Origin of the sequence: Hyphomicrobium sp., assembly GCF_036780825.1 — a bacterium.
GTDB lineage: Bacteria > Pseudomonadota > Alphaproteobacteria > Rhizobiales > Hyphomicrobiaceae > Hyphomicrobium_C.
In genome coordinates this window covers 1-48,596 of sequence record NZ_DAIQCD010000020.1, presented here as the reverse complement: position 1 = coordinate 48,596, position 48,596 = coordinate 1, and the positions used below count along the sequence as shown (strand labels likewise).

Annotated in this window: 41 protein-coding genes and 1 tRNA gene; 9 read left to right on the top strand and 33 right to left on the bottom strand. The window is 64.5% G+C overall.

What is annotated here, in order from left to right:
- Position 1: 1 nt before the first annotated feature.
- A tRNA-Ser gene (locus V7P99_RS09890) sits at positions 2–92 on the bottom strand.
- A 390-nt stretch (positions 93–482) separates the two neighbouring features.
- Between V7P99_RS09890 and V7P99_RS09885 the strand changes: the two genes are divergently transcribed.
- Positions 483–1,127, top strand: a complete 645-nt coding sequence (locus V7P99_RS09885) for a hypothetical protein (RefSeq protein WP_333794646.1) — start codon at positions 483–485, stop codon at positions 1,125–1,127.
- Between the two features lie 927 nt (positions 1,128–2,054).
- Here the strand turns inward: V7P99_RS09885 and V7P99_RS09880 are convergent.
- The 6 genes from V7P99_RS09880 to uvrC form a co-directional block, all read right to left on the bottom strand.
- Positions 2,055–3,338 carry an N-acetylmuramoyl-L-alanine amidase gene (locus V7P99_RS09880; RefSeq protein WP_333794645.1) on the bottom strand — a complete coding sequence of 428 codons (1,284 nt, stop codon included), beginning with the start codon at positions 3,336–3,338 and terminating at the stop codon, positions 2,055–2,057.
- A gap of 324 nt (positions 3,339–3,662) precedes the next feature.
- Positions 3,663–4,121, bottom strand: coding sequence for a molybdenum cofactor biosynthesis protein MoaE (locus V7P99_RS09875; protein ID WP_333794644.1), 459 nt, complete (start codon positions 4,119–4,121; stop codon positions 3,663–3,665).
- Between the two features lie 100 nt (positions 4,122–4,221).
- Positions 4,222–4,530, bottom strand: a complete 309-nt coding sequence (gene moaD, locus V7P99_RS09870) for a molybdopterin converting factor subunit 1 (RefSeq protein WP_333794643.1) — start codon at positions 4,528–4,530, stop codon at positions 4,222–4,224.
- Entirely contained in the window at positions 4,520–5,125 is a 606-nt protein-coding gene (gene pgsA, locus V7P99_RS09865) for a CDP-diacylglycerol--glycerol-3-phosphate 3-phosphatidyltransferase (RefSeq protein ID WP_333794642.1), read from the bottom strand. The genes moaD and pgsA overlap by 11 nt, the downstream gene beginning before the upstream one ends.
- Positions 5,126–5,459: 334 nt before the next feature.
- Entirely contained in the window at positions 5,460–6,695 is a 1,236-nt protein-coding gene (locus V7P99_RS09860; RefSeq protein WP_333794641.1) for an NAD(P)-dependent methylenetetrahydromethanopterin dehydrogenase, read from the bottom strand.
- 208 nt (positions 6,696–6,903) lie between these two features.
- Entirely contained in the window at positions 6,904–8,883 is a 1,980-nt protein-coding gene (gene uvrC, locus V7P99_RS09855) for an excinuclease ABC subunit UvrC (protein WP_333794649.1), read from the bottom strand.
- Positions 8,884–9,101: 218 nt separating this feature from the next.
- Between uvrC and V7P99_RS09850 the strand changes: the two genes are divergently transcribed.
- Complete coding sequence (locus V7P99_RS09850) at positions 9,102–10,064, top strand: hypothetical protein (RefSeq protein WP_333794640.1); 963 nt, start codon at positions 9,102–9,104, stop codon at positions 10,062–10,064.
- A 274-nt stretch (positions 10,065–10,338) separates the two neighbouring features.
- Here V7P99_RS09850 and V7P99_RS09845 read toward each other — a convergent pair whose 3' ends face one another.
- From V7P99_RS09845 to V7P99_RS09835, 3 genes are all read right to left on the bottom strand, one after another.
- Positions 10,339–11,685 (bottom strand): glucosaminidase domain-containing protein, encoded by a 1,347-nt coding sequence (locus V7P99_RS09845; RefSeq protein ID WP_333794639.1) that lies wholly within the window; start codon positions 11,683–11,685, stop codon positions 10,339–10,341.
- A 32-nt stretch (positions 11,686–11,717) separates the two neighbouring features.
- Complete coding sequence (locus V7P99_RS09840; RefSeq protein WP_333794638.1) at positions 11,718–12,965, bottom strand: glucosaminidase domain-containing protein; 1,248 nt, start codon at positions 12,963–12,965, stop codon at positions 11,718–11,720.
- A 407-nt stretch (positions 12,966–13,372) separates the two neighbouring features.
- Entirely contained in the window at positions 13,373–14,125 is a 753-nt protein-coding gene (locus tag V7P99_RS09835) for an SDR family oxidoreductase (RefSeq protein WP_333794637.1), read from the bottom strand.
- A 447-nt stretch (positions 14,126–14,572) separates the two neighbouring features.
- Between V7P99_RS09835 and V7P99_RS09830 the strand changes: the two genes are divergently transcribed.
- Together V7P99_RS09830 and V7P99_RS09825 are read left to right on the top strand one after the other, a co-directional pair.
- Entirely contained in the window at positions 14,573–15,304 is a 732-nt protein-coding gene (locus tag V7P99_RS09830; protein WP_333794636.1) for a TorF family putative porin, read from the top strand.
- A gap of 304 nt (positions 15,305–15,608) precedes the next feature.
- A complete protein-coding gene (locus tag V7P99_RS09825; RefSeq protein ID WP_333794635.1) occupies positions 15,609–16,451 on the top strand; it encodes a TorF family putative porin in 843 nt (280 codons plus the stop codon).
- 86 nt (positions 16,452–16,537) lie between these two features.
- On the opposite strand, the gene V7P99_RS09820 is transcribed toward V7P99_RS09825, so the two are convergent.
- The 11 genes from V7P99_RS09820 to V7P99_RS09770 all read right to left on the bottom strand — a co-directional run bounded on the left by V7P99_RS09820 (position 16,538) and on the right by V7P99_RS09770 (position 27,881).
- Complete coding sequence (locus tag V7P99_RS09820) at positions 16,538–16,768, bottom strand: hypothetical protein (RefSeq protein WP_333794634.1); 231 nt, start codon at positions 16,766–16,768, stop codon at positions 16,538–16,540.
- A 126-nt stretch (positions 16,769–16,894) separates the two neighbouring features.
- Positions 16,895–17,758, bottom strand: coding sequence for a carboxylating nicotinate-nucleotide diphosphorylase (gene nadC, locus V7P99_RS09815; protein WP_333794633.1), 864 nt, complete (start codon positions 17,756–17,758; stop codon positions 16,895–16,897).
- Positions 17,755–19,428 carry an L-aspartate oxidase gene (locus V7P99_RS09810; RefSeq protein ID WP_333794632.1) on the bottom strand — a complete coding sequence of 558 codons (1,674 nt, stop codon included), beginning with the start codon at positions 19,426–19,428 and terminating at the stop codon, positions 17,755–17,757. Before V7P99_RS09810 ends, nadC begins: the two co-directional genes overlap by 4 nt.
- A 107-nt stretch (positions 19,429–19,535) precedes the next feature.
- Entirely contained in the window at positions 19,536–20,621 is a 1,086-nt protein-coding gene (nadA, locus tag V7P99_RS09805) for a quinolinate synthase NadA (protein ID WP_333794631.1), read from the bottom strand.
- A gap of 247 nt (positions 20,622–20,868) precedes the next feature.
- Positions 20,869–21,924, bottom strand: a complete 1,056-nt coding sequence (locus tag V7P99_RS09800) for an NUDIX hydrolase (protein ID WP_333794630.1) — start codon at positions 21,922–21,924, stop codon at positions 20,869–20,871.
- 129 nt (positions 21,925–22,053) lie between these two features.
- Positions 22,054–22,680 carry an HD family hydrolase gene (locus tag V7P99_RS09795; RefSeq protein ID WP_333794629.1) on the bottom strand — a complete coding sequence of 209 codons (627 nt, stop codon included), beginning with the start codon at positions 22,678–22,680 and terminating at the stop codon, positions 22,054–22,056.
- 44 nt (positions 22,681–22,724) lie between these two features.
- Positions 22,725–23,342, bottom strand: coding sequence for a DNA-3-methyladenine glycosylase I (locus V7P99_RS09790; protein ID WP_333794628.1), 618 nt, complete (start codon positions 23,340–23,342; stop codon positions 22,725–22,727).
- Positions 23,329–24,225, bottom strand: a complete 897-nt coding sequence (ygfZ, locus tag V7P99_RS09785; RefSeq protein ID WP_333794627.1) for a CAF17-like 4Fe-4S cluster assembly/insertion protein YgfZ — start codon at positions 24,223–24,225, stop codon at positions 23,329–23,331. Before ygfZ ends, V7P99_RS09790 begins: the two co-directional genes overlap by 14 nt.
- A 323-nt stretch (positions 24,226–24,548) precedes the next feature.
- Complete coding sequence (locus tag V7P99_RS09780; RefSeq protein WP_333794626.1) at positions 24,549–26,033, bottom strand: amidohydrolase family protein; 1,485 nt, start codon at positions 26,031–26,033, stop codon at positions 24,549–24,551.
- Between the two features lie 252 nt (positions 26,034–26,285).
- Positions 26,286–27,125, bottom strand: a complete 840-nt coding sequence (locus tag V7P99_RS09775; RefSeq protein ID WP_333794625.1) for a L,D-transpeptidase — start codon at positions 27,123–27,125, stop codon at positions 26,286–26,288.
- A gap of 174 nt (positions 27,126–27,299) precedes the next feature.
- A complete protein-coding gene (locus V7P99_RS09770; RefSeq protein WP_333794624.1) occupies positions 27,300–27,881 on the bottom strand; it encodes a hypothetical protein in 582 nt (193 codons plus the stop codon).
- 225 nt (positions 27,882–28,106) lie between these two features.
- Between V7P99_RS09770 and V7P99_RS09765 the strand changes: the two genes are divergently transcribed.
- A complete protein-coding gene (locus tag V7P99_RS09765; protein ID WP_333794648.1) occupies positions 28,107–28,766 on the top strand; it encodes a LysE family translocator in 660 nt (219 codons plus the stop codon).
- 121 nt (positions 28,767–28,887) lie between these two features.
- Here V7P99_RS09765 and V7P99_RS09760 read toward each other — a convergent pair whose 3' ends face one another.
- The 4 genes from V7P99_RS09760 to V7P99_RS09745 form a co-directional block, all read right to left on the bottom strand.
- On the bottom strand, positions 28,888–29,136 hold the full coding sequence (locus tag V7P99_RS09760) for a hypothetical protein (protein WP_333794623.1): 249 nt from the start codon (positions 29,134–29,136) through the stop codon (positions 28,888–28,890).
- Positions 29,137–29,524: 388 nt separating this feature from the next.
- Positions 29,525–29,980 (bottom strand): TIGR02301 family protein, encoded by a 456-nt coding sequence (locus V7P99_RS09755; protein WP_333794622.1) that lies wholly within the window; start codon positions 29,978–29,980, stop codon positions 29,525–29,527.
- Between the two features lie 107 nt (positions 29,981–30,087).
- Positions 30,088–31,884, bottom strand: a complete 1,797-nt coding sequence (gene aspS / locus V7P99_RS09750; RefSeq protein WP_333794647.1) for an aspartate--tRNA ligase — start codon at positions 31,882–31,884, stop codon at positions 30,088–30,090.
- 384 nt (positions 31,885–32,268) lie between these two features.
- Positions 32,269–32,802 (bottom strand): hypothetical protein, encoded by a 534-nt coding sequence (locus V7P99_RS09745; protein WP_333794621.1) that lies wholly within the window; start codon positions 32,800–32,802, stop codon positions 32,269–32,271.
- A 466-nt stretch (positions 32,803–33,268) separates the two neighbouring features.
- On the opposite strand from V7P99_RS09745, the gene rnd reads away from it, so the two are divergent.
- Positions 33,269–34,426: a ribonuclease D gene (rnd, locus tag V7P99_RS09740; protein WP_333794620.1), complete on the top strand. Its 1,158-nt coding sequence runs from the start codon at positions 33,269–33,271 to the stop codon at positions 34,424–34,426.
- Between the two features lie 32 nt (positions 34,427–34,458).
- Here rnd and V7P99_RS09735 read toward each other — a convergent pair whose 3' ends face one another.
- From V7P99_RS09735 to V7P99_RS09705, 7 genes are all read right to left on the bottom strand, one after another.
- Positions 34,459–35,370 (bottom strand): DnaJ C-terminal domain-containing protein, encoded by a 912-nt coding sequence (locus V7P99_RS09735; protein WP_333794619.1) that lies wholly within the window; start codon positions 35,368–35,370, stop codon positions 34,459–34,461.
- 336 nt (positions 35,371–35,706) lie between these two features.
- The gene (locus V7P99_RS09730; protein ID WP_333794618.1) at positions 35,707–37,305 is read right to left on the bottom strand and encodes a Ppx/GppA family phosphatase; all 1,599 of its coding nucleotides are present in this window, start codon (positions 37,303–37,305) and stop codon (positions 35,707–35,709) included.
- Positions 37,306–37,521: 216 nt separating this feature from the next.
- Complete coding sequence (locus V7P99_RS09725) at positions 37,522–39,711, bottom strand: RNA degradosome polyphosphate kinase (RefSeq protein ID WP_333794617.1); 2,190 nt, start codon at positions 39,709–39,711, stop codon at positions 37,522–37,524.
- 63 nt (positions 39,712–39,774) lie between these two features.
- On the bottom strand, positions 39,775–40,509 hold the full coding sequence (locus tag V7P99_RS09720; RefSeq protein WP_333794616.1) for an HdaA/DnaA family protein: 735 nt from the start codon (positions 40,507–40,509) through the stop codon (positions 39,775–39,777).
- The gene (locus V7P99_RS09715) at positions 40,506–41,600 is read right to left on the bottom strand and encodes an AI-2E family transporter (protein ID WP_333794615.1); all 1,095 of its coding nucleotides are present in this window, start codon (positions 41,598–41,600) and stop codon (positions 40,506–40,508) included. The genes V7P99_RS09720 and V7P99_RS09715 overlap by 4 nt, the downstream gene beginning before the upstream one ends.
- A 43-nt stretch (positions 41,601–41,643) precedes the next feature.
- Complete coding sequence (locus V7P99_RS09710) at positions 41,644–42,207, bottom strand: CDP-alcohol phosphatidyltransferase family protein (protein WP_333794614.1); 564 nt, start codon at positions 42,205–42,207, stop codon at positions 41,644–41,646.
- A gap of 184 nt (positions 42,208–42,391) precedes the next feature.
- A complete protein-coding gene (locus V7P99_RS09705; RefSeq protein WP_333794613.1) occupies positions 42,392–43,522 on the bottom strand; it encodes a DUF2066 domain-containing protein in 1,131 nt (376 codons plus the stop codon).
- 170 nt (positions 43,523–43,692) lie between these two features.
- Between V7P99_RS09705 and purM the strand changes: the two genes are divergently transcribed.
- A complete protein-coding gene (gene purM / locus V7P99_RS09700) occupies positions 43,693–44,823 on the top strand; it encodes a phosphoribosylformylglycinamidine cyclo-ligase (RefSeq protein ID WP_333794612.1) in 1,131 nt (376 codons plus the stop codon).
- 32 nt (positions 44,824–44,855) lie between these two features.
- Here purM and V7P99_RS09695 read toward each other — a convergent pair whose 3' ends face one another.
- Positions 44,856–46,418, bottom strand: coding sequence for a glucan biosynthesis protein (locus V7P99_RS09695; RefSeq protein WP_333794611.1), 1,563 nt, complete (start codon positions 46,416–46,418; stop codon positions 44,856–44,858).
- Between the two features lie 163 nt (positions 46,419–46,581).
- Between V7P99_RS09695 and purN the strand changes: the two genes are divergently transcribed.
- Positions 46,582–47,271, top strand: coding sequence for a phosphoribosylglycinamide formyltransferase (purN, locus tag V7P99_RS09690; RefSeq protein WP_333794610.1), 690 nt, complete (start codon positions 46,582–46,584; stop codon positions 47,269–47,271).
- Positions 47,272–47,620: 349 nt separating this feature from the next.
- Positions 47,621–48,596: cytochrome P450 (locus V7P99_RS09685; protein ID WP_333794609.1), on the top strand; the 976-nt coding region annotated here is incomplete at its 3' end.

Genomic DNA, 48,596 nt, shown 5'->3' with positions numbered 1-48,596 from the left:
TTGGCGGAGACGAGGGGATTCGAACCCCTGATACCCTTTGGGGGTATAACGATTTAGCAAACCGCCGCCTTCAGCCTCTCGGCCACGTCTCCAGCGCGCGAAGCACCCGTATAGATGTGGCCCCTCCTGTTGGCAAGCACTCGCTCTCTCGCGGCCTATCCTCAAAACGGCCCCATTCCCGCTGCGTGTCGTTGATAGTGGAGCCTAAGCAATCACCGTGGGCATCCGGCCGATCAACACCGCTCCTTCTCGATGCAAGCGCCTCGTCTTTCTTGGCGGAGGAGCAAGAGGCCCATTGCATTGAGGTCATGAGGTGGGCCCTATAGTGCAAAGAGCGCCAGACAATCGGAGCCTCGCCGCACGCCCGGAGCATGCGTGCAGTCGAAAGCGCCGGCCGCAGATGATAGACGGTTGATAGAAAACCGCATGGCTGCTGCAGGGAGCCGGGAGTGCGGATTGGCATCAACGGAGGAAGGTCGAGGATGCAGAAGCGGATATACGCCGTTGCTGGCCTTTTTTTCGTTCTTGCGGCCGCGGACGCTGCCGTCGCGTTGGAATACTGCGTCACGTGCGAGGGCCCGCCCGCCATGTACCGGTGCGTCGTCGAGGGAACAGGCGACGGCCCCGGCAATGATCCGCGCGCCACCCTCCATTGCATCTCCGAAATGGCCAAGCGAGGCGGCCATCAAAGCTGCTCCGCCTCGCGCGGCGCGCCGTTCCCATGCCCCGGCCTGACAGCTTCCGTAGACCGGCCCGGGAATCGAGCAGATCACGCGCCGCCTCCCTCTCAAGCGGCCGACTCTCCCACGCCTCTGCCGCCCGCGCACGATGCCGACGACGAAGAGACCCCACATCACGCAGCGGCGAAACCGTCTTCCAAGGTGCCGAGCACGGTGGAGGAACTCGCGGGCGAAACGGTAAAATCCTCCAAACAGGGCTTGAAGAAAGCGGGCGAAGCGATCGGCGGCACCGCCAAAATGGCGGGCGAGCAGATCGGCAATGCCGGCACGGCTCTCGGCAGCGTCGCCGGCAAGACGTGGACGTGTATCAGCTCCCTCTTCAGCCACTGCGGTGCCAACGGAAAGCCTGAGCCGGCAGACGAGTCCGCCGTCTATCCCGAAGACTGAGTCGCGCCGGCCACGGGCGCACGATTATTGAGCGAACGTCATTTTCGCATCCGTCGAATCGTTTAGGCTTTTGGATGTGGGGGAAGATTGCCTCGCCAGGCCTGCAAGCCCAACGGCAAGCCGGTCTGCATCAACCGGTGCATGCGTCAGAGCCTTGGGACAAGCGTCCTTGAGCACTCTGAGCCAACTCGGACCGATCACACGGTCATCACGCCCAGCGGAATGCACGGCACCCGGGGACGGAGCTGCCGATCGAAGCAATCCAACGGCGCGCCTGCACCGCCAGCGTCCGTCCAGGATCGCCGCACACACCCAAGCCCCGCCAGCACCATTGCCTCGCCTCTTCGCCAGTCCTCGCACAGAGGAAGGCGGACTGCGGCTGATGCTGCGCGGATCGCTAAGGGTTCGGCCGCGGCACCAACTCGAAGATGGAGTGCACCATGCTGAAGCACCTTCGTCAGTGGTCCATCGAAACCTCTCGACCAGAGAGTTCCGCCCAATCCCGTGAGCTTCGGCACGATATCGACTGGAACCTCATACTCCTATGGCCCCGCAAACCCCTGTATCCTCCAAGTAGATCCTGACTGAGCTCTGCCGGCGGGGCGTGCGACCCGCAGCCGGCCAGGAAACGCAAAGGCCGGCCTCAAGGGCCGGCCTTTTTGCACTCTGGTCCGATTGCGCATCTTATTCAGGGCACTTTATCCGGACGGCTTCGCGATTGACCTGTGCCCACTTTTCCGGAAGCACTTTGTTCAGATCGTGCTTCTCTCGGAAAACCGGTGCCCACTTTTCCGGAAGCACTTTGGCGGCTGCGAGGGTTCGTTCCTCCCCCTTGTGGGCGAGGTCAGGACGGGGATTCCAGACCCTCCGCTATCAGGTCCCGAAATGTCGCGAAGACGCGAAGGAGCACGGCGGTGAACCTCGCGACTACATCGGCAGGCGTGCGATCTGGTTGCTGAAGTAGTTGTCAACCGCCGTCATGATCGAATCCGAAACCTTGTCCCGCCACGCGTCGGACTGCAACAGCTTGGCGTCCTGCTTGTTGGTGACGTAGGCAAGCTCGATCAGCACCGACGGAAACTGCGCCGTCTTGAGAACACGGAAAGCCGCCTGCTGATCCGGCTTCGCCCGCAGCTCCGTGCTCGTGCCCATGTACTCGATCACCGAGCGCGTGAACACGCTCGTGCGCTCCTGGGTCGCCTCCACCTCGCGCCCTGCAAGATCAGCCAGAATGCTCCGCACGGCCGAGAGATCGTTGCCGACGCTGGCCTGCTTCACCGCCTCAGCCTCTTCCTTGCTCAACACGGCGCTCTTGACCTCGCCCTTGGCCGAGCGTTGCAGCGCATTAGCGACCGATTCCCGCAGCGAGTAGATGGTCGCGCCGCGCGCCCGGGAATTCTTGCCCGCGTAGTCGGCGTGCACGGCAATGAACAGGTTGGCCTTGTGCCTCTCGGCATATTCCTTGCGCTTATCGAGCTCGACGAAGACGTCCTTGTCCCGCGTCATCAGCACCTTGTAGCGGCCGGTCTGCTCGAGCTTCTCCTTGAGCTTGAGGCTGAAGGCGAGGACGACTTCCTTCTCGACGATGCCGTTCTTCATGGCGCCCGAGTCATGGCCGCCGTGACCGGGATCGATGACGATGATCGGCTTGAAGGCGCGCGCCGCCATCTCGTCGGGCCTGACGGCCGGAGAAGGCAGCGGCGGCTGCACGTCGAAGGCGCCGAGCGACGACAGCGCCGCTGTCTTGAGCGGCTTCTTGGCCCCGGCGTGGGCCGGCGAAACTGGCACGATATCGAGCACCAGGCGATGGCCCTTCCCGTTCTCGGAGGGCACGATGGCGGCATCCTCGACGATGACGGGGCGGATCACCTCGATCACGACACGGGATTTGCCGGGCGCTGAGCGGCCAGCATGGAAGGCCTTCACGAGCCCGACCGCGATGTTCTCTTCCGGCTGCGGCGGCAGGCGAAGCGCCGTCTCCGAAATATCGACGATCACGCGGTGGGGATTGTTGAGGGAGAACACGCGGAACTCGGCCTTCTTCGGAAGTCCGATGAGAAAGCGCGTGTGAGACACGTCACCGCCAAGCGTGGCGGCAGGCGCGGGAGCGCGCTCAGGAGCAGCCTTGGCCTTGGCTGCGGTTCCCAGAGATCCGGTCGTTTTAACGGCCGCCTTTGGCTTGGCCGGCGGGGTGACCTTTACGGTCTGCACCCGGGCTCCTTCGCTCGCAAACGCCGCGAGCGGTAAGGACAGTGCGAAAAGCGCACAAATGAATTGCAGCGGGCGGCGCTGCAAAAGCCCGATCGTCATCGTTGTGTGACCCCCGTCTACGCAACACTGTCCTTTGCCGGGACGGTCAGTAAGTAACCGCAAATGATGGCGTTTTGCAGGACGCCCTCGGGCACTGTTATGGAGCGGTAAAGGTTAATCTTTTCTTTACGCCGGGGCGGAACCGATACGCGATTCGGAAAAAATCAAAATTAAATCAACCAGTTAACAACGCGCACTCATAGAGTCTTTACAGTTATTTATGTGTTACCGGCTCCGCCAGCGGGCGAGAGCCGCCTCGTCCGTCACACGCGCGTCGACCCAGGTCTCGCTGCCGTCGGCGAATGCTTCCTTTTTCCAGAAAGGCGCGTGAGACTTGAGGTAGTCCATCAGGAACTCGGCCGCAGCGAAAGCTGCCTGCCGGTGCGCCGAGAGCGTGATGACCAGGACAATGAGGTCCCCGGGCCTAAGCTCGCCATAGCGATGGACGACCAGCACATCCAACAGGTCGAACCGCTCCCGTGCCTCTGTCTCGATGCGTGCGAGCTCAGCTTCCGTCATGTCCGGATAGTGCTCGAGCGTGAGAGACTGAAGCGCCTTGCCCTCTGCCTCTCCGCGAACGAGGCCCGTAAACGTCACGACGCCACCCACATCGGTGCGCCCCGCCGTGAGCGCCTGCAGCTCCGCCGCAGCGTCGAACGGTTCGCGTTGCACCCGCACTGTCATTGACGCGTCTCCCTGAGCCTCGTCCCGAAAGCAGCGGTCCGACTTTTTCGGACATAAAGAATTGAGAAATCAGTGCCTTGGACAGGTTCGACGTGAGGCTCTAGCCTCCCGTCACCGGAGGGAAGAATGCCACCTCGCGCGCCGACCCAATCGGCTGCGACGGCTTTACGTGTACCTGATCCAGGGCGGCCCGCACCACATCCGGGCGCCGGAACGCCTCTGCATACTCAGGCCCGCGCGCCGCGAGCCAGCCCACCAGATCCCGGACCGTAGCGACCCCCGACGGCACCGTGACCGTCTCCTCGGCGCGGCCCACTTTCTCGCGCACCCAGGCGAAATAGCGCACGCTGAGCTTCAGCTCCGCATCCCGCGCCCCAACAGCCGCTTTCACCAGCCCATCATCGACCATGACCCTCGACCTCCATTGCGTGGCGGATACCAGCCTTGAGATAATCATAGCCGGTCCAAAGCGTAAGCACAGCAGCGAGCCAGAGCAGGCCAATTCCGATCGTCGAGATGCCAGGCAGGATCCGATCGCCGGCCGGCCCTGCGATCAGCACCGCAAGCGCCACCATCTGCGCGGCTGTCTTCCATTTGGCGAGGGCCGTCACATGCACCTTGACGTTGAGCTCCGCCAGGAACTCGCGAAGGCCCGAGACGAGGATCTCCCGGCAAAGGATGATGATCGTTGCCCAGATCGATACGCCCCCGACTGTTCCGTCGTGGACAAGCAGGAGCAGCGCCGCCCCGACGATCAGCTTGTCCGCGATCGGATCCAGCATCCGCCCGAGGTTGGACTGCTGCTCCAGCCGCCTCGCAAGGTAGCCGTCGAGCCAGTCCGTTATCGCCGCCCCGACGAAAAGCCAGAAGGCGGCCCAGCGTCCCCCGTCGCCTTCGACATGGAGAAGGCACGCTGCGAGCGCCGGGACGGCGGCGATCCTCGCGTACGTGAGCACGTTCGGCAGGCTGATCGCGTGCCGCCTGTTGGGAATGGGCGCATGCATGACACCTAGGTAACACCATTGCCGCATACGCCAGTCAATGGGGAAGACCCTCTAGGCCTGCCGACAAGACTGGAAACCGGTCTCGACCGGAGGCTAAACCACCGCCCGAGCTTGTTCCTCGCCAAATTATGGAGCATAAGGAGCAATTAGCGGCATCTTATGGTGCTGGCTCAGAAACGCCTGGCCCAGAAACGCCTGGCAGTAGATGTGAGTTGTGCGTCTTCGTCTGCCAGACGGCAGCGCTCGGATTGTAGCCGCGTAAGTGGAATTCGAGCGCCAGCGGAGCGGAGCCGGAGCCAAAGCTCTTGCTCCGCTCTTTTTATTCTTGTGCTTCTCAGGCGGTGGCGCGCCGACGCTGCTTGTTTGGAGCACGCCGCTTTGCGGCGCGCGCGACTGGATGCACCCCCGCCGGAGTTTTTGCTGAACGCGGCTTCGTCCGGTTTTTCGAACGCGGTTCGGCCACGAGCTCTCCCCCACGCGGCTCCGCCACGATCTCTCCCGTACGCGGCTCCGCCACGATCTCCCGCGCCAGAACGAAGGCATCACGGAAATCGAGGTCGAGCGGCTCCGAAGCGCCGCGCATCCGGCGGAACAGTCCAGCCTGGGTCTTATATTTCACGTCGCCGATGGCAAGCGCGCCGACGCCCAGCGTGCTGCATCCCGGCAGCGGCACGCCGTTCATGAACAGGTCCATCCCCTCGATGCCGTAGGGCGCAACCGCATTGACATCCGCCACCACGAGAAGCCGCGGCACGCGCCCGATCATCCGGCGCGGCAAGATGTTAACGCCCGCCGGCCCTGCCGTGAAAGCCGCATCCGAGGTGGCGAGGATCTTGGCCTTGAGAGCATCCGTCTGCCCAGCCACCGGCTCGAGCGTGACGCCGAAGCGCGTCTTGGCCCACGCCGCCAGCGCAACCAGGGGCGCCATATCGTCATGGGCGACGATGCGCACTTTGGCGCCCTGCTCTGCTGCGATGACCGCCGAGGCGAAGCCGACGACACCCATGGCCCCGAACACGGAGAGGCGGAGCCCCTTCAGGCCGCGGCCGAAACTCGTATGCAGAACACGCTCAACGGAGGCCACCATCGCCGCCGCCGTCGTGAACGAGCCGCCCGGATCGGCGAACACGGAAACCTCGAACGGCGGCACCATGGCAGCCCGCGCCGCGGCCATCATGTCGAGCGCGACCTTGATATCCTTGCCGCCGATGAAGATGCCCGTATTGGCCTTGGGCGGTCGCGAAAAGATCGCATCCTGCACGAGGGCGCCCACATCGCCGACCTCGACCCCGTCGTACGGCAGCACGACCTTGTAGCCAGAATCGAGGGCCATGTTGCAATCGAACGGGCTCATGAACTTCTGCGGCGAAAGCATGTAGAGCACCGGCAGAGAGCCGGGCGCGGGCGTTTCGGTAGCCGTAGGGGCAGGTGCCGGCGACGCTTGCTTCTTCGGTTTTGCGCTCTTGCCGTTCTGCTTGGCGCACGGCGTCGAGGCCCCACGCGATGGCCGCGTCCCGACCTCGAGAACGTCTACGCCAGTACCGCTCTGCAAATCTCTGCCCGTACGCATGAACAGACCCCCTCAAACCCAGACACGGGCGACACCAGGCTCGACAGAGCCCAGCCTTCAATTTCTGCACGCTGAATATGGGAGGCAGTGGTTTATAAAAGATTTGAGAAAACGAGCGGAAGTCCATCCTATATATAAAAAATCAGACAGAGAGCCGCAGGCGCGCTTCACGCCTAGGCTCCTCCCACGGGCGGCCACGAAGCGCGCTTCAAATGCGCCGCTCGTGAAAGAAATCGTAAATCTTTCTGGCCATCTCCTGGGAAATACCGGTAACGGCCGCAAGATCGTCGACACCGGCGCGAGAGATCGCCTTGGCCGATCCGAAGTGCTTCATGAGCGCCCGTTTGCGCATGGGCCCGATGCCCGGAATCTCATCGAGCGGATTGGCCCCGAGCGCTTTCGAACGCCTTGCCCGGTGCGTGCCGATGGCGAAGCGGTGCGCTTCGTCGCGAAGCCGTTGCACGAAGTAGAGCACCGGATCGCGCGGCTCGAGCATGAACGAGGCCCGGCCCGGCACGTGGAAATGCTCGCGCCCCGCATCCCTGTCCGGCCCTTTGGCGACGCCCACGACGGCAATATCACTCAGCCCGAGCTCCGCCAGCACCTCGCGCGCGATCGTGAGCTGCCCCGCGCCCCCATCCACGAGCACGAGATCCGGCCGATCGGGCAGAGCGTCACCGATGTCCGGCGTCTCGTCCTCCTCCCGGGCTTCCCCCTCCTCTGCAGCCACATGCTCCCACAGGGCATCCGCCGGCGTATCCCGAGGCGCCTCAGCCTCCTCCTCGGCCAGCCTGCGGAAGCGCCGCTCGAGCACCTCGCGCATCATCGCGTAGTCGTCCCCCGGCGTCAGCGTCGTCGAGCGGATATTGAACTTGCGGTAGGCACTCTTGGCGAAGCCCTCCGGCCCGGCGACGATCATGGCGCCGACCGCGTTGGTGCCCATAATGTGGCTGTTGTCGAACACCTCGACGCGGCGCGGCGGCCGCGGGAGAGAGAAGCGCTCGCCAAGGGCAGCCAGCAGGATGCGCTGCGATGACGTCTCCGCCAGCTTGCGCCCGAGCGCCTCGCGCGCATTAGTCAGCGCGTGCTCGACGAGGCTCGACTTGACGCCACGCTGCGGCATCCGGATCTCGACCTTGCGCTCGGCTTTAATGCTGAGCGCTTCCTCCAGAAGCGCGTGATTGGCGATGTCATGCGAGATGAGGATCAGCCGCGGCACCGGCTTGTCGTCGTAGAACTGCGCCACGAAGCTGTCGAGCACCTCCTCAACCGCGAGCGAGCGGTCGGCCTTCGGATAGTAGGCCCGGTTGCCCCAGTTCTGGCCGACGCGGAAGAAAAACACCTGGATGCAGGTCTGCCCGCCTTCCTGGAAAGCGGCGAACACGTCCGCCTCCTCGACGCCGTCAGGGTTGATCGCCTGCTCGGCCGTGACGTGCGCCAGTGCCCAGAGACGGTTGCGGAACCGCGCCGCACGCTCGAACTCGAGCTTTTCCGCCGCCTCCTCCATCAGCCTCTGATACATCTCGCGCACTGACTGGCTCTCGCCCCTGAGGAAGCGCACCGCCTCGTCCACGAGCGCGCCGTAATCCTCGAGGCTGATCTCGCCCGTGCACGGCGCCGAGCAGCGCTTGATCTGGTAGAGCAGGCACGGCCGCGTGCGGCTCTCGTAAACCGAATCCGAGCACGAGCGCAGGAGAAAGGCGCGCTCCAGCATGTTGATGGCGCGGTTCACGGCTCCGGCAGAGGCGAACGGGCCGAAGTATTCGCCCTTGATCGTGCGCGCGCCGCGGTGCTTGAGGATTTGCGGCGCCCCCTGATCGCGGCGGATGAGAATGTAGGGAAACGACTTGTCGTCCCGCAGCGTGACGTTGAAGCGCGGGCGGAAACGCTTGATGAGGTTCGCTTCGAGAAGCAGGGCCTCAGCCTCGGTCCGCACCGACACGAATTCCATGGAGGCCGTCGCCTGGATCATGCGCAGCGTGCGGTTCGGCTGCCCGGCAAGCCGCGTATAGTTCTGCACGCGCGCCTTGAGATTGCGCGCCTTGCCCACATAGATGACGGTGCCCGCCGCATCGAGCATGCGATAGACACCCGGCCCCGCGCCGAGCGTCTTCAGATACCCGGCGATGACCTCGGGGCCGGTGGCGCGCTTGGGCTCCTTCTCTTGCGACTGGGGCGAAGCGGGCATGTCGGCCTGAGCGGATGGGGCCGGCTCGCCAAGTTTGTTCGGGGGGGTGGACATGGCCCGAACATTGGCGGCCCCGGCCGCGCCGTCAAGCGGATGGCGTCGAACGGTCCCCGCTCTCCGCCACAAAACCGCCCAGGACTTCGCGGCCCTTGGCCCGATCAGAGCATGCTCGCAAACCCGCCTTCCTCGCGTACGGCGTATCCGGAGGTAACGGCCTCATGCGTTTCCTGACCACCCTTCTCCTGTTCGTCCTCGCGCTGGTTCCCGCCTTGGCCCGTGAGAAAGCCCGGAAACCGCCGGCGCCCGAGTTCACGAAGTCCGAGCACGTGCTCAAATGGATCAACGACTATCGCACCGCTCCCGATCCGGAGCGCCTGCCCGAACTGGTGCGCGCGATGGGCGACCTCGGGCTCTTCCGCGATCTCGAATCGGCCGGCGTCTACATCGGCTTCACCGGCGGCGTGCTGGGCGCGAACCCCGACCGCGCCGAGCTTCTCGTCTCCCGCATCTTCCCGCTGCCGCCCGAGGATCAGGTAGTCCTGATCCGCGCCATCGCCTATTCGGGCCTGCCGGACTGGAAGGTCCTTTTGGAGAAATTCGTCGAGCGCATGCCCGCACGCCAGGTTCTGATCCGCAAGTACCTCTACGGCGACGGCAAAACGCTGGCCGAGCTGCCCGTCGACGAGGGAGCCTACGTCGTCGACGCACTATGGGGCTACTATTACGCCACCGGCTACCGCGAGCCGATCCATCGCATCGTCGGCGCGCTGGCGCTTTCCCTGGATCAGAACGACGTCGAGAAGCTGACTATCGGCTCAATGGCCAAGTGGACGCTCGCCAGCAATGCGTCCCGCGAGAAGGACCTGCTGGACATCCTGTCCGAGGAGATGAACACGCAGCCGGCCGCGGTGAGGAAGCCTTTGCGCGAGGTGATTGAGGCCGCCGAGACGTTCGAGACCGGCAAGATCCGAAAGGATGCCCTCGCCGCCATCGAAGAGTTGAAGACCAAGGGCTCGCTGAAATCGCGCAATTTCGCCTGGTGGGGTCAGGTCGGCCAGACGGCCCTGGCGCTCGGATGCGTCGGCGCAGCGGCCGGCGGTGTTGTGGCTGCGGGCATTCCGTGCGTCGTCGGTGGCGCCGTCTCGTCGGCCGCCCTCAAGTATCTCGCGCCGGCGCCGTAGCTTAGAGCCTGATCGTTCTCGGTGGATGCGGACGCATTCACCGAGAACGTGAATCCGTCTCTCAAATAAAAACTTAGAGCGCGTTCACGTCGCGCAATCCGATTCCGATAAGAGTGACGCGCTCTAGCCGGCCATCACGCCGTGCGCATAGCGCCCCGCTACCGACGAACTATTGGTGGGTAGGATGCGCCCCCCAAAAATAACGTCATCCCGGCGCAGGCTGGGATTCACGCACGTATCCCCCATGAACGGCTGATGCGCCCATGCGCGCCTGTCACTCCGGACAGAGCGTCCGCGCCTTGGTGAGTGCGGCGTCAGGTGACGCAAATGTGCCCATCACCTCGCTCCCTTCCGGACGTGAAGCGAGGAAGCTCTTGGTCATGCTCTCCTCGAAACCATCCAGAACCGAGAGCGCGATGTAATGAACGTCCGCCCCCTGGGGCGATTTGACGAGCACAGTCGTCTCGCCGCCATAGCGCGCCGTTTCGACGATGCAGCGCCCGGGCTTCACACCAAGCCCCGAGGGCGGCCGAAAAGCTGGCTTGTCGGACAGAAGAAACCCACCGACGGAAGCGCCCGCGACAACGGTCGGCGCTTCCGCATCCTGGTCTGCGCCGTCTGTCGCCGCATCGGCAAGCCCGGCAGGCGGATTGAACAGTGCAAAGCGGGATCCGGTTTCGGTCTCGGGCCTCATGCCAGGGCTCGCGCTCTGCGCGGCTGAATGATGTTGTTCAGAGGCCGCCGTGAGCTTCGCATCCGCGACGGCAGGCGCCGCGGAAGGTGCTGCCAACCGTGTCGCAGCCCTCTGGGGAGCCGCAGCCGCCCGCCGTGGTTTCGCCGGTGCGTTGGCCTCTCCGGCCTTTGCATGCCGAGTCTCACGCTCGATGCTGCCTCCGGCATCGGCCCCGGACCGCGGCGCCGTCTGCTGCAGCCACGGAAGTACCTCGACCTCCTCCGCATGGCCCTTGCAATGCTCCGCACGGAACCGCTCGGCAATCCACTCGATGGACCCCGCATACTTGGGATCGGCCGCCCACCGCTTCGCGAGATCGGAGAAGCGCACCGGCCGGTTGAGCGCCCGCGATCGGCTCAGGATGTGCTCCTGCTTGAGCCGCGTGCGCGGCGCCACCGGTCTCGGAATCATCTCTCCCGAATAGACGACGAGATGCTGGATCTGTCCCAGCACACCAGTCGAAACGTCCGGGAAGCTGTCGCCGGGCACGCCGCCGCCGGTCGTCCCGATGCCGGCGAAATTATTCTGCCGGGGATCCACGTCACCCATGCGCCCGTTCGGACGGCGATAGGAGAGGAAGTTGGTCTCGAGCGCCATCTGGAAAAAGGCATAGTCCCAGCGTACGCCCCAAGTCTCACCGTGCTGCTTGTAGAACGAGGCAATGTCACGGAAGCGCGAATCGAGCTTGCCGTTGCGCTTCTGGAGAAACGCCATCAGCCGGCCGGGGGTAACGCAGCCCGGCACCGCGTTGCGCGGCGAGAGCCGGATTTCGGGAAGCGACGGCGCGGCATGGGCCACAGGGGCCAAGCTTGCCGCCAGGACGGCCGACGCAGCCGCCAGCCATCTCACACGCCGCCAATGAACGGCAACCCCCCGAGATGTCATCATGCTGCAAAACGCGGCCATCGCCTGATCCATCGTCAACCTTCGGGGCAAAGCTCGAATGCCTTCTCAAGCGCCAGCGCCTGGCTCGGGAATTCACCAACCGATTTTCCGCCTTTGGCATAGGCGTTGATGTAGGCCTCCGCCTCGCGCTTTTCGGCGCCTTCATTCACATCGAGCACGGTGTAATTGACCGTCTTGTCCGCCTCAGCCTTGATGATGATGGCCTTCGCGCCGCCGTAGCTCGCAGTCCAGACACGGCACTTGCCGGGGCTCGCCGCATCCTTTTTGTCGGTGTTCTTTTCCGGCTTCTTCTCGGCCTGTGGCGCAGCATTCTTGCCAGCGCCCGAAAGCCCGCCCGGAAGGGCCGCAACCTCAACGACATCCGCACTGCCCTTGGCCGATGCGCTCGCCGAGCCCCTTCCAGCGGCTGCCGCCTCGGCCTTGGCATCCTCGGACGGAGTTGGATTGAGAACCGTTAGCGGGGGAGCCACTGACGCGGACGCCTTCGGCGCAGTCCCTGATCCAGCGGACGCCGCCACATTCGCCGCGCCTTTACCCGGCGCCGCCATCAGCCCGGCGGCGTTTGCGGTCTTCGCCGCTGCGGGGGGCACATCCTGCTTAGGCTTGCGTTCGACGGCCGCCATCACCGGATCGGGCTCCTTGCAGGCCCCGTCGAAGAAACGCAGGGCGATGGTCTGCATGTCGCTCGCATAGCGGCGGCTGCCGGGCGCCCATTTCTTGGCAAGATCGCTGAACGTGATCGGGCGCTTGATCTTCTTCTGCCAATCTGTGAGCACGCCCCATGCCTGAATGTTGCGGGTGCGCTCGGCAACCGGATTTTCGACGGTCTCGCCGGAATAAAGGACAAGGTGCTCGAGATGCGCGCGCGCGCCCGTCGAGATATCCTTGAAGCTTTCGCCGCGCACGCCCCGTCCCGTGGCGCCGAGGCCCGCGAAATTGTTCTGCTCGGGGCGCACGTCGCCACCATAGGCAAGCGAGCCGGTCTCGAGGATCATCTGGAAGAAGGCGTAATCCCAGCGCACGCCGAGCGCCTCCCCATGGCGCATGTATTCGGCAGCGAGCCCCTCATAGCGCGGATCAAGCTTCGGATTGCGCTCGCGCAGATAGGCCGTGAGCCGCCCAGGGGTCGCGCAATCCGCAACGTTGTTCGCCGCGCCGGTTCGGATCGGCGGCAGCTCGGCCGCGCCGGCCGCGCCGGACATGAAAAGCAGCGGCGCGATAACGGCAGCGCTGAAGCGGGACGACCTAGATCGGCAGGCCATGGGACACCTCAGGTTTTACGCGGCGCCAGAGGCCGAGCCCATCCTGGACGTGGACAGTCGCAACGCCGGCCCATGCACTGGATCGCGAGTTGATTGATTGCAGGTTGGCGCCCAGCGTTCGGAACGAAGGTTCCTAGACGCTTAAGCTTAAGAGCTGGTTTAAATGCCAACCGCCGACCCACCGCGGGAGCCCTACCCCTGGCCCACATTTGCGGCGCCAGTGGGGGGAGGAGGGGGAAGAATTATGGCGCATCCGCGGGCCTGAGCTTGGGCTCGACCGCCTCGGCATCCTGATCGCCTGAAATGCGGGCGCTCTTTTTTGCCTGACCCCAGCAAGACGGCTCGCCTCAAGAGACGTGAGCCGGCCTCCGCACAGAACCCAGGTCCGGGCCGGATTGAAAAACGCTTCAGGCCTGCCGCCAAGTCAGATGCTGCCCGCCATCGAGCGCCACCATCTGGCCCGTGAGCGACGGCGAGCCGAGGATGAAGCGAACCGCCGCCGCAATCTCCGCCGGTGCCGGGCCATGGCCGAGCAGGGTCGACTGCGCCTCCTGGGCGAAATCCGCATCAGTCTGATGGATGCTCTTGAGCACCGGCCCTGGGCCGATCGCGTTGACGCGCACGCGCGGCGCCAGCGCTTGCGCCAGCGTCCGCGTCGCCGTCCAGAGGCCGGCTTTCGAGATCGTGTAGGAGAAGAAATCCGGCGTCAGCTTCCACACTCTCTGATCGATGATGTTGATCACGTTGCCCTGCACACCGTCGGGGAGTTGCAGGAACATCGCACGAGCGAGGAACACCGGCGCCTTGAGATTGATGTCGAGGTGCGTGTCCCACGTCCCCGGCGTCACCGTTTCGACCGTATCGAGAAGAAATTCCGAAGCGTTGTTGATCAGGCAGGCCGGCGCCCCAAGAACCTGGCGGCATTCGGGAACGAGCCGTTCCACGTCGGCCTGCGAAGCCAGATCACCGGCGATAGCCGATGCGACACCGCCCGCCGCGCGGATCTCGTCCACCAGCCGTTCCGCGTCGTCGCTCGACCGGCGATAGTGCACAGCGACCTGCCATCCCGCCTGTGCGAGGTCGATCGCGATCGCGCGTCCGATACGGCGGGCGCTACCCGTGATGAGCACGGTGGGCGCGGATCCGCGGGCATGTGGCATGGAGCTACGGGTCCTATCTCTGATCGGCGATAAATGGGGAGCCAAACACTTCAATAGCCGAACGGCCGGCCGGGCACCAATCCGGGGTCAAAAACGGATCGAGAGGGGATTTCGAATGATTCCCAGCCTCATCCGCCTGCCCAACAAGTAGGCACTGGCGAGAATCTTTGTTCACCATCCGTCAACAGACGCATAGGAAATGAGCCGTTTCTGACCGTCACGTGGCCAGTCCGCGACGAGAGTTGCACGGATGAGACACCCGGGCCGCGACGGCGCGGCTTCGTCGCTCATTCCGCTTGTGCTCGAGAGCCACTTTCAGTCTTCTCTGCAGACGACGCACCATTTGTGCAGCGTGCGGACTGTGGGGCGATTTCTAGGATTTATGCACCGGATCGTTCGGTGCATCAGCAATCGGGACGCGGGATCATTCGGGGGTTTCAAGGTACAATGACAAAAAAATACACCAAGATGGTCGGAGCGGCAGGCATCGCCCTCATGACCCTTTCGGGCGCAGCCCTCGCTGAGGAGCGCAAATTCGAGTGGTCGGCGACGGCCACAGGTACCAGCGACTACGTGTTCCGCGGCGTAAGCCAGACCGACGAGAAGCCGGCATTCCAGGCCAGCATCGACGCCACCTACGGCATCTTCTACGCGGGCGTCTGGGGCAGCGTCGTCGACGAGGACTTCGTCGGTGGCTCGGCCGCCGAGATCGATCTTTATGCCGGCATCAAGCCGGTGCTCGGCCCGGCTACGTTCGACTTCGGCGTCCTGTATTATACCTATCCGGGCTCGACTAGCTCCGGACCGGGCGACAAGAACGTGCTCGAGCTCAAGGCCGGCGTGAGCGGCGACATCCTGCCCAAGCTGACGGCCACCGCCAACCTGTTCTGGAGCCCTGAGGGCCAGTACGACACCGGCGAGTACTTCGTTTACGAAGGCCTGCTCTCCTATGCGCTGCCCAAGGTCATGATCTTCGATCCGAGCATCAGCGGCGGCGTCGGCCATGTCGACAACCTCGATTTCTCCGAGGGTGACTACACCTATTGGAACGCCGGCTTTTCCCTTGGCGTCGAGAAGTTCACCTTTGACTTCCGCTATTGGGATACTGACATCAGCGAGGGCGGCGGCGGCATCGCCGACGAGCGCTTCGTCTTCACGGCCAGCATCACGCTGCCCTGATCGCGACAGCGGGATCGATCTTGCAAGACGGGGCCCTCACGGGTCCCGTTTTCTTTTTCTCCGTCAATGCACAGGCATCCGTTGCCCGCGCGACACGCCCGCCCGGCGTCATCACTGTCACCGAGGCTTCGCTCTTGCTCCCTCCGCGCCTCTGCGCTTTCCTGCGGCGCTGAGCGCTTCCGGAAACGGGGGAAACTGGGCGTGGCGAAGCCATGCAAGCCAAGTGTCCAACCAGGCGCGCAAAACAGCTCTAAAGTGCCCTCCTTCAAACCGAACGAGGGGCCATGTCGTGGGGTGGTCGTTCATGTTGCGGTTGAAGGTGGCGGCGCGCGCATTGCTCGCGGGTTCGGCATTGGCAGCACTGTCTAGTGGCGCGCTTGCCGACGGTTATGGCTATCCCGGCAGCGTGAAGGATGCTCCCGCTGCTGAAGGCCGCAAGCTCGATCTCTCCGTGACGCTTGGCGCGACGAGCGATTACATCTTCCGCGGCATCTCGCAGACGGACCAGAACCCTGCCGCTCAGGGATCGGTCGATCTCACCTACGGCATCTTCTACGCCGGCATCTGGGCATCCAATGTCGATTTCGACGGCGCGCCTCCGGCCAATGCGGAAATCGACCTCTACGCCGGCATTAAGCCCACCCTAGGCCCAGGCCCGCTCTGGGGTCCGGTCACGTTCGACTTCGGCGTTCTCTACTACACCTATCCGAACGCCAAGGACGCAGGCGCCGAGCTGAATTACGTCGAGCTCAAAGCCGGCTACAGCATGGAGTCGCCCTGGATCAAAGGCCTGACGAGCGGCACGACGTTCTACTGGGCACCGGAATACGGCGGCGAGGTTGGCGAAGTCTTCACGCTCGAAAGCGCCGCCTCCTACGCTCTTCCGCAGGTCGGCATCTTCAGTCCCGCGATCAGCGGCGTCTGGGGCACGGTCTACGGCGACCGCAACGATGGCTTCTCGCCCGGCGGCACCCGCGCCGAGGATTACCAGTACTGGAGCGCCGGATTGAGCCTCGCCGTGGAGAAATTCACCTTCGATTTCCGCTACTGGGACAGCGACATCGACGTGACCACTGGCGGTCTCTGCGTGAAGGAAAGCCTCTGCGACGAGCGCTTCGTCTTCACCGCCAAGGTAACGTTGCCGTAGCGGCGCCCACACTCCCGGCTCGAATAAAAAGCCGTCGCCGCTTCACGCGGCAAGCACGGACATCGGCCGAGCACGCGCGCCTGCGTTCAGTGCGGCATATCGCGGTTTTCCATGCGATCGAGTTCATCGAGGCTCGGGCGCCTTGGCCGCGGGCCTTGCCGCTTGGGCAATATGAAAAGCCACACGAGCAACGGCGGCAACACGAAACACCACGCCATCCAGAACGAGTAATCGCGGTTCTTCCAGCCGGCGACGAGGCCCGCCAGCGCTGCCGCCAGCATCGCACCCACGCCCCAGATCACGATCACCGTCATCATGCGCGCCTGATCCTCGTCATTGTTTCCCGCACTTCGCTCCGAGCCCGAGCCTTGTGCGGAACTGAGGCAAAATCAAGCACGCGCAGGGAAATGCCCTCGAAGTTCCAGTTTCTTCGTGCTTCGTCTCTAGGGAACGAAATCGAGACCAAGGTCGAGAATCGGCGCGGAATGCGTGAGCGCCCCCACCGAGATGAGATCGACGCCCGTCTCCGCGATCGCACGCACCGTCTCGAGCGTGACGCCGCCCGATGCTTCCGTCAACGTCCGTCTCCCGACGATTTCCACCGCGCCCCGTAGCGTCGCAATGTCCATATTGTCGAGCAGCACCGCATCCACAGGATGCCGCAGCACCGTTGCAAGCGTCTCGAGATCGTCCACCTCGACTTCGATTTTCGCCATGTGACCGGCGTGGGCGCGCGCTGCTGAAATCGCCGCCGCCACGCCCCCCGCCGCGATGATGTGATTGTCCTTGATCAGGATGGCGTCGAAGAGTCCCGCGCGATGGTTCGCGCCGCCCCCGCAGCGCACCGCATACTTCTCGAACGCACGCAGCCCCGGCGTCGTCTTGCGCGTGTCGGTGATGCGCGCGTAGGTGCCGGCGACCGCATCGACGTAGCGGCGCGTCAACGTCGCGATGCCGCTCATATGGCAGAGGAAATTGAGAGCCACGCGCTCCGCCGTGAGCAGCGCCCGCGCCGGTCCGGCCACGCGCGCCACAATGGTGCCTGCCGCGATCCGATCACCGTCGTCAACTTCCGCCTTGAATTCCACTCGGGGATCGACGGCGTGGAATGCGGCCTCTGCCACTGCGAGCCCCGCAATGACGCCCTCGCTGCGGGCTCCGAAGGTTGCCACCGCCATGGCGCGCGCCGGCACGGTGGCAGCGCTCGTCAGGTCCCCGCGCGTACCGAGATCCTCGGCCAGCGCCTGCTCCACCGCCCGCGCAGTCAGGAGGCGCGGCAGGCCCCCGTTGAATGAGACGTCAGTCATCGGGAAAGCTCCGTGCAGTTCGGCCCCATGGCGGTGGGCTGGCCATGCGCGCCGATAGCCCGGATCTCGCCGAGCGTCACCGCACTGCGATACTGCTGCGCGGGGTCAGGATCGGGATAATCGGACCGCGAGTGTCCGCCCCGGCTTTCCGTGCGCATCAGCGCCGAACCGCCGATGATCTCCGCCGCCAACGCCATATTGGCGACCGTTCTGTCGTCACCCGCCTCCATGCCGATATCGCGCACGATAGCAATCGCCTTATCGAGGCCGGCGCCATCGCGCACCACGCCAACATGGGTGGTCATGGTTTTCCGCAGGCGATCGATGAGCGATGCGCGCCGCCCGGCATCGAGCGGACGCACGCCTCCCGTACGATAGGTGCGCCCGGCCGGATGCGCCACGGCCGGCGTTACCAGACGGCGGATGTCGTCAGCGACACGCGCGCCGAGCACCACCGCCTCGAGCAGCGAGTTCGATGCCAGCCTGTTGGCTCCGTGCAAGCCCGTGGAGGCCACCTCGCCGACGGCCCACAGGCCCTCAAGCGAGGTACGCCCCGAAAGATCGCTCGCCACGCCGCCCATGTGGTAGTGGGCAGCCGGCGCAACCGGGATTGGCTCGCGCACGGGATCAATCCCCGCCGCGCGGCAGTGCGCAGCGACAGTCGGGAACTTCTGCGGAAACGCGGCTCCGATGGCGGCGCGGCAATCGAGAAAAGCGCCACGCCCCGCGCTGATCTCGGCGAACACCGCCCGCGCCACGACATCGCGGGCCGCTAGGTCCCCCGCCGGATCGATCGCCACCATGAAGCGTTCGCCCGCGCGATTGATCAGCACCGCACCCTCGCCGCGCAGCGCTTCCGACGCGAGCGGCGCGGGATCGATGCCCGCATCGATCGCCGTCGGATGAAACTGGATGAACTCCGCATCCGCAATCACGGCGCCCGCACGCGCGGCGAATGCAATCGCTTCACCGCGCGCATAGACCGGGTTCGTGGTGACGGAATAAAGCGAGCCGGCCCCGCCGGTCGCGAGCACCACGGCGCTTGCCGGCAGAAAATCGAACGTTTCGCTCTCGCCTACGTGAGTACGCGCGAGCCGCACGCCGCTGATGCGCCCACCTACGCCCGCGCCGCCGTCAAGGATGAGATCCAGCGCCTCGTAGCCATCAAGCACACGGATCGACGGTGTTGCGCGCACAGCGGCGATCAAGGACTGCATGATCGCTGCGCCCGCTCGATCACCGGAGACGCGCACGACCCGCGGCTCGGAATGGGCCGCCTCCCGCGAGAGCACGAAATGGCCCGCGAGATCCCGGTCGAACGGCACGCCGTAACGCAAGAGATCCGCAATTCGCGACGGCGCTTCCGCCGCTACGACCTCGGCCACATGAGCATCGACAATGCCGGCCCCGGCCGCGATCGTATCCGCCGCGTGGCGCTCCGGCGTATCGCCCTCGCCCACGGCGGCTGCAATGCCGCCTTGCGCCCAGGCGCTGGATGCACCCTCGCCCAGCGGCGCCGCGGCGACCACCGTGACGGGCAGCGGCGCGAGCCGCAATGCCGTGAAGAGACCGGCAAGGCCGGCGCCGATGATGACGACATCGCCGTTGGCAAATTCGCTTGCCGGGTCGGCAAATCCCCGGCTCAAGCGGCGGGTGCGGTCGAGGCCCATCGGCGGACGTTCCTTTTGGAGGCCGATCTTCAGGATACCGGCGGCGTCCCCAGGAGAAGCCTGGAGACGCCCACGCCCAGGTCAGAAGCAGAGAGCGACCGCCCTCGTCAAGCCGACGCTTCCACCATGCGCTCCACCGCGCGGCGCGCCTTAGCCGCGACAGCCGCATCGACCGTCACCTCATAGCGGTTGTAGAGCAGCGCCTCATAGATGTTTTCGAGGCTGATGCGCTTCATGTGCGGGCACAGGTTGCAGGGGCGGATGAACTCGACGTCGGGTGTCTCTGCGGCGACGTTGGACGCCATCGAGCACTCGGTGACGAGCACGACCTTCTCGGGCCGCTCCGTTTTCACCCAGTTGATCATCGCAGCCGTCGAGCCCGTGAAATCGGAAGCCGTGATGACGTCCGGCGGGCACTCGGGATGGGCGATGATCTTGAGGCCGGGATCGGCCGCGCGCATGGCCTCCATCTCCTCCCCGGTGAAGCGCTCGTGCACTTCGCAGCGCCCCTTCCAGGCGATGATCTCGACGCTCGTCTGCGTCTGCACGTACTTCGCGAGATACTCGTCCGGGATCAGCAGCACACGCGGCACGCCGAGACTCTCGACGATCTTCACCGCGTTGGACGAGGTGCAGCAGATATCACATTCCGCCTTCACCGCCGCGCTCGTGTTGACGTACGTGACGATCGGCACGCCGGGGTAGGCAGCACGCAGCGCGCGCACATCCTCGGCCGTGATCGACGACGCGAGAGAGCAGCCGGCAAGCGGATCCGGGATCAGAACCGTCTTGTCCGGATTGAGCAGCTTCGACGTCTCGGCCATGAAGTGAACGCCCGCCTGCACGATAACGTCCGCCTCCGTGCGCCCCGCCTCCTTGGCGAGCTGCAGGCTGTCTCCGCGGAAATCCCCAACGCAGTGGAAGATCTCGGGCGTCATGTAGTTGTGCGCCAGGATCACGGCGTTGCGCTCAGCTTTGAGCTCGCCGATAGCCTTGATGATCGGCGCATAGTGCACCCATTCCATGGGCGTCACGACATGCTTCACCCGCTCGTAAAGCGGCTCCATCTCGCGCTTCAGCGCCGGCGTGAACGCAATGGGCGAAGCACCCGTCTTCTGGTCCGGCGTACGCGTCTGGCAGCCCGCCCCGGAGGGGGACAGAGTGAAAACAGAACCGGCCGCACTCAGCGCCATGATGTCACCTCCGCAAGCCCTATCTACTCCCACTGAGTATATAGCGGCCCTGAAAAATACTGGCTGCGCCAGTCACCCCATTCTTACGCTCCGGAGCTCCGATAGGTTTCCCCGGTTATACTCGCATCGAGTATAGAGCGCCTAAGAAGAATCTAGTTGAGCTGTCGTCGATTTTCCAGGTTGAAGCCAAAAAAAAGGTGCGACGATCATTGTGCCGCACCTTCGATTTCTTTTGCTCGAACGTGAATTACATCCGCACGGCTTTGACCCGCACACCGGGCGCCGGCCTTTCGAGCACCACCTCACGCCGGAAACGGAACAGCTTCGCCGGCCTCCCACCGGTTTGCGTCCTGACCTCGCCGGTCGGCTCGACAAGGCCGGCGCTCTCCACGAGGCGTCGGAAGTTCTGCTTGTGCAGATGCGGCCCGAGGATCGCCTCCACCGTCTTCTGCAGTTCGAACAGAGTGAACTCGTCCGGCATCAGTTCGAAGACGACGGGTCGATACTTGATCTTCGCGCGCACCCGGCCGATAGCCGTCGCAAGGATGCGCCTGTGGTCGAACTTCATCGGTGTACCGAGGCGCGGGAGTCCCTCCCAGGCGCCTGCCGCTTCGCGTCCATCCCGGCGGGCTTCCTCGACGAGGCCCGCTTCATAGAGAAGCTCGAACCGGTCGAGCACCTTCTCCTCGTCCCACGCTCCGCCATCGAGGCCGAAGCAGATGCGGATCCGATCCTCGCGCGGCACCGGCCTCACGGGTGACGAGCGCGCTGTCGGGCTCGCCGCCCATTGCCTGAGCCGCGGCTCGATTTCGTTGGCGAGAATCTCCGGCTTTCCTTTGCGCCAGTTCTCCCACGGGAAATATTGGTACCAGCTGCGCCAGGTCCCATGCGCGAGATCGCGGGCATGGCCCGTTTCCGTTAGCGCCAGATATCCGATCGAGACCACATGCGGCACCGCATCTCCCGGCTCCGCATGGCGTCCGCGGTCTCCGAACGTATAGAGCTGCTCGACGTATCCGAGACCGAGTCCCGTTTGCTCTTCAACCCAGGCACGCAAGCCTCTTTCGAGTGTTCGATGCCCGAGTGGCGAGAAGGGCCCGAACGGTAATCCGTCCATCCCGGCGGGTTCGGTCTCGCTGCGAATGACGAGCACCACGGGCTCGTCATCGATGACGGCGACGATGGCGGCGTTGAGGCCGATCTCCACTCGCGCCGGTTCGTTGCGCGTGGCGGCGTGACGAGTCGGTTCCGAACTCGGATCTTTCTCGTCAGCCCGCCGCTTGAAGTTCATATCTGCGACCATGGCACAAGCTCCCTTTGAGCTGTGCCGGCTAAACGCGGATCGTGGCGAATTTGGGCATCGAAAATACACGATATTATTGGCAAAACATGGAATAAAAAAGAAAAGCGCGATCACATTCCCGAGCGCTGTTCAGCCCGTTCGCGTGAGTGCTGTGAAACGTTCGAGAAAAAGACGTTGGGCTTCTGAAGCCGGCAATGGAACAAGCGTCGTGAGGCGCTCTGCAAGAACGCCGTTCACGTCTTCGCGACCAAAGAACTCGAGCGCCTCTTCTGTGGAGAAACCGGCGAGTCTCGTCGCCTCGTAGAAGGCCGCGATGCGATCCGCACGCTTGATCTCGGCGCTGACGGCAGAAGGTATCTCCGGCGGCAGGTTGAAGCACACATGGATCGCCTCAAGCAGCTTCAGCTCGAACGCCTTGTAGTCGAGCCCGATCGCCGTCTTGAAAGGACTGATCAGATCTCCAATCACGTATTCGGGCGCGTCATGCAGAAGCGCTGCGAGCCGCCATGCGTCCGGCCAGTCCGGATTGAGTGCAGCCGCGATGTCCTCGACGAGCAGAACATGCTGCGCCACCGAGAAAGCATGCGTACCGATGGTCTGTCCGTTCCAGCGCGCCACGCGCGCAAGCCCATGCGCGATGTCCTGGATGTCGACGTCGCTTGGACTGGGATTGAGGAGATCGAGCCGCCGGCCCGACAGCATGCGCTGCCAGGCGCGCGGCGGCATGGGCGCCCGCTCGTTGTCGGCATCCGGCATGGCAAGCCCGCGTCGGGAATTTTTTTCAGATGTGGTCATGATCGTCAGGAACGTGGTGGCGTGAAGGTCCGCTGCATCTCGGCACATGGCGCATGGCGCGGGCAATCTATGAGGTGGTCGTTCACCATTCCCGTCGCCTGCATGAAAGCATAAGCCGTCGTCGGCCCGACGAAACGAAATCCGGCACGCTTGAGCGCCTTGGAAAGCGCGTGCGACGTTGCCGTTTCAGCCGGCACCTCGCCAAACGCAGCATAGTGGTTCACGATCGGCTTGCCGCCGCCGTGCTGCCAGAGGAACGAGGCCAGCGTCTGCGTTTCCCGCAGGCTAAGATAGGCGCGCGCGTTCTCGATCGCAGCCTCCACCTTGAGGCGATTGCGAACGATGCCCTCATCCGCCATCAGCCGCGCAACGTCTCGCGGCGTATAGCGCGCGATACGCTCGGCGTCGAAGTCATCGAAGGCGCGGCGGAAGGCGTCCCGTTTGCGCAGGATCGTGATCCACGACAGCCCGGCCTGGAAGCCCTCCAGAATCAGCTTCTCGAACAGCCGGCGCTCGTCCGCGTGCGGCACGCCCCATTCTTCGTCGTGATAGCGTGCATAGAGCGGATCGCCGATACCGACCCACGGACATCGCTCGAGCTTCGCCGCTTCACGCACTGCCATGCGCAGCCTCGACCGAGAACGATGCGAATGATGGAGCTTCAACGCTGAGCGGCACACCTCCGGCGGTAACCGCGACACCATCGCGGCGGGCCTGCGCCGCACGGTCGAGCCGCATGAGCGCGAGGCCGCGCGCGCCTGCAACAGAACCCAAGCGTCCGATCTCCACCTCGCCCGCAAGCACCGGAAGCGGCCCCGCCGGAAGATCGCGCTCGCCGGTGACAGGCACGACGCGCTTGCGCACTGTCGCCCGGTGTTGCATGCGCGAAACGACCTCCTGGCCGACGAAGCAGCCCTTGGTGAAGGACACGCCGTTGAGCTGGTCCATGAGCGCTTCATGCGGGAACGTATCGCCAAGCGGGAAATCGCGACCGCCCTCCGGCACGCCAAGCCCGATCCTGTGCGCATGATACGCCTCGGCGGACACGCGTTCGGCACCGAGCGAGCCGAGCACATCATCGGCAGCGCGCACATCGATGAGCACGCGCGCACCCAACTCAGGAAGGCGCGGGTCGGCGAACGCGTGTGATCCTTCCCCCGCAAGCCTCAACGCCGGAACCGCGTCCTCCGCACCCCACACCGCCGCGACCGCAAAATCGGCGGACGCATCGCGGATCGCAACGTCGGAGCGAAGCTTGTACATCGACAGCCGCTTGACGAGATCTCCGATCCCCTCTCGCGCCGTATCGAGCAGAAATCCGCCGCCGGCTTTCACGATGAGGAAATCGAACAGGATCTTGCCCTGCGGAGTGAGGAGCGCCGCATAAAGGGCCGTCTCCGTGTCGAGTTGCGCCATGTCGTTGGTGACGAGGCCGGCAAGCAGTTTCGCCGCGTCCGCCCCCGTGACGGCCACGACGCCGCGATCCTCGAGCAGCGCAATTCTCATTGGCGCCTCAGTCATGCTTTTGGCCTCTCGAACCGGACATCCCAACCCGCCTGCCGGTTCTCCAGCAGGCGCGCGCGAACGCCTGGGCTATAGACGATGCAGCCTCCCTCGCGTCAGACGGCAAGAGCCTGCCGAAGCCAGCATAGCTCGAGGGCACGGGCACCCGCCGCGGCCGCGCAGAACGGCATTCACGCTATCCTCAACGAGCACACCGTGTGATCTGGATCAAGATCTGATCAGGCCTCAAAGCAAGGCCGAGCCGTGCAATGATGCAACACGCGGGCGGTGCCGGCGGCCATGGCGCCGCCGGACCACCAGTCCGCTTATTTGCTTCCGCCCGCAGCCGCTGCCACCGCCATATCAACAGGCTTCGAGGCAGGCTGGATCTGCGCCGCGATCGGCCTCTGGCAGGCCCATTCTGCCACGGCCTCGATATCGTAGAAGCGAGTCGTCTCCATCAGCATCCGGCATTCGGTCCAGATGTCGCCGTCCACCATCGGCATGAACAGGTCGTGCACGTTGTCGACGCCGAGATAGCAGCGCACCCCGGCCTCACGCAGCTTGACGAACGGCGCGATGGAGTTGTGCAGCGGCGCCGTCATGGGCAGCTGCTTCATGCTGAGCGCCGCCGACGGGCAGATGATGATGCCGAGATCGGCCTCCTTGACCTTCTCGATGATGCGGTCCTGCTCGCGCTCTTCCTTGGCCGAGAGCGAAATGGCATGCACGCCGAACACGCGCCCTTGCATACCGTGCTCGATGGTCTTCTCCGCAAGCAGCTCCGTCTCGTTTTCGAGCGGGTTGTTCTCCTGGTCGATATGCACGTCAACCGGCTTGCCGAGCTTCTTAGCGAGCGACAGCACGACATCGAGATGCTTCTCGGGCGTCGGCCGGTCGCGCGAGGGCAGGCCGCCGCAATAGTCGGCGAGCTCGCAAGCTTCCGCGTACTGCTCGAACGAAGCCGGATCCAGCACGCCCTGGAGCGGCTGCACGCCGATCTCGAACAGAATACGGTCCGCATACCGCTTCTTGACCTCGAGCGCCGCCTTGACCGGCAGGAGACCCACCGTGCTGTCCGCGTCCACCATGGTCCGGCAATAGGTCACGCCCTGCTGGATCATGGTCTCGACGCCGCGGCTGATGCGCTCCACGAGATCGTCGTGCGTGTAGTTCTCCTTGAGGTAGCGGTAGAGCTCCCACTTCTTCTGCATGTCGACCTGGCTCAAGCGCAGGTTCTCCTGCGTGATCAGGTAGGCCTTGTCGAAATGCGCGTGATGGTTGGCGAGCCCGCCTAGCCGCTCGGCGGCTTCGAGAAAGCGCAGCCTGAGGTTCCAGGGCTCGCTGTCGTCGGCGAGGCGATAGCGGTAGGTGCCGCGCTCGGCGTCGATGATGATCTGCTCGAGGGTGGCGATGCCGACGTCCGCGTCGGTGATCAGCGGAATGCCGTTCTCGATCGAGAGCTTGCGGATGAGCTTGGCATCCGAGCTCTCGTCGTAGTCCTCGTCCCCCGTCAGCACGTTGATGACGAGATCGAAGCGGTTGGCCTTGAGGAAGGAGAGGATGTTGGGGGAGCGCCCATCCGTGATCTTGTGGATCTCGGTGCTCTCCACCCCATGCTCCTTGAAGAAGCGGTAGGTGCCGGGTGTCGCGTAAAGCTCGACATCAAGCGCGAGGATGCGCCGGATGGCCGGCAGCATGCGCTTCTTGTCTTCCGGCCGCCCGGCGCTGATCAGCAGGTTCTTGCGGCGCTGCCGCCCGAGGAGCTTCAGGTTAAAGGCCAGAAGCTCGAGTGAGATTGCGTTGCTCATTGGTCCTGACCTCGCTGGTTCCGATAAGCGCTCGGTCTGCGCGTCTAAACCCGCAGGGCCGGCAGCCCCGCGCGGTGGTCAGAATCGCACATTATTGCAGTCGCTGCTCCGGCACCACAGGGTTGCTCAGCCCGTCCACCGGCGCCGGCCGATCGCTGACGCGGTATACACGCAGGAGCACCCGGGAGGAAAGGGGCTGACAGAGAGCGCGAGTGTCGCAAGCCTGCCCGCCCCCCGGAGAGGTGGATACCGTCAAATCCTCTGGTCGGCGGCCTCGTGCGCGGCCGGTGCCGTGTCGTCGGGGGCCCGCGATTCCGCCTCGGAAGCCGCCGGCGTCTCCGCAGCGGCGGGCTCAGCCTCGGCTGGCGGCCCCTGCTTGACCTCCTGGACGCCGCCACCCGGCGGCACGATGGTCCCCGATTTCGGCAGCCGCTTCATCACGTAAACCATGGTGGACGAGTCCACATGCTGGGCGAGATGAACGACATGCCCGTTGTGCATGCGGAAGCACCCTGACGAAGACGCCGAGCCGATAGACTTCGTGTCGTTCGTACCGTGGATCCGGTAGAGCGTGTTGCCGAGATAGATGGCCTTGGCGCCGAGGGGGTTCCTGAGGCCTCCGGTCATGCGGACCGGCAAGGACGGCTGGCGCTGGCGCATCTCGGCAGGCGGAAACCAGTCCGGCCAATTCTCAATGCGCGAGACCCGCTCAACTCCGGTCCAGGCAAAACCCTGCCTGCCGACGGCGATGGGATAGACGTAGGCACTGCTCTCCGAGAGCGTGTAGTAAAGCTTCCGGCCGGCAGTATCGATCACGATCGAGCCGGGCTGGAACGCGTTGCGGAACGCGATGGTCTTGGGCGCCTTGGCTCCGATATGGGGGCGTGCGCCCCCGGAAGCCTGATCGGCAGCGGGCGGCTTCGGCGTCGCGATCACGGGCGGCACGCCCAAATACGACCGCTTGAAAGACCGCTCAGGCGGCTCGCCCCACATGCCGTACTGGCCGATCGACTGCGCCGAAGCGGGAGTGGAAGCGGCCAAAGCCAGGAAAGAAGCGCCGAGAGCAAAGGCGCCAGAGAAAAAACGCAACATACTCGAACCTCTACGAACGGAACTCATCCCCGGGCGGCACGAAACCCGCGCCTGATCCATGGGGGCACTATAGCCAACCCGCCAGCTCCGTACAGGATCCGGCCTGGAACGGAGCGATAGCAAAACGCTCGGCTCCCCTGCAAAGAGCCATGCGCCGCAGCGTACGTCCCCGTCTCACTCATACTTACGAAACGTATGCCAGGTTCCGTCGGCGCCGATGGCAATCCGCCACCACGACCATTTTTTCGCAGCCAGCATCGCCCGCGCCTCGGCAACAGGCACAAGCCTGTAGAGGTCGACTTCCTCCGCAGGCGAGAGCGCGTGCGGCAGCACTTCGGAAAGATACGGCCAGACGTACACAATCGCATTCTCCGGATCGCGCCCGATGGCGAGCCGCGCTGGCGGCAGCGCCAGCAGATTGGCGAGGACGGCCAGCACCTCCCGTCCTTGCCCATCGGCCGATATCCGTTTCCAATAGCTGATAGGATCTGCCTGCCCCTCAGGGCCGAAATCGGGTAGGATCTCGTTCCACTCGATGGCGTCCTCAAGCATCGAGATGTCGCCTGCGTGAACCGCGGCGAGGATCATCTCGCGCATGTCGATCACGCTCTGCGGCAGCTCGCCGTGGAAGGCCCGCTCCAGCGGCGCGGCGGAAGGTGCCCGCTTTTCCCCCGTCTGAGCCAGCGCCGCGGGGGGATGATCATGGACAAGCCAAAACCCGCCCGTTACGAATAGCGGTGCGCATAAGCTAGCCACGGTGATCGCGCGTCGAAAACGGATCGTGAAGAGACGTCTCGCCGCAACCGCAAGCCCGCGATTATCGCCGCAGGGCGTTTTGCCTGCGAATCGGGGGCGATTTCGATCGCCATCTCCTTCGTCGCAATCCATAAGGCTCGCTAACCTTCATTTGCCCGATACTGCCGGGCTGATTCGAGGTGCAATGGCGCAATTCGATGGAGGTCGCTGGCTCTGGTGGCCGAGATGCAGCTAGTCCCCAACCTGTTGATCATTCCCGTGGGGATTCTCATCGGGGTTCTTGTCGCGGCGCCTGTCGGTCCCGTCAACGTCCTTTGCATCCAGCGCGCCGTTGAGCGCGGCTTCTGGGGCGGGCTCGCGGCTGGCATCGGCGCCACGCTCGGTGATGGGCTCATCGCCCTGTTCGCAGGCCTCGGCGTGGGCGCCATTTCGGGCGCCATCGAGCATCATCGGCAAGCGATCCAGATCCTCGGCGGGCTGGTGCTGATCGCCTTCGGCGGAATGCTCTACGCTGCCCCCACGCGCCTTGCTAACCTCGAGCCCGAGGCGGCCCACGCCGCCGCGCTTCGCGATTACGCCTGGGACATCCCGAAAACCTTCTTCCTGACCATCACCAATCCGGGCGCCGTGCTGGGCCTGTTCGCCATCTTCGGCGGCGTAAGTACCTTCGTCGAAGTGCACAGCTACGTGGACGTCCTGTCGATGGTGGCGTCGATCATGGCCGGCAGCTTGATGTGGTGGTTGGGCCTGTCGCACCTGATCGGCCGCCTGCGCCACCGCTTCAGCTCGCGCCACCTCGCCTACACGAACCGCATTGCGGGCGCCGTCCTCATTGGTTTCGGCGCCCTGCTCGTGTGCGAAACCCTACCCGCGCTTCTCTCTTAAGCACGACGAGGCACGGCAGAAGCCCGCTTCTCAGCCGAGCACGGCCGCCCGATCGCCGAGACGGCGCCGCGCATGGGATACGCCTCACACGCGCTGGCGCCTCACCGGCGGGCGCAGCGTATCACTGCACGTTGCGATCGAGCGTAAACTCGCCCATATCGATCCGCCTCTCGAGGCCGACCGCGAGCTTCTTCACCGCATCCTCACCATAGAGAGACACGAGGTCGGTCAAGGCTGTGAAGAGCGCGGCATAAGCCATCTGCTCGGGCGCCACGCCGCTCTCCGTGCCCTCATCCCAGGCGGCGAGAATCAAGCTCAAAGCCCGAAAGCTGAGATCCTCGGACGTATTCAGATCGAAATGCGAGTCCATTCGCGGTCCTTCCCCCAGGATGCCTGCCCGAAATTGCGGCGTTCCCCGTCGCCGTAGATCCAGTCTCGAAAGCTCCGATCCGCCGCGATGCGAGCGGGCTTACCGAAGACACGCTTCGCATGTCTCGCCGGTCTCACGCACGCCCGTGCACTCGGATGGCACATCGAGACCATAGATCCGAACTCTCGAGCAACTTCGAGCACGACGGCAATCCGCATCCACTTGCGACAAGAGCGATCGTGCTCTCGAGACGGTACACCTAACACGCAGGCTTTGCGCGCCTAGATGCTCTGCCAATTCACAGTAAACTGCGTGCTACTTCGCGCATCGGCTCGCGGCGCGAATGCCGGCCGAAAAACGTTCATTTCACGGATTAACGCTGATGGTTCTACGGCTTCCGGCTCACCAGACCATCGCCGATCTCGATGCCTTCGGCGAGAAAGCGCTCGATCGACGACTGTGCCGTCGGCGTGCAGGTGACATAGGTGCGCCGATAGCTGCGATAGCCTTGATTGAAGCTGCGGCTGAGGCGGGCGCGACGGATCGCTGAAGTCCCCTCCGTCTCGAGGAGTTCCCTCATTTTGTCCCGCCAGATCTGCCCGTCATTCGCGCTGCACAATTCGCGCAGGTAATGCACAGCCCCGAGAATCTCGGCAAGCCGCAGGAGCTTGTCATCGTAAGGCTTGGCATCCCCAGGTGCCGCATGCGCCGCCGGAACGATCCACCCGCTATCCAGGCTGATACTTCCGCGAGGCCCGAGCAGAGAGACGCATGCAGAAAGCGCCACCAGTGAGGCAGCCGCCAGCGTCCGTCGTGTTCGCCATTGTATCCCGGGTTGGCCCACGGCACGGCCTCTTTCGATCAGCCTGATCACGAACCGAGTCAACTACCGTGACGATATCCTGCCAGCTCGAGAAATTCGAGCTTCCCGCGCGTGGAACGCCCGCCCGGCTACACTTTTTCCTGCGCCAGCACGCGGATCGCGAGTTCCCGGAGCTGTTTCGGTGACACCTCGCTCGGCGCCCCCATCAAGAGATCGCTGGCCTGCTGGTTCATCGGGAACAGCGCCACATCGCGCACCGTGGTGCAGCCCGTGAGCAGCATCACCATGCGTTCGAGTCCCGCCGCCATGCCGCCGTGCGGCGGCGCGCCGTACTGGAACGCCCGCAGCATGCCGCCGAAGCGCTCTTCCACGACGTCCGGCCCGAGCCCCGCGACGCCGAACGCCGCGAGCATCGTATCCGGGCGATGGTTGCGCACGCCGCCGGAGGCGATCTCGTAGCCGTTGCAGACGATGTCGTACTGGTAGGCTTTGATCTTGAGATAGTCCTCAGGCCCTTGCGCCGCCTTGAGGGCCTCGAGGCCGCCCTGCGGCATGGAGAAGGGATTGTGCGAGAAGTCGATCCTCTTCTCGTCCTCGTTCCACTCGTAGAACGGGAAGTCGACGATCCACGCAAACGCGAAGCGCCCTTCGTCCACGAGCTTCAACTCGTGCCCGATCTCATCGCGCGCCAGGCCGGCGAACTTGTGGAAGCGAGCCGGATCCCCCGCCGCAAAGAAGCAGGCGTCTCCGGTCTTGAGCCCCATCTGCGTCTGAATGGCGGCCGCACGCTCCGGCCCGATGTTCTTCGCGATCGGTCCGGCGCCGGCCGCCCCCTCCTCCTCGCGCCAGAAAATATAGCCGAGCCCCGGCTGGCCTTCCTTCTGGGCCCAGGAGTTCATGCGGTCGCAAAACGCGCGGCTGCCACCGCCGGGAGCGGGAATGGCCCACACCCGCACCTTCGGATCCTTCTCGATCATGCCGGCGAACACTTTGAATCCCGAGCCCCGGAAATGCTCGGTCACGTCCGCCATCTCGATCGGGTTTCTAAGATCCGGCTTGTCGCTTCCGTACTTGGCGATCGCCGTGTCGTAGGGAATACGTTGCCAGTCGCGGTCCACGCGCATGCCGTCCGCAAACTCCTCGAACACGCCGGTGAGGATCGGCTCCATGGTCTGGAAGATGTCCTCCTGCTCGACGAAGCTCATCTCGACGTCGAGCTGATAGAACTCGCCCGGAAGGCGGTCGGCGCGCGGATCTTCGTCGCGGAAGCAGGGCGCGATCTGGAAATAGCGATCGAAGCCCGAGACCATGAGAAGCTGCTTGTACTGCTGCGGCGCCTGCGGCAGGGCATAGAACTTCCCGTGATGGATGCGCGAGGGCACCAGGAAGTCGCGCGCTCCTTCAGGCGACGAAGCCGTGAGGATCGGCGTCGGGAACTCATTGAAGCCTGCGTCATGCATGCGCTGGCGGATCGAGCGCGTGATCGCCAGTCGCTTCATGATGATCGCGTGCAGCGTTTCGCGCCTAAGATCGAGGAAGCGGTACTTGAGCCTGAGATCCTCCGGATAGTCCGGCTCTCCGAATACCGGCACCGGCAGCTCTTTCGCTTCCGAGAGCACCTCGATCTCGGTGCAGTAGATCTCGACCTCCCCGGTCGGAAGCTCGGCATTCGCGGTTCCTTCCGGCCGCTCGCGCACGCGTCCGTCGACGCGGATGACCCACTCCGAGCGCACAGCCTCGGCCACCTTGAAGGCCGGGCTATCCGGATCGGCCACCACCTGGGTCAGGCCGAAATGATCCCTGAGATCGATGAACAGCACGCCGCCATGATCGCGCACGCGGTGCACCCAGCCCGAAAGCCGCACCTCGGCGCCGATATCGGAGCCCCTGAGCGCGCCGCACGTATGCGACCGATAGCGATGCAGCCCACCGCCGCCAGCCGTCATACCGTCCGCCGCCAACCTTGCCGTCTTGTCCGCTGCCATGTGCCGTCGGATCCGTTTCGAAAGAGTGTGTCTAGCCTGATCGGGCGCGATGAGGCGCGCCCCTTTCTCGATGCGGGCCGTTATACCCTGCCGAGGACCGGCAAACGATGGGCACCCGCATCGAGAGCGTGGATCAAGCTCTCGAAAGAACAACTTCGCGCGCGCACGACAATATTGGCTGCCGTTTCGGCCGCCGCATGATCATGCTCGGGAAGTGGCGGAAAAGCGCACGCCCCTCCTGCAAAGTCAAGGCTTTGGGCCTTCTCGGCCACGGTTGCGCAGGAATGCCGTCGGGGCGCGGCAGGGGGCGGCTGGATGCCGCAATCAGCCTGACGCGAGAATGAAGAGCCAGACGAGGAGAGATGCGGCGAACAGCCCCGTGCTGAGCCTGAGCTTCCAAATCACGGTGCGGAACTCGCGCTCGAGCGTGCCAAGCTCTGTGAGGCGCCGGCTCACGGCTTCGAAATTCCGAAAAGCGTCATAATCGCCTTTCGAGTTTCCGTCGATCGCATCGAAACGGAATTTCAGATATTCGAAACGACGCCAAAGCTCATCGAGCTTTCCAGCGCGCGATTTATGCTCGCGTTCGATAAATTCGGAGAAGCGATAGTTGCGTGAGCCCTCATCGCGCAGCTCAGCGATATCGCTCTTGACCAGCTGCAGCTCCCGGGCGAGCGACTTCACCTCGATGCCGACCTGATCGAGCTTGATCGCCGTCTCCGTAACGAAGGTATCGCGCGCGATGAGCTGCGCCGCCGGTCCGCCGACTGATCTCTCGAAGGCTTGTCCTTCAAAGAGATAACGCTGAATCGCTGAGGACCGGCCGCCCACGGGCCTATCCCTGCCGAGCTCCTGCACGCCACACTCCTACGAACGCAACTGCCGCATTGCCGCCGGCGCTCATGTGCCGGCACGGAAGCCGGCAACACTCGGCCGGCCTATCCTTTATTGGAGCTTCGCGAGATCAACCGTCGACGAATGAAACTAGAAATGAGGCTCATATCGGCCGCAAAAGGCCGCAGCTTCACCGATGCGCTGTCAGCGTCTGACGTCACTCCGCGCCATTCGCAATTTTATACATCAGGGCCCTTTTGCTGGCTAGACGGCGGGGCTCGGAATTTACAGTTTTCCGAAACTTTCAGAGCCGCGCCCGGCCCAGCCGCGAGCCCTCCCAAGGCTGGTCCGCATCAGGGGAGCCGCCAGCCTGCCCGTGCCGCCGATGGGCCGTCCGGGCCAGGGCGCAATCTGCCACCTTGGAAAAACCCGTTTTCACCGCAACGGACTAGCGACACGAGCGTCGGCCCTGTCTATAACCGTCCGCGCAATGCACCTCATCACGTCCACTTCCGCCCTCTCCGAAACCTGCTCCAGGCTCGCCGCCGGTGATTATGTCGCCGTCGACACCGAGTTCATGCGCGAGCAGACGTTCTGGCCCGAGCTCTGCCTCATCCAGATGGCTGGCCCGAACGCCGAAGCGATCGTCGACCCGCTGGCCGACGGCATCGATCTGAAGCCGTTCTACGATCTCATGGCCAACCGAAGCGTCGTGAAGGTCTTTCACGCCGCCAGGCAGGACATCGAGATCGTCTATTCGGAGGCTGGCCTCATCCCGACGCCGGTCTTCGACACCCAAATCGCCGCCATGGTCTGCGGCTTCGGCGAGAGCGTGAGCTACGTCAATCTGGTGAAGAAGGTAACCGGGCGCGACCTCGACAAGAGCTCGCGCTTCACCGATTGGAGCCGCCGCCCGCTCTCTGAGAAGCAGCTCGCCTACGCGCTCGGCGACGTCACCCACCTGCGCGACATCTATGCCTATCTCAAGGCCGAGCTCGAAAGCACGCACCGCGAGTCCTGGGTGGACGAGGAGATGGCCGAGCTCACCGCACCCTCGACGTACGAAAGCCACCCGGAAAACGCCTGGCGACGCCTCAAGATGCGCGTCAGGAACCGCCGCGCACTCGGCGTGCTGATCGAACTGGCCGCCTGGCGCGAGCACCTTGCGCAGGCGCAGGATGTACCGCGCGGGCGTATTCTGCGCGACGAGGCGCTCTATGACATTGCCAACCAGCAGCCTAGCAGCCCGGAAAAGCTGGCCGAGCTCAGGACGCTGAGCGACGGTTTCGCCCGCTCGCAGCGCGCCAAGGAAATCATTGCGACCGTCCAGCGCGGACTGGAGCGCGATCCGAAGAGCTTGCCGCCCCTGCAGCATGGCCAGCCCATGTCTGCCGAAGCGACGGCGACGGTTGAGCTCCTGAAGGTGCTCCTCAAGTCCGCGGCTGCCCGCCACCGCGTCGCGCCGCGGCTCATCGCCGACAGCGACGACCTCGAGCGCATCGCCCGCGAGCCCGACCCCGATGTGCCGGCCCTCAAAGGCTGGCGCCGCCAGCTCTTTGGAGAGGACGCGCTGCGCCTGAAGCGGGGCGAGCTTGCCCTGACGCTTTCGAAGGGCGAGGTTCTGGCCATCCGCCCCGGCGTGGGCTGATCTTATATCTTATTAGCGGATGCGCCCTTCTCTTATTTCCTCGGATCGTAGCGGTGCTTCTGCCGCCACTCCGAGAGGAAGTAGGAGAGGCTCTCGTCGATAGTCTCCGGCAGCACGATCCTCACCGTCACGAGCTCGTCGCCCGTCGCGCCGGTGGTGGCGTTGCGTACGCCCTTGCCCTTGAGGCGCAGCACTTGGCCGGAGCTCGTTGCCTTGGGGATCGTGAGTTGCACCCGCCCGCCGACGGTTGGCACCTCGACCTTCCCGCCGAGAACCGCCTCGTCGATCGTGATCGGCACCTCGATCAGGATGTCGTCGCCCTCCCGACGGAAGTCCTTGTGCGGCCGGACATGGATCTCGACCAGCGCATCTCCTGATTCGCCGCCCGCAACACCGGGCTCCCCGCGCCCCCTCAGCCGCAGCACCTGTCCGTCTGATACACCGGCCGGCACGGTGAGATCGAGAACGCCGCTGTCCGGCAGCGTAACGCGCTTCTTCGCACCCTGGACCGCCTCGACGAAGTCCACGTCGAGCGTATAGCGCACGTCGCGCCCGCGCATGGCGAAGCTGCCGCCCCGGGCGCCCCCGCGCCCCGCGCTCGAGAAAATGTCCGAGAACATGTCGCCGAAGTCCTCGAAGACCGGTCCGCCGCGCCCGCCACGCGTGCTGGCCCCGGCACCCGCTCCGGCGCCGCCGTAGGAGCGCCAGGCCGGCCGCCGCGGCTCGCCGCCCGCGTCGATCTCGCCCATGTCGAACTGCCTGCGCCGCTCAGGATCTCCGAGGATATCGTGCGCCGCCGTCACCTTCTTGAAGCGCTCCTCGGCCGTCTTCGACGGATTTACATCCGGGTGCAGTTCCTTGACGAGCTTCAGGTAAGCTTTCCTGATCTGGTCGTCTGTAGCAGAGCGCGGAACGCCCAGAATGTCGTAGGGGTCATCGGCCATGGCGGGACGGCATCCTTGAGTGCTTCCGGAAACCTGCGGCGGACTGCCGACGGAAAGCACGGTAAAGCAAAGACATAGGAATTTTCAGCTCTTCACGCAAAAGATCAGGAACGCAAGAGAACATCCTCTCGGACAGGCTGGAACGCCAGGGCGCTTCCCAGAAGTGGGAAACGGTCTCGGGTAAGCCGCACGGCCGAGCAGACACTGAGAGCCGTCCCCGGATTCCCACTTGAACCGGAACGGCTCTCGGCGAGTGCCCGGCAGACGTCGGCACGAATAGGGAATATCGCAAGGCCTGCATCGTGGCAAAGCGGAGAGGCAACGGTGGCGCTGGCCTCAGTCCGCGAGGCGGATCTCCGGTTCGCGGGAAAGCAGCCCGGCCAGCACCGCGAAGCGCCGCCTCAGCCGCTCTCCGTCGAGCGCTCTGTAGCTGCGGGGAATGACGAGAACGAGCTTCGGCCCATCATAGAAAAGACGCGTCTCGTCGATGACGCCAGGCATGCCGATGGACAGCATATGCGCGGCGCGGATGGCTGCGCCGACGATGCGGGCCCGCTTTTGCGCACGCTTTCCGACGACGAGCTTGAGGCGGCTCGGCAGATCGTCCTCACGGTCGTCGGCCGAACCGACATGACGATAATAGACCGCAAGGGCCAGGAAGATGCGCCCGGGATGATCGATGCCGGCCATCCCCGCGTGCGCAACGAGGTTAAGGCTCTGCTCGCCGCGATAGTCCGGGTGCGCCTGCCATCCGATATCGGAAAGAAGGCACGCGGCATGCCGCAGCCGCCGTTCCTCCACCGTCTCCTTGAGGCCGCCCCGTTGAAAGAGCGCATCGGTCCAGGTGCACAGTTCCTTGGCTTGACGCACGCAACGGGACCTTTGCCGCGCGTAATCCTCGCAGAACGAAAGCAGCGGGTCTTTCGCCTGTTCGTGGCGCGGCATGAGGCTGAATAGAAGGCCTTCCCTGATGCCGTAAACGGAGAACACGACCTCCGACGGCGCCAGCGCCTCGAGCACGCGTTCGAGCACCAGAGCCCCGAACGGTACGATGTCGCGGCGCGCCCGCGCCACCTCGTCCATTCCGGGCAGCATCATGACCTTCCGCGTACGCCGCACGACCTGACAGAATTCGATCGCCTCGCGTGTCGGGATCGAATAGCCCTGCATGACGCGCAGCGGATAGCCCGTCTGCTCCATATGCAGCTTGGCCAAAGCGCGCCAGGTGCCGCCCACGGCATAGAACGGCCGTCCTTTACCCCTCGTGAGCCAATCGACCTGGCTCACTGTTTCGTCGACGAGTGCGAGCGCACGGTCGATCCGGTTCCCCGTCTGGTCGATGAGGCGCAGGCCACCAAGCGGCAGCGTAACGGCATCGTTGAGCCGGTCGCCACTGATATCGATCATCTCGAGGCTGCCGCCGCCGAGGTCTCCGGCGAGACCATCCGCATCCGGAAACCCCATGCGGATCCCGCACGCGGCAAGGCGCGCCTCGTTCGCTCCGGAGAGAAGCTCGATCGGCGCTCCGATCATCGCCTCGGCCTTGCGGATGAAATCCGAGCCGTCTTCGGCCTCGCGCACGGCGGCCGTCGCGAGAACGCGGAGATTCTTAACCCTGAGAATACGTGCGATGGTCCGGAAGCGGCGCAGCGCATCGAGCGCGCGCATCACGCTGCCCTCGCCGAGCTGGCCGGTGGTGGCGATCGACTTGCCGAGCCCCGCCAGAACCTTCTCGTTGAAGATCGGCAGCGCGGCACGGGTTGCGCCTTCGTAAACGACGAGCCGCACCGAGTTCGACCCGATGTCGACTACGCCGAGCGGCTCGAGATCCGCCGTTTTCCCGCGCCCGCCGAACACCTGCGTCAAGCTCACCGTGACCTGCCTGGAAGAACCCCATGCAATCGCCCAGGAGAAATCCGCGAACGGCCTTCCCATGGGCTTGCGCCTGCGCGACGGGTGCTTGATAGGGTCACTTGCGCCTCCGGTCCAGTGCAATTTCCAACGGACCGCACACGGGATTCTCCGTAGGGAAATGCGAAGGCGGGGCTCTGGAGCATCGTCCGATCCGCCGGGACCCGACGCTCCAGCTCTTTGATGAGGCTCATGCCTCACGCTCAGGACGGAGGGTCCCGAGCGATCAGGGCCTACGCTCTAATCCTTCTGCACGAATTTGAAGCGCGGCGGGAAATGCTCCTTGAGCGCCTGTCCCCGTCCCGAAAGCGACGGGTTGGTCATGAAATAGTTGTGCGCGTTGAATGGTTCCTCGCCGGCCTCCGGCGTGATCCGCTCCGATGAGCCGTCGGTTTTGATCTCCCAGCTCTGCTGGTTGTCCTTGAGGTTCGCCACCATGATCTGGTCGAGCACCTGTTCGTGCACGGTGGCGTTCTTGATCGGCACCATGGCTTCCACCCGCCGGTCGAGATTGCGCGGCATCATGTCGGCCGAGCTGATGTAGACGGCAGCGTTCGGCGACGGCAGCCCCTCCCCCTCGCCGAAGCAATAGATGCGCGCGTGCTCCAGAAAGCGCCCGATGATGCTCTTGACGCGGATGTTGTCCGAAAGATTTGGAATGCCAGGCCTCAGGCAGCACACGCCGCGCACGACGAGATCGATCTCCACTCCCGCCTGGCTCGCCTCGTAGAGCGCATCGATGATGCGTCCATCGACAAGCGAGTTCATCTTCATCCAGATGGCGCCGGGCCGGCCAGCCTTCACGTGCGCGATCTCGCGCTCGATGTGATCGAGGATGCGGCGGCGGATGCCATGCGGGCTCGCCGCCATGCTCTCGAGCGCCGCCGGCTCGCCATAGCCGGTGACGAAGTTGAGGATGCGCGTCACGTCGCGGGCGATGGCGGGGTCGGTCGTGAAGAGCGACAGATCCGTATAGATGCGGGCCGTCTGCGCGTGATAGTTGCCGGTTCCGATATGGCAATAGGTGACGAGCTCCGCACCCTCCCGCCGCACGATCTGGCCGAGCTTGGCGTGCGTCTTGAGCTCGATGAACCCATAGACCACGTGCACCCCGGCCTTTTCGAGATCGCGCGCCCAGCGGATGTTGGCCGCTTCATCGAAGCGAGCCTTGAGCTCGACCACGGCCGTTACCGATTTGCCGGCCTCAACGGCCTCCTTGAGCGCCTGCACGATGGGGCTATTGCGCCCGGTACGATAGAGCGTCCACTTGATCGCCATCACGTTCGGATCAGCCACCGCCTGGCGCAGGAACTGCACCACCACATCGAAGCTTTCGTAGGGATGGTGGACGATGATGTCCTTCTTGCTGATGGCCGCGAAGCAGTCGCCATTGAACTCGCGGATGCGCTCCGGAAAGCGCGGATTATAAGTCTTGAACACGAGGTCGGGCCGGTCGGCCACGATGAGCTGCGCCGTATCGGCAAGCCCGAGCAGCCCCTTTTTCAGGAACACGCACTCCTCGCCCACCTCGAGTTCCCTGACGACGAACTCCTGCAATCTCTCCGGCATCATTGCATCCAGCTCGAGCCGGATCACGTGGCCGCGCCGCCGCCGCTTGAGAAGCGTCTCGAACGACTGCACGAGGTCTTCTGCTTCTTCCTGCAGCTCGATATCGCTGTCGCGCAGCACCCGGAACGCACCCTGGCTCCGCACGTCGAAGCCTGGAAACAGCTCGCCGATGAACATGGCGATCAGCGCTTCGAGCCGGATGAAGCGCAGCCTGCCGCTACCGTCGACACCTTCAGTATGCAGCCGGATGAAGCGCTCGAGCTGGCTCGGAATGGGAATGAGCGCGCTCATGGCCTTGGCATCGCTCTTGCGCTGCATCCAAACCACGATGGTGAGACCGAGGTTCGGGATGAAGGGAAAGGGATGCGCCGGGTCAACGGCGATCGGCGTTAGGATCGGAAATACATGGCTCATGAAGTGTTGCTCGAGCCACACTCTTTCCTGGGGCAACATTTCTTCGGGCTGCACCATCTCGATACCGGCTGCGGCGAGATCGGCCTTGATGTCGATCCAGCAGGCCTGCTTGTCATCCACGAGCTTGGCGGCGAAGCGGTTGATCTCAACGAGCTGGCGCATGGGGGTGAGCCCGTCCTGGCTCGGCGTCGCCACCCCGGCCGCGATCTGCCCGTGGATGCCGGCCGCGCGCACCATGTAGAATTCGTCGAGGTTCGAAGCGGAGATCGACAGGAATCGGAGCCGCTCGAGAACGGGATGGTTCCGGTTCTGCGCCTCCTCGAGGACGCGGCGGTTGAATTGCAGCCAGGAGAGCTCGCGATTGTAGAAGCGTTCAGTGCCAAACGTCTCCGGCGCCGGAAGAGGAGCGCCAGCACCCGTCTTCAGCTTTCCCTTCGCCAAGGCCATCTCGCGTCGTCCTGCTTGTGTGTCATCTCGTCAGCCCGCGCGCCGCGCGCCGATCCGAGCAGTCTAAACCGCTTCCCCCTCGTCCGCATCCAGCCCCTCGTCGCGCCCGTCACCGGCCACGGTTGCGAGCGCGGTGGCCGCCACGGCGCGCGTGACCTTGCGTTGCATAGCGAGCGAAAGCTGGTCGCACGCCGCCACGACGCGGAGCGCCGTATCCATCGACCGGTCCATATGGCGGGCGAGATGGCTCACAACGTGCGGCTCGACGGCGAGTTGCCGGTCGGAGAACAGCTTCACCAGAACCGAGCGGATGAGATCCTCGTCCGGCGCTGCGATCATAACCGGCGGGATCGCACGCAGCCGCGACCGCAAATCGGGAAGCGTGATGTCGATCTCGCCGGGTGCCACGCGCGAGGTGAGCAGGATCGAGCCCGCCTTCTCCCGTGCCAGATTGAGGAGATGGAACAGCACCCGCTCGCTGCCGATACCGCGGTCGACGTCCTCGACGACGAGCGTGCGCCGCGCCTCGAACACTGCGACAGCCATCTCGTCCAGGCGCGCCGCCGCGATCCTCCCGGCTCCCGACCGCAGGCGCCAGACGTTGGCGAGGTGGCTTTTTCCGGCCCCCGCGGGCCCCACGACGAGGGAAGCGGGCAACGGCCAAGCCGGCCAGCCATCAACGAGGTCCACGGCGGTGGCGTTGGATCGGCTGACCAGGAAATCCTCCGCCTCCTGGGCTGGTCGGTGCGGCAGCGCGAGTACGAGCTGATCGGGTCCGGCTTTGGCGCGTGCGGTCATGGCGGCGGCTCCACCACGGGGCCGAGGGGCGTTGTGGCGCCCCGGTAAACCTGGCTCTTCAGGTAGACGTCGAGCGCGAACCGGATCACGACGCCGAGCGCCGCGGCCAGCGGCACGGCAATGAGGGTGCCGACGAGGCCGAACAGGTAGCTAAACACGAACAGCGCAAAAATGAGCCAGACCGGATGCAGCCCGATCTTCGACCCGACGATGGTTGGGCTGAGGAACCCGGCGTCGAGCGCCTGCGCCCCGAGGAAGACCGCGAGCACGAGGACGATGGGCAGCATCTCCGGCCAGAACTGGATAACGGCCACCGTCGTCGCCGTGATGAACCCGAGCGCCCAGCCGACGAACGGGACGAAGGCCAGGAGCCCCGTCACGAGACCGATCAGGAGGCCATAGTTGAGCCCGAGGAGAGATAGTGCCAGCGCATAGTAGGCGCCGAGAATGAGGCAGACGGTGCCCTGCCCGCGCACGAACGCAGCCACCGCGTCGTTCATGTCCGACGCCAGCGTCCGGATGGAGGGAGCATGCTCGCGGGGGAGCCATCCATCGATCTTTTTCAGCATCGGATGCCAGTCGATAAGAAGGTAGAAGGCCACTAGGGGCGTAACCAGAAGCAGGGCGAAAAAGTTGACGATGGCGAGGCTGCGGCTCCAGATCGAGGTCGCGGCCCAGCCGACGAGCCCCGCCCAGTTCTCGGCGAGCGCCGCGGCCGCCCTATCGATTTGTCCGTCGAGACCGACATAGCCGGGACCCAGCCTCTCCCGTGCCCAGACATCGATCACCTCGCGCAGCCGCGCCACTTCGCCCGGCAGCGCGGCCGCCAGCTCCTGCGCCTGCGCCAGGATGACGGGAACGATCAGCACCAGCGCCGCGATGCCGATCACGGCCAGCGTCACGACGATGAGGAACGAGGCCACGATGCGGTTGATCCCGAAGCCGGCCAGACGATCCGCGACGGGGTTCAGGAAGTAGGCGATGGCAATGCCGGCGACGAACGGCAGCAGGATATCCTTGAGCACCGCGATGGCGAGGATGAGCAGCACCGCCGCCGTCACCCAGAACAGGATCTGCCGTTCTACGCGCATCGATGTTCCGTCTCCGATCGGGTGCCAGGGCCAGCCGGGACTTTTACCCAGACATATGGCGAAGCCAAGCGCGGAGATAGGCTGCGAGCGAGGCAACCGTAAGCACGCCCACAATCCACACCATCACCAGCCGCGGCATCTCGAAGCCGAGACCAAATCCATCGTCGGCGAGCACGACGCCGGCGAGAACGATCTGCGCCACGGTGTTGGCCTTGCTGACGGCGAGCGGCGCGATCCGAACCGGCTGTTCGAGCAGCCAGGAGAGCATGACGCCCACGACGATGAGGATATCGCGCGAGACGACGGCGATAACCAGCCACGACGGCAGCGCCCCCATGACGCCGAGCGCCACGAAAATCGAGACGATGAGCAGCTTGTCGGCCAGCGGATCGAGATAGGCGCCAAGCTCCGTCGTGAGCCCGAAACGCTTGGCGATGAAACCGTCGACGGCGTCCGAGATCCCGGCGAGCAGGAAGGCGAAGAAGGCGAGCTTCGTCTGCCCTGAGACGAGGAGCCAGAAAACGACTGGGACCAGGATGACCCGTCCGAGCGTGATCAGGTTCGGGATATTGAGAGGGCCTGGACCTGAGATGCGAAAAACAACCATTTTCAGCCTATCGCGGCCTTTCCATCGGGAATGAAAAGATTTCTGCCCTCAGGCGGCGGAACTCATTGATTGCAGACAAGCACACGATCGCACATCTGCTATCGAATCCGCCAGAAGCATACGTCGCCACCCCTCCGCTAGGCGGTCCCATGCGGGAGTGTCCGCCAAGGGTCATGTGGCTCCCTCAAAATCCCGACCGCAAGGTCCAATAGCCGCCGGCGCCCGAGAGCACGAGCCCCTGGCGGGAAAGGGCCGTGGCGAGCGGCTCGCCGCCACCAGGATAGCGGAGCGAAACCTCGGCCGAGGTCGCAGACACGGAGCCGATCCGGATATCGTCGATACCCGGCATGTCGAGGATCACGCGCCGCAGGTCGTCCCATTCGTCCGGATGGGAGAACTCGACGGCCATGTGCACTTCACTACCGCCTGCGGCGCGCCCGCCGGGGCCTGCTGCAAAGCCGGCATTGGCGCCGTCCTCGGACTTCGCCACCTTCCAGCGGCCTTCGAGCACACCTTGCGTGATGACAGCGGCGAGTTCCATCGCATAGCCGACATCCCCGTCCGCGATCCGATAGCCCCGCCGCCACGAGATGAGCCCGGCACCGTCCGTCCCCGCAATGGAGACGTTGAGCACCGCACCCGCGGTATCCGCCTCCGCCACGGCCAGAACCACATACTCAGCGTTGTACGCGCCGGTCAGGATCCGCTCGACGGAGTCGTCCCCGGCGAGCGCCGCCGCGACTGTGTCCTCGTGGACGGACGCGGCCAGCGGCTCGATCCTGAGCGGCGTCAGCGTGTTGTCGAGATCGAGCCCTTTCCACACTTGGGCCCACGTCCCGCTTGCCGCCTTATACGTCACCGTTCCCTGCGCCGTCTCCGCCGTCACTGGCACCAGCACCATGCGGGGGGCCTGCTCATCCTCGAACGGCACGCCGTACCGGTTGAGCACGTCGCGCACCGCATCGGCCTGGAAGGAGAAATCGAGGCTCGCGAGATAGCGCGTCCGGGAGTTGCTTTCCGCGCGCACCGCCACGCCATCGATGAGATTGGCGGCGCGAACCGCCTTGAGGCGATCGAGGCGGTCATAGGCCATCACCGGCACGAGGCGCTTGAAAAGCGCCCCGAGTGCGGCCTGCTGCCCCTCGGCATGGGCCTTTTCCTTCGCCGCCACCGCATCCTTAGCCGTCGCCTCGACAGGATAGTTCGCGACTGTGAACACCTTACTCGAGGCCGCCTGCGCCTCGCGGCAGAATCCGGGCGCGAGCGCCAGTAGCGCACCGAGCGCGAGCAGGACGGTCGAAGGACGAGACGTCACGTGGTTCCTCCAGCGCGTTGTACCGGTCGCGCCGCCGACGGGCCGTCCTTGTCCGTTGCCGACCTGCCTGCGAGCTGGTAGGAGGCCCATTTCCCATGCACATTCGCGTGCACATTCGGGCGAAAATAGGATTCGGCGACCGATTCCCCGCCCGGCAGCTCTGAGGACTTATGAGCCAACCTGCAGACGGTCCAGCCAAGCCCATCACGTATCGCGATTCCGGCGTAGACATAGACGCTGGAAACGCGCTCGTCGAGGCGATCAAGCATGTGGCGCGCTCCACGCGCCGCCCTGGCGCCGATGCCGATCTGGGCGGCTTCGGCGGCCTGTTCGATCTGAAGCGCGCCGGCTTCCGCGACCCCATCCTCGTCGCCGCCAACGATGGTGTCGGCACCAAGCTCCGGATCGCCATCGACACCGCTCGCCACGCCACGATCGGCATCGACCTCGTTGCCATGTGCGTCAACGATCTCGTGGTGCAAGGCGCGGAGCCTTTGTTTTTTCTGGACTATTTCGCGGTCGGCAAGCTTGATGTCAGAACCGCGACGGCCGTTGTCGAAGGCATCGGCGAAGGCTGCCGGCAGGCCGGTTGCGCCCTGATCGGCGGGGAGACGGCGGAAATGCCCGGCCACTACCAGGGTGATGACTACGACCTCGCCGGCTTCGCGGTGGGCGCTGCCGAGCGCGGCGCGCTTCTGCCCCGGAAGGATATCGTACCGGGCGACGTGGTGATCGGCCTCCCTTCCTCGGGCGTTCACTCGAACGGCTATTCGCTGGTCCGCCGGCTTGCGGCGGAGGAAAAGCTCGCCTGGGACGCCCCGGCCCCGTTCGCGCCCGAAATGGCGCTCGCCGATGCTCTGCTCGCGCCGACGCGCATCTACGTGAAGCCGGTGCTCGCCGCCATCAAAGAGACCGGCGGCGCTGCGGACGGCGCCATCAAGGGCCTCGCTCACATCACCGGCGGCGGCCTCTCCGAGAATTTGCCCCGCGTCCTGCCCTCGACCGTCGCCGCCACCGTCGACCTCGCGGCGTGGCGCGCACCGGCCGTCTTCGGTTGGCTGGCCAAGGCCGGCCACCTGCCCGATGCCGAGATGCTGCGCACGTTCAACTGCGGCATCGGCATGATCGCCATCGTCGCCAAGGATAGCGTCGACGCCGTTATGGCAAGCCTCACGCGGAACGGAGAAAGCCCGGTCGTCATCGGCGCGATCACCCCGCCCGCAGGCGAACGGAGCGCAGCGAAGGGCAAGGGCGAAGCCTGGGCGGTCACCTACGAGGGCGCGCTGAATTACGGCGCCTGAGCCGGGCGCCATCTCTGCTCCGGCCGGATGGATCAGGCACACCATCGATAGAGCCAGGTCTCTGATAGCGGCTCATCCTCAGCGCGGAGATTGAGGCGCAGCTCGACCAGGCGCTCCTTCCCCGGATCGAGTTCGAACACCACCCGCGTTCCGGGCAAATGCGGGTTCGCTTGCAAAAACGGCCCCATAAGCGTTCCGGCGCTCGCTGAAAGCTCCGGCTCGAGCATGGCTTCGGGCGGCGCATCCCGCAGAATGGCTGTGCTGTCGGCAATCTGCTCGCCGCCTCGGCGCTCCGCGAAATCGACCACAAAACGTATCGTGCCGGGACGCGATCCCGCACCGATCCGGGTATCTTCCACACGGAGACGCGCCGGCTCCGGCGCGTCGTCACACCACGCGAGGCGATAGGCGAACGGATACGAGGCGCCCGCACGGAGCACGCCATCGGGCCGCCAGTAGGCGACGATGTTGTCCTCATACTCGGTGTGCGTTGGAATTTCGACGAGCTCGACGCGCCCCGAACCCCAGGTCTCAGCCGGCGTGACCCATCCGCTGGGCCGCAGCTCGTAGAAGGCTTCGAGATCCTGATAGGTATCGAAACGCCGTTCGCGCTGGATCAGGCCGAACCCGCGCGGATCCTTATCGACAAATGAGCTGACCTGAAACGTCGATGGGCTGAGCAGCGGCCGCCACAGCCGCTCGCCGGCTCCGTTCCATGCGGCGAGCCCATTCGAATCGTGGACGGAAGGCCGGAAGTCGAGCGGTCCATCAGGATCGTGCGCGGCCTTGAGGAACATGCTGGTCAGCGGCGCGATGCCGACATTCGTCAAATTGCGACGAGGGAAAAGGATGGACGTGACGTCCATCAGCGTCTCCCTCCCAGGCCGGATCACGAACGTGTAGGCACCGGCAACAGAGGGGCTGTCGAGCAGGGCATGCACCGTAATGGCATCCGGCGTCTCGGGGCGCTCAATCCAGAAGCTGCGGAAGAATGGAAATTCCTCAGCTTTTTCGCCCACGGTGTGAAGCGCAAGCGCGCGCCCCGACAAGCCGTAGCGGTGACCTTTGCCAAGCCCGCGGAAATAGCTCGCGCCCTGGAACACCAGGAACTCGTCGTAATAATCGCGCCTGTTGATCGGCGCATGGATACGGAAACCGGAAATCCCGATCTGCGCATCGCTGGGCAGCGTCTTCGCAAAGGGGCCGAAATCGAAGAGCGAGGTATCGGCTCTGATCCGGCGCCGGGTGCCGTCCTCGACCAGAAAAATCGAAACCGGGGTCCGATAGAGATATGCCGATGGAAAAAACTGCAGCTCGAAGCCGAGATCCTCTTTTTTCCAGACTGCCTTTTCCGGGCGGAAGGCGAGCATCCGATACTGATCGTAATCGAGACCTTCGAGCGCCTTGGGCAGCCGCTGGGCCTGGGGAACAAACCTGCGCCGCGCCAACCCGCGCGCCAGCCGTTGCACGTGTAGAGCCGTCCGGTTGAGCACAGGCGATGGCGCACCCTTCGTCGCCGCGACGGCGCTCCGCCACGGAAAACCTGCCACGGCCAGGGACGAAAGCCCTCCGGCAAGAAAATGACGGCGCTCCATGATTGCTCCGGTCGCGCGACATTGGACGGTGCCGCGCCCCCTCTCACCTATCAAATCCCATGAAAGGCGCTCAACATCGGAGGACTACGTAAACCATCATGCGGCGCCGGGGCGGGCAACGATGGCGTGCACGGCCGTCCTAGCGCATGCTATGGACCGCGCCATGACGCAAACTCCGGAAACGATTCGCGCGCCGAAGAAGCGCGTCGCCATATTGATCTCGGGCCGAGGCTCCAACATGCAGGCCCTGGTTACGGCGGCGCGTGCGCCGGACTACCCTGCCGAGATCGCTCTCGTGATCTCGAACCGCCCTGAGGCGCCCGGGCTCGCCTGGGCGAAGGAGCACGGGTTGCCGACACTCACACTTGATCACCAGCTTTATGAAAACCGCGAGCATTTCGAGGGGCAGCTCCAAAGCGTGCTCGAAATGTCGAAGATCGATCTTGTCGCACTCGCCGGCTTTATGCGGCTCATGACGCCCGGCTTCGTCGAGCGCTGGCGCGGACGCATGCTCAACATCCACCCCTCGCTTCTACCGCTGTTCAAGGGCTTGCGCACGCACGAGCAGGCGCTTGCCGCCGGCGTCCGCATCTCGGGTTGCACGGTCCACTTCGTGAGTCCCGAAATGGACGCCGGGCCGATCATCGCCCAGGCCGCCGTTCCGGTTCTGCCCGCAGATACCCCTGAAACCCTGGCCGCGCGCGTGCTCGAGGCGGAGCACCGGCTCTATCCGCAGGCGCTCTCGCTTGTTGCGCAGGATCAAATATCGCTGAACGCTGATTCGATAGCATTCCAACGTGTTGGTTCTGAAGGGATTAACCACGCGGACGCGCTTTTCTCGCCTTCGCTCTGAGAGGCGGATAGTGAACGCCGTGCGGCGCTGCGTCCGCTAAGCCACAGGGCGATGCTGCCGCATGGACAGCTAAAAAAGCTAAGCGGTAAGCTAAGTTATTCGAACCTCACCGACCGTAGCCGCCGGAACACCAAGGCCCGGGTGTTCGTATGCTATGTGTCGTCCATGTGGCCGTTGAAGACGGCGGGGCGCGACGGCGTTTGGCAAGCGGCCCGCAGAATGGGGCTTCAAAGCTGAGCGAGAGTTCAGAGGCAGCCGCCCTGCGCGGCCTGCCGAGGAACCATCTTCGCTAGCATAATTTCATCGGACCGCCGAAAGACCCGGCCGCCCGATCCGGAGACGACTTCGCATGACTGCAGAATCGATTGAACGACAGCCAAGCCTCGGCCTCGGGGACGAGAGCAGCATTTGGTTCAACCTTTCTCCGTTGCTCAAGGACCCGGAGAACCCGATGCGTCTGCTCATGCAGATGGCGGAGCGCTACGGTCCCGTCATTCCGGTCAACATGGCCAACCAGCGCGTCGTGCTCGTCACCGAGCCCGAGTACTTCAAGCACGTGCTGGTCACGAAGGTCGACAACTACGTCAAGTATTTCGACGGATTGAAGCCGATTTTCGGCAAATCCATGATCACGCACGATGGCGCGCTCTGGCAGAAGATCCGCATGCCGCAGCAGCCGGCGTTCCATCCGGACACGTTCACCGACTACATCCCCTATTTCATCGAGGCCATTAAGATGAAGATGGCCAACTGGGGAGAGCTCGCGAAAACGGGCGAGACGTTCGAGATGGTCGAGCAGACCTGGACCCTCGCCGCCGACATGATCTGCAAGGCGCTGTTCGATCGCGACATGCCGTTCAACCCGCACCTGGTCTTCAAGTGCGTGAAAACCTACACGGACGTCTCGAACCACAAGGACATCCGTCTCAAGCGGCAAGCCGACGCCCTGTTCGAGGTCGGCGAGGAAGATACTGCCAAGGCCGTCGAGACCTGGTGGAGCGTACCGCCGGCGGTCTTCGCAGCTGATCCGCGAGAGCATCGCGAGAAGACGCTGCTGAAGATGATTCAGGCCGCCGCCGCCGACCCCAACATACCGGAGTTCGACGAGCAGCAGGCGATCGACGAGATCAAGCAGTATCTTTGGGCCGGCACCGAGACGACCGCTCTGACGCTCGCCTGGTCGATGTACCTCACCGCGACCCATCCGGAAGCCGCCGAGCGCATCCGCCGCGAGGGCGAGGCCGTTTACGGCGACCGCGAGCCGACGGCTGCCGACTATTCGGCGCTCCAGTACACGCGCGCCGTCATCCAGGAGACGATGCGGC

What these genes read in the sequence shown, in the direction of transcription:
- V7P99_RS09790 (WP_333794628.1), bottom strand. Translation starts at nt 23,342, where the DNA reads ATGGCAGTGCGTGAAGCGGCGAAGCTCGAGCGATGTCCGTGGGTCGGT.
- pgsA (WP_333794642.1), bottom strand. Translation starts at nt 5,125, where the DNA reads ATGCATGCGCCCATTCCCAACAGGCGGCACGCGATCAGCCTGCCGAAC.
- V7P99_RS09765 (WP_333794648.1), top strand. Translation starts at nt 28,107, where the DNA reads ATGCAGCTAGTCCCCAACCTGTTGATCATTCCCGTGGGGATTCTCATC.
- V7P99_RS09760 (WP_333794623.1), bottom strand. Translation starts at nt 29,136, where the DNA reads ATGGACTCGCATTTCGATCTGAATACGTCCGAGGATCTCAGCTTTCGG.
- uvrC (WP_333794649.1), bottom strand. Translation starts at nt 8,883, where the DNA reads ATGCCCGCTTCGCCCCAGTCGCAAGAGAAGGAGCCCAAGCGCGCCACC.
- V7P99_RS09840 (WP_333794638.1), bottom strand. Translation starts at nt 12,965, where the DNA reads ATGGCCTGCCGATCTAGGTCGTCCCGCTTCAGCGCTGCCGTTATCGCG.
- nadA (WP_333794631.1), bottom strand. Translation starts at nt 20,621, where the DNA reads ATGGCGCTGAGTGCGGCCGGTTCTGTTTTCACTCTGTCCCCCTCCGGG.
- V7P99_RS09810 (WP_333794632.1), bottom strand. Translation starts at nt 19,428, where the DNA reads ATGGGCCTCGACCGCACCCGCCGCTTGAGCCGGGGATTTGCCGACCCG.
- V7P99_RS09825 (WP_333794635.1), top strand. Translation starts at nt 15,609, where the DNA reads ATGTTGCGGTTGAAGGTGGCGGCGCGCGCATTGCTCGCGGGTTCGGCA.
- V7P99_RS09850 (WP_333794640.1), top strand. Translation starts at nt 9,102, where the DNA reads ATGCGTTTCCTGACCACCCTTCTCCTGTTCGTCCTCGCGCTGGTTCCC.
- V7P99_RS09715 (WP_333794615.1), bottom strand. Translation starts at nt 41,600, where the DNA reads ATGCGCGTAGAACGGCAGATCCTGTTCTGGGTGACGGCGGCGGTGCTG.
- nadC (WP_333794633.1), bottom strand. Translation starts at nt 17,758, where the DNA reads ATGACTGACGTCTCATTCAACGGGGGCCTGCCGCGCCTCCTGACTGCG.
- V7P99_RS09800 (WP_333794630.1), bottom strand. Translation starts at nt 21,924, where the DNA reads ATGGTCGCAGATATGAACTTCAAGCGGCGGGCTGACGAGAAAGATCCG.
- ygfZ (WP_333794627.1), bottom strand. Translation starts at nt 24,225, where the DNA reads ATGAGAATTGCGCTGCTCGAGGATCGCGGCGTCGTGGCCGTCACGGGG.
- V7P99_RS09710 (WP_333794614.1), bottom strand. Translation starts at nt 42,207, where the DNA reads ATGGTTGTTTTTCGCATCTCAGGTCCAGGCCCTCTCAATATCCCGAAC.
- V7P99_RS09885 (WP_333794646.1), top strand. Translation starts at nt 483, where the DNA reads ATGCAGAAGCGGATATACGCCGTTGCTGGCCTTTTTTTCGTTCTTGCG.
- V7P99_RS09775 (WP_333794625.1), bottom strand. Translation starts at nt 27,125, where the DNA reads ATGTTGCGTTTTTTCTCTGGCGCCTTTGCTCTCGGCGCTTCTTTCCTG.
- rnd (WP_333794620.1), top strand. Translation starts at nt 33,269, where the DNA reads ATGCACCTCATCACGTCCACTTCCGCCCTCTCCGAAACCTGCTCCAGG.
- V7P99_RS09820 (WP_333794634.1), bottom strand. Translation starts at nt 16,768, where the DNA reads ATGATGACGGTGATCGTGATCTGGGGCGTGGGTGCGATGCTGGCGGCA.
- moaD (WP_333794643.1), bottom strand. Translation starts at nt 4,530, where the DNA reads ATGGTCGATGATGGGCTGGTGAAAGCGGCTGTTGGGGCGCGGGATGCG.
- V7P99_RS09875 (WP_333794644.1), bottom strand. Translation starts at nt 4,121, where the DNA reads ATGACAGTGCGGGTGCAACGCGAACCGTTCGACGCTGCGGCGGAGCTG.
- V7P99_RS09725 (WP_333794617.1), bottom strand. Translation starts at nt 39,711, where the DNA reads ATGGCCTTGGCGAAGGGAAAGCTGAAGACGGGTGCTGGCGCTCCTCTT.
- V7P99_RS09720 (WP_333794616.1), bottom strand. Translation starts at nt 40,509, where the DNA reads ATGACCGCACGCGCCAAAGCCGGACCCGATCAGCTCGTACTCGCGCTG.
- V7P99_RS09830 (WP_333794636.1), top strand. Translation starts at nt 14,573, where the DNA reads ATGACAAAAAAATACACCAAGATGGTCGGAGCGGCAGGCATCGCCCTC.
- V7P99_RS09795 (WP_333794629.1), bottom strand. Translation starts at nt 22,680, where the DNA reads ATGCCGGATGCCGACAACGAGCGGGCGCCCATGCCGCCGCGCGCCTGG.
- V7P99_RS09780 (WP_333794626.1), bottom strand. Translation starts at nt 26,033, where the DNA reads ATGAGCAACGCAATCTCACTCGAGCTTCTGGCCTTTAACCTGAAGCTC.
- purM (WP_333794612.1), top strand. Translation starts at nt 43,693, where the DNA reads ATGAGCCAACCTGCAGACGGTCCAGCCAAGCCCATCACGTATCGCGAT.
- V7P99_RS09730 (WP_333794618.1), bottom strand. Translation starts at nt 37,305, where the DNA reads ATGGGAAGGCCGTTCGCGGATTTCTCCTGGGCGATTGCATGGGGTTCT.
- V7P99_RS09835 (WP_333794637.1), bottom strand. Translation starts at nt 14,125, where the DNA reads ATGCCACATGCCCGCGGATCCGCGCCCACCGTGCTCATCACGGGTAGC.
- V7P99_RS09845 (WP_333794639.1), bottom strand. Translation starts at nt 11,685, where the DNA reads ATGATGACATCTCGGGGGGTTGCCGTTCATTGGCGGCGTGTGAGATGG.
- purN (WP_333794610.1), top strand. Translation starts at nt 46,582, where the DNA reads ATGACGCAAACTCCGGAAACGATTCGCGCGCCGAAGAAGCGCGTCGCC.
- V7P99_RS09860 (WP_333794641.1), bottom strand. Translation starts at nt 6,695, where the DNA reads ATGCGTACGGGCAGAGATTTGCAGAGCGGTACTGGCGTAGACGTTCTC.
- V7P99_RS09695 (WP_333794611.1), bottom strand. Translation starts at nt 46,418, where the DNA reads ATGGAGCGCCGTCATTTTCTTGCCGGAGGGCTTTCGTCCCTGGCCGTG.
- V7P99_RS09735 (WP_333794619.1), bottom strand. Translation starts at nt 35,370, where the DNA reads ATGGCCGATGACCCCTACGACATTCTGGGCGTTCCGCGCTCTGCTACA.